Origin of the sequence: Pseudomonas sp. LS-2, from assembly GCF_003605735.1 — a bacterium.
Taxonomy (GTDB): domain Bacteria; phylum Pseudomonadota; class Gammaproteobacteria; order Pseudomonadales; family Pseudomonadaceae; genus Aquipseudomonas.
In genome coordinates, this window is the sequence record NZ_QXTJ01000024.1 from 1 (window position 1) to 57,426 (window position 57,426).

A 57,426-nucleotide genomic window follows, 5' to 3' on the forward strand; every position below is an offset into this window, starting at 1 on the left:
ATCGCCGACAAGTCGGCTCCCACGCCCTTCGGGCAGAATCAAAAACGATGCGGCAAACATCAGGGTAGCCAGATAGCGTCCCACAATGGGTAGTCGCCGACTCGTTTCACGATTCCCGCTCGCAGTGGGTTGGCGACGATGTAACGCGCTATCTCTTTGATGTCTTCCTCTGACCGAAGCGCGCGATCATGAAATCCCTTTTGCCAGACCTGGCACTGCCTGCCCAAAACATGGTTGATGCGGTGAGCACTTCGAGACTTCGCGCGTCGCATCAATGCCGACAACGTGCTGTCGCGCAATTCGATGAGCCAATGAAAATGATCAGGCATCACCACCCAAGCCATCGAATGAGCGGCACCTTCTTCCTCGGCGAGTCTGAATTGGTCTACCACCAGCCTCCCCAAGCGCCAATCTGCAAACAGCGGGCGACGTCCATGAACGATGGTGGTGAGTAGATAAATTTGGTGTTGGCCTGAATATCGACCGGTGCGTAGCTGGCGAGAATAGGGCTTTGATTTCAGCATTCCTTTGCCTCTGACCATAACTGTTCAGCCAAAGATTAGAAGGCAGTGACCGTCATGCCCGTAGAGCATGTTTGCTTGATATTGCCGATGAGCATACGCGGGGGAGTGCTTGGGATTGAATCGACAGATCTAACGTCAATGCCTCTGCTCTGGCTTTTCCCTCGCCTATTTTGGTCTCGTAATACGGTTCCCATGTCGCCTATCGGCAGGCGGCCATTGGAGCGTCCATGACCATTCCCACGCTCCAGCGTGGGAATGCAGTGCAGGACGCTCCGCGTCCCCTCTGACGCGGAGCGTCAATCGCAGCGCTACCACGCGGAGCGTGGGAACGATCATCGTGTGGGAGATCAACAGGGTAGGGAACAAACCCTGTAGATCCTGACAAGTCGGGCTCTCACGCCCTCTTGGCAGAAGCGGGATCGCGGTGTAATTCGAGCTTTTGATTCTGGCCGAAGGCCGTGGGAGGCCGGCTTGCCGACGATCTGCCGCGAAGCGGCAGTAAACATTGGGCTGCGGTCGAATGCATTTGAAATGTCCGCCATTGCTCGACAGAATCGCGGCCCGATCCGGATGCAGATGCCGGATGCGGGTGATGAGAAGGGGCGTGAGTTGAACGAACAGACATTGTCCATGCGCCTTGAGCGCGTGGCAGCCCATGTGCCTGCGGGCGCGCGGCTGGCCGATATCGGCTCGGACCATGGCTATCTGCCGGTGGCGCTGGTCCGCCGTGGCGCCATCGAGATGGCGGTGGCGGGCGAGGTGGCCATGACGCCGTACCGGGCGGCGGAGCGGACCGTCAGTGAAAACGATCTGCAATCGCGGATCAGCGTGCGTCTGGCGGACGGGTTGGCGGCAATCGAGGCCGGGGACCGGATCACCGCGATCAGCCTCTGCGGCATGGGCGGCGAGACCATCCGCAACATTCTTGACGCCGGCAAGGCGCGCCTGAACGGTGAGCAGCGCCTGATCCTGCAACCCAACGGTGGCGAGCAGCCGCTGCGCCTGTGGCTGATGAACAACGGCTACCAGATGCGGTGCGAGGAATTGCTGCGAGAAAACCGTTTCGACTATGAAATCATCGTCGCCGAGTTTGCCGGGACCGTGAGCTATACCCCACAGGAACTGTACTTCGGCCCCTTGTTGCTGCAAGCCCGCAGCGCGGCGTTTCTGGCCAAGTGGCAGCGACGACTTGGGCACAAGCAGCGGACATTGAACAGCTTGCGTCTGGCTTCCAGGCCAGTGCCCGAAGACAAGGTTCAGGACCTCGCGCAGCAGGTGCGCTGGATCACCGAGATGCTGGCGTAGTTCGAGTGTCTCCAGGATCGAGACCCTGGCTTGCAAAGCCACTAAATATGAAAGCCCTGCCACAGTCGCCGCCTCGACGCGGGGCTATCATCGGGCCTCGCGATCAGATGATGTCTGTGGAGGTGCTTCATGGGCTTTACGATTTGCTACAGCTTTCAGGGGAACCAGCGGGTGCTGGAGTGCCAGGAAGACCACCTTTGCGGGCACGATGCCGTGTACTACGCGCTGCTTCACTCAGGCGCCGAACTGGGCAACATGGTCGGTGCGTGGCAGGGCAGTTATCCCTCGATCGTCGAGGCCGCCGAGCGTTCCGGCGTGAGCAACGTGCTGTGGCACAGGTCGCTCACTCACGCTGCATCCTGAAACGCTGCAACCTGACGGCTCCAAGATGACCGCTGCAGGCTGAAAAGGCCCGCTCGGCTTTACTGCGCCCCTGACGCCGAGTCGGCAGGGGTCGATGATGCATCCCACAGCATCATGATCTGCGTGATCGCCGCCTCGAAGACCGCATGCCGCACGCCGTCTCTGGCGAGCGTGGAAACGCCCACTAGAAAACTGTCGAACACCGCTGCGAGTGCGCGAGCGTCGGTGCCGTCGACCAACTCCCCGTTCGCCAGTCCCCGCTCGACACAGGCAATGAACCCGGCGCGGGTTCGGCTACGCGAGGCAGTGAGTTTCGCGGTGATCTGGGCGCCATTGGCTGTTGGCGCACTCATCACGCCCAATGCCACCATGCAGCCTTTGGGGTGCGTGCATTCGCACTGCATCTTTGCCGAACGCCGCAAGGCCGTTTCAATCGCCTTGCGCGGCGGCAGCTTGATGTCCCAGAGGCATTCGGTGACTTGGGCGAATGTGTCCAGATAGCGCTGGACGGCCTCTTGAAACAGCGCTTCCTTGGAACCGAACGCAGCGTAGAAACTGGGCGCCGAGATGCCTCCGGCAATGCCGGCCTTCAACTGGCTCAACGATGTGGATTCATAACCGTGCTCCCAAAACAGGTGCATGGCCTGTTCGATTGCCTGGTCGCGATCAAAGGTGCGGGGGCGGCCCATCTGCGCCATACAGGACTCCTCTGGAATAACGATATCGATACTACTCGATACAAAAGTCGTTGACCAAGCTTTTGCGGTCACCCTATATTTGTATCAATCGTTATCTAAGTGAGGAGCAAGCCTGTGACACACACCCAACAGCACAATGAGCGTCTGCCGATAGGGGCGCTGCTGGCGCTGGCAATGACCGGGTTTATCTGCATCGTGACCGAGACATTGCCGGCCGGGCTGTTGCCGCAGATCGGCAGCGGACTGGGTGTTTCCGCGTCGCTGGCCGGACAGATGGTCACTGTCTATGCCCTCGGGTCGTTGCTGGCTGCCATTCCGCTGGCGATTGCCACCCAAGGCTGGAAACGGCGCACCGTTCTGCTGACCACCATCATCGGTTTTCTGCTGTTCAACTCGATCACGGCACTGTCATCCAGTTATGCCTTGATCATGGTGGCGCGATTCTTCGCCGGCGTTTGCGCAGGTCTGGCGTGGAGCCTGCTGGCGGGTTATGCGCGGCGGATGGTATCGGTGTCCTTGCAAGGCAAGGCCATGGCGATTGCGATGGTCGGTACGCCCGTCGCGCTGTCCCTCGGGGTGCCCCTCGGTACGTGGCTGGGCGCTCTGGTCGGCTGGAGAATGGCCTTCGCGCTGATGTCCACGCTGACCCTGATCCTGATTGTCTGGGTGCTGATCAAGGTACCTGATTACCCCGGTCAGTCTTCGTCGCAGCGTCTGGCGCTGGGCAAGGTGCTGACCCTGCCTGGTGTGCGTTCGGTGCTGGGCGTGGTGTTCACCTGGATGCTCGCGCACAACATTCTTTACACCTACATCGCGCCGTTCGTGAGCGCCTCGGGCCTGACGGAACACGTAGACCTCGTCCTGCTGGTATTCGGGCTGGCGGCGTTGCTGGGCATCGCCGTGACTGGCCGGGTGGTTGACGCGCACCTGCGCAGCACCGTGCTCCTGAGCCTGGCAACGTTTGCCGCCGTGTCGGTGCTGTTCGGTCTGTCCTCGACCTCGCCAGTGGCGATCTGCGTCGGCGTGTTCATCTGGGGCCTGACCTTCGGCGGCGCTGCGACCCTGTTGCAGACCGCACTGGCGGATGCCGCTGGCAGCGGGGCAGACGTTGCGCTGTCGATGAACGTCGTGGTCTGGAACAGTGCCATTGCAGGGGCTGGCATCCTGGGTGGCGTGTTGCTGGATCAATGGGGCGTCCAGTCGTTCCCGTGGGTGGTGCTGGTGTTGCTGCTGCTGAGCCTGGCGATTGCGACGAAAGCGCGTGACGGCGGTTTTCCCCAAGGTGCGCGACAGGGCGGTGCGGTAGTCGCGGGGCACTAGAACGTGTTGAAAGGATATGCCCATTAGATATAACGGGCCGACGGTAGTTGGCTACGGTAGATACAGCATTGGGAACGTTGTCCATTCAGTAGATCGACGCTGGGTCAGCGGTCTGCGTTATCTGCCTTTGATAGGGGTCGCACTGAACGTGTGGCGGCCCTTTGAGTGCGCCCAAAGTGATAAGTCCCTTGAGCATTTATCGTTATGGGTTCACAGGAGGTGCGCGCAATGTCGAAGGCCGCTCGTTATCTATTGATCGGGGCGCTCTGCACGCTGTTCATCGTTCAGCAAGCCTGGGCGGATGCCGCCACGCCGGGCAGCGGTGTCCCTGTAGCCCAGGTGCCCGAGGCCAGCGCGGTGGAGGAGAGCCCGGCAACGCCGCCGCAGGATCATGTAAGGCTGGTACCCAAGGGGGAGGACTGTCCGCTGCATCCTTACCGGGTGCGCATGGGCGAACGGATATTCATCGAAACCACGGGACATTATGCAAGCAGCATCAAAGAGGCGTTGAACGCCGGCAGTGCATTCAGGTCGTTGAACCTGTATTTCGATGGCACTCAGGTGCCCGGTGCCGTGGGGCAGGTCTCCAGCGACGATCAAGGCCGGTTAGTGGTGTTCTTCGATATCGAGCGCGATACCTTCGACCCGGATAACCGCAAAGGGTGGGATGCGATATTCACCCGCAAGTCCAGTGTTGACATGCCTTTTCTGCTCAGCGTCTCGGCTGGCAAAAACGGTCCGTGGCCCGTTGCGGTGGTTCCGCTGCCCTTGAGCCAGGCGTGCGCGAAGCAAGTGTCGCGTGAGTCTGCGAGCTTCATGGAACTTGGCCGATCGAAAGACGGTGGTCGCACGAAATTCATTTTCTACGTTGGCTCCCCATTGCGCGTGACACTGACTGCCTTGATTTGTCTGGGGCTGCTGGTCGCCGCCTATGTCCAGCTGGTCAAAACCAATGCTCTTCGCGATGGCGGTGCGAACACGCTGTACAGTCTGGGCAGAAGTCAGATGGCGTTCTGGGGATTGCTGGTGGTGTTGGCTTTTGTCGCCGTGCTGTTCATCAATGGCACCATGGAGGACATTCCGCTGCAGATGCTCATGCTGCTGGGTATCACCGGCGGCACCGGGTTGGCCGCGTTCGTGATCGGCGAGAACAAGGCGAACGCCAGTCGCACCGAGCTAGAAGCTTTACGTGTCGAACGCGCGGCACTGAATGACACAAACGCACCGACCCCAGATGAAAAGCGTCGTCTGGACGAACTCAATGCGAAAATTCAGCTGTGTGAGGCGCAGGTATCACCGCCCAGCGTCGGCTTCTGGAACGACATCTGCAACGACGGCTCAGGCCTGAGTTTCCATCGGTTGCAAGTTGTGATCTGGACGCTGGTGTTGGGTGTGGTGTTCGTGGTCTCGGTGATTCAGACCATGTCGATGCCCGAATTTCCCGGATCGCTGCTGATCCTCATGGGCGTTAGCAACGTGACGTATCTGGGCTTCAAGATTCCGGAAAAGGCGAGCGTCGCCACAGCGACTCAGCCTGCCAAATCAACGGCCGTTGCTCCACCGACCCCTGCGCCGGTTCCTGGAGCAACTCCCTTGGCACATTGAAGTAGTCCATATTAAGCGGTGTACTGGGTGAGTTCGGTATTACCACCCGTTAGTCTGCTCGTCTGCAATTATCCAGAAGTGGCCTAGACTCACTTTCGCAACTCAGCTCCGCTCTTTTGCCCCCCGGATATTGATGCTGGCACTTTGGGTGGTTGCCGAGATTCTGTACTCGACATTCGATCATTCAAATGCCGCCGATGCGCAACGCCACATCGATGCTGTGCAAGCTGGTTGTCTTTCAGCCCCTGGATGGGCCGCTGCACTACGCCGCAAAGGCGAGGTGTGCCGGGAGTTACCGATGGACAGCAATAAGGAAGCTGGCAGTGGCCCCTCATTCTGGATACCCAGCGGGGCGGTGATATTGAGTTTGTTGTTTTCGACCTGGGCCTTGCAGCACGAACCGTTCGTCAATGCGCGACCGGCATCTTTTCCATCCGTGGTGCAGACGCAAGTTGATGCAAGGCTATGGCAGGACCCTTTTGACGCACTGGAGCGTTATCGGGAACTTAATAAAAACGATAACAAGGCGTTGAGTTCGGACCAGTGCCCTGGCAAACCAGTGTACCTGGGCGACAGTGCGATCCATCATCCGAAACTGGAAAACGAAGGCAAGTTTCCAGAGATCATGGTCGCACTGGTTCCAGGCTCTAACTATGCGGACGAAGTCGAACTACGTCGCAGAATCCGTTACGCGGTACTCGCCGGTCTCAAGAGCAGTCATATGGTGCCTGACGATGAAAGTCACATCAGTTGCTGGAAACCAGCATTGAGTCCATCGGGCCCATTGCTGCCTTTTGAAAGTTTCAGCGCGGACCCTTTCGACCCTCCCGTCAACAGTGAAGGTGTCACAACGGAAAATCCGCAAACCTACCTTTTCTGGCTCAAGGAAGAAGAGTTGGGAAACAATCCTCTGGCGAGGCTGGACGAGCTGCGCTATTTGCTGAGTCTGTACCTGGAAGAGCACCTGCAGTACTCGCAATGGCCACGCGCACAGGCGCCTGATCCCCGTGTGCTGAAAGTCATAGGCCCGGCAAGCTCAGACGTTTTGCGCAAGATGTACCGCGAAGAAAACGAACTGCGACCCACCGAGCAAGGTGTGCCACAGCAGGTGGAAATCTATTCACCGCTGGCCACCGCAGAATGGACGATGCTGACCCGCAGCAATCCCACGTTGACCGACGACGTCAAACGCAAGCATCCGAAAACCCTGCAACTGCTGCGCACGGTCAGCGACGACGGCACCATGGCCGCGCTGTTGCTGGACGAGCTGATGCTGCGTCACGTCGACCCGGCATTGGGGATTCGCTGTGCGAGAGCGCCCGGCGTGAGACCGGAGACCGGCTGTCCCACCAGTCGCTGGAAGCGCTCCAACCGGGTGGCCATCGTCGCCGAGTGGGACAGTTTCTACAGCCGGGCATTGATCGAGAGCTTCATGAGCCAGGTGGCCGAGCGGGCCAGGCCCTATCCCCTCAGCCGCGACGAAAAGGGTGATAAACCGTTGATGAACCCCGCTGAACGCCGCGAGGCCGGGCAGTGGATGCTTAATTTCGGCTACCTGAGAGGCGTGGACGGGCGCTTGCCGGACAAGAGCGCGGCGCCCGCCAAGCCGCCGGGCACCGACGACAAACAGTCGGCCCAGAAGGCACCACCGGAAACCGCCGATGGCAACGGTCAGCTCGATTACCTTCGCCGCCTGGCCGACCATATTGCCAGCGTTGACGAAGCTCAGCGCAATGCCGGTGAAGACGGCATCGGTGCGATCGGCATCTTCGGTCAGGACACCTATGACAAGCTGCTGACATTGCAGGCCCTGAAAAGCCGCATGCCAACCAAGGTGTATTTTTCCACCGATCTGGATGCGCGCATGCTGCAACAGGGTCAGGCGGCAATCACCCGCAATCTGGTGCTTGCGGCCCCTTATGGGTTGACGTTGACCCGCGCCCTGCAACAGGACGTGCCGCCGTTTCGCGAGAGCCTGCAGAGTTCGGTGTATATCGCGGTGCTGGCCGCGCTGGCACCGCAACCGCTGGCGACCAAGCGGCAGATGTTCGACTACGCCAGATCGTCCCTGCTGGCGCCGTCGATCTATGAGATCGGCAAGAGCGGCTTCATACCGCTGGCCAGCAAGTTGACCGACCGCCAATCCAAGGAGTGCTCCGTCGGCAGTGTGGCAAACAAGGGTGATCAACTGCGTGCGCAAGACATCACGGCCTTGCGCTGCTTGCAGGACCCTTCGCCCCCGGCGTATCTGCAAGCGTCGCCGAAAATGCCGGAATGGCTGGGGCAGGCGCAGTCGTTCTTTTGGGCGGGGGCGTTGTGCATCGTGCTCATCCTGTTGAGCCTGGTGCTGGGGTGGTTTCACAGCGACCGGTCCCCGGAAGAAAGGCGTCGCAACTGGGTCAGGCGGTTCCCTTTGCTGCTACACGGCGCAGCGGCGCTCAGTGCGTGGGTCGCGACCCTGTACTGGCGAGTCGAACTCCTGTGGTTGGCCGGGGCGCTGGTGGTGCTGGGCATGATCGGTTCGCACCTGAACAGACGCCAGCTACTCACCAAACCAGCCGAGGGTAAAAAGAACCCCGATCAGGAAGCGAGGGACAGTGAGGGCAGAGGGGTCAGTTGGTACGTCGTCGTCCCGACAATTGTGTTCATTCTGTTATTGCTCAAGGGGTATCAGGACCGCGTCCAGTTGACGGACAACGGTCTGGGTGAGCCGATGTTTCTCTTCGAGGGCATCAGTTCCTGGCCGACGGTCGCTTTACGTCTGCTGGCAGCGCTCATCTCGCTGGCCGCGCTCGCCTGGGCCTGGCGCAAGCTCAATGGCAATCGGCGTGACATAGAGGCCGTCTACGGTCTGCAGCCCTATACCTGCGTCTGGCTTTCAAAACAGCGCGAGCTATGGCTGGGCCGGAGCCGCAGCCTACCGGGCAAGCGCAGATCCGTTTGGCGCGCACTGGGAAATGCTTTGTACGGAATATTGTTGCCATTCTCTCGCGGGGAAAATTTCGACGAGAAATCACACCTGAGCGTGAAGTTGACCCGGGCGCGGTATCTGGACCGCTACACAGAACTGGCTGACGGCCGTGAGCCGAAGTGGATGGTCCTCTTCTGGATCGAGCACCGCTTCGCGGGCAGTTTCGTCGCACGCCTGATCAGGGTGCTCCTGATGACCTGGATCTTTCTGGTGGTGACCAGCGTGATCTATGTGCTAGTGCCGATCGAAGATTTGCCGGTGCGCGGTAACGCGGAGGGTATCTGGCTGTGGAGCTGGATACTCCCTACCGTGTGTTTTCAGCTTCTGGTGTTCTTGGTGATCGACGCCAACCTCTTGCTGCGTCGTTTCATACGCCAACTGAGTCAGGATTATCTGATCTGGCCCAGAGCGGTGCGCAAACAGTGGGCGAAATTGCCCATTCCCGCCACCCACTGCTGTCTGGACGACTATCTCGACCTGTCCCTCATCGCCAAGCGCACCAGCGCGGTCAACCGGCTGATCTATGCGCCGACGCTGGTGATGCTGGTGCTGATCGCCTCGCGCAGCACGCTGTTCGACAACTGGCCGGCGCCGGTGGCCAGCACCATCATCCTGCTCATCAACGCAGCGATGCTGCTGGCTTCCGCCTTCCTGTTGCGACGCAGTGCCGAAGCCGCGCGCAGGACGGCGCTGGACAGGATTGACCGCCTGTTGCTGGAAGGCATCGACACCCGGCAGGGCGAGGCAGTGCGGATGAAGAACGTTCAAGAAAAGATGCCCGTCGAAGAGGCCGAGCTCCTACAAGTTCAGGCAGCAGCAGAGCGAGAAACCTTCATCGTGCTGCGTGACCGGATGAAAGCCCTGAAGACCGGCGCCTTTTCGCCGTACTCCGAAGACCCTTTGCTGCGGGCCGTGCTGGTGTCGCTCACGGGCCTGGGCAGCACGGTGGTTATCGACGCGCTGAACTTCTTCAACTTTTAAACGGGCAGGCATCAAGCGAGTGTCTGGGTTGTCAGCTATATTCTTCTCGCCTTTTCGGCGGTTCGAGGCGTTGCAGTCAGGCAATACTCGAAGGCGCCGTGATGCGAACACAGGACCGGTGGAATTTTGTCGTCGTCGGGCGCAGGACTACAGCACCTTTATTCAAGGGAGTTGATCATGTCGCTGGTCATAGACGGCAAACCCAAACGCATCGGCCTGGCGATGTCGGGCGGCGGATTCAGGGCCGCAGCTTTCCATCTGGGCGTCATGCGGCAACTGCAGACCCTCGGCCTGCTGGACAGACTCGACCTGCTGAGTTGCGTCAGTGGCGGCAGCATCGCCGGCGCCACCGTCGCCACCCACTGGAACGATCCGGGCAAGCTCGACCTGCTCGACACCTACCTGCGCACGCGCTCGATTGCGGTGTCGTCGTTCATCGCCGGCAGCCTCGATCCCTTTGCGTCGCGGCTGGACAAACTGGCCTCCAGTTATGACGACGATCTGTTCCACAAAAAGACCCTGTCGGCGTTGAGCAACGGCCCGCGTCTCTACCTGAACGCAACGAATCTGGCGACTGGCAACCTGTTTTTCTTCGTCACCGGCGGCGGTGGGCTGGCGGAAATCGGCGAGCACGAACTGGGTGTCGAGCCGGGACCGAATTTTCCACTGTGCAAGGCCGTCGCTGCATCCTCGGCCTTTCCTCCGGTCTTTCCACCTCTGCGGCTGGACGCTGACGATTACAGCCCGGCCGGTGTCGAGTACGTGACGCTGACCGACGGCGGTATCTACGACAACATGGGGGTCAATCCCTTGTTGCGCGACCGCAACGCGCTGGACTACATCATCGTCAGCGACGGCGGCAAACCGTTCGCCAATTCCAGTCAACCGACCGAATCGGGTGCCATCGTGCTCAAGGCCGCGCTGGATATCATGATGGAGCAGATCCGCGGTCTGGAATTCGATCGCTTGCAGTACCGCCATCTGGCGGGCAAGGGGCCCAAACCGATGTGGTTCTCCATTGACAGCCGGGAAGGGCAGGCGCAGGAAGGCGATGCCGCCTTCGCGTCTGCCATCGACACCAACCTGCGCAAATTGTCTTCGGAGGAAATGAGCGTGCTCACACGCCACGGCGCTGCGCTGGTCCATGCCCGGCTCAAGACGTACGCGCCGGAACTGTTGACCGCCTGACACCAACAGGCCAGTGGAGGGCACGTTCGATGACTCATTACCCGCCGCCCGCAATGCGCAAATTGCGCGTTTATGCCTTCGATCCGCAGGCGGCGACACAACTCGACACCGCTCGGATCAGCCACGCCACCATTCAGATTCCCTGGGAAGAACGCTGGGAAGCGAAGATGCGACCGGGCCCGGTCAACGAGTATTTCGAAGTGATCGACTTCGATCCGGGCAGCGGTCAGTTCTACGATCCGGTGGACCTCAACGACCCGCACTTGCTGGCTCAGGACGGCCTCAAACCGTCCGAGGGCGATCCGCGTTTCCATCAGCAGATGGTGTTCGCCGTGGCGATGAAGACGGTGAAACTGTTCGAGCGGGCGCTGGGGCGCAAGGTCTACTGGTGCCCGCAATGGGACGTAAAGGCAGACACTTATCGCAAGGTTCGCAAACTGCGGATCTACCCCCATGGTCTGCGCGAGGCCAACGCCTATTACAGCAAAGAAAAGAAAGCGCTGTTGTTCGGCTATTTCAAGGCGTCGATGACCGACCCGGGGGTCAATCTCCCCGGTAGCTGGGTGTTCACCGCCTTGTCCCACGACATCATCGCCCATGAAACCACCCACGCCATCCTCGATGGCCTGCACCGTCGCTACAGCGAATCCACCAGTGCGGACAGCCTGGCGTTTCATGAGGCCTTCGCCGACATCGTCGCACTGCTCATGCACTTCATGTTGCCCGAAGCGGTGACTCAGCATGTCGCGGCCAACGGCGGCAATCTCAGTCAACGTTCGTGGATGAGCGGCCTGGCCCGGCAGTTCGGCGAAGCCACCGGGGGCTATGCGGCGTTGCGCGAGGCCATCGACGACAAGGACAGCCAGCAACTGCCCGACCCGACGTTGCTGTCCAGAACCGGGGAGCCCCATGCCCGTGGCGCGATCCTGGTGGCCGCGGTGTTCGATGCGTTCATCGGCATCTACGAGCAGCGCTCGGCGGACCTGCTGCGTCTGGCCGACGGAGTGGGCCGCAGCGGCAGTCGTCTGCCGCAGGAGCTGGTGCAGCGGTTGACCCGCGAGGCGACCAAATCGGCGGACCATGTGCTGCGCATGTGCATTCGGGCGCTGGATTACCTGCCGCCGATCGACGTGCGCTTCGGCGAGTTTTTGCGAGCGATCGTCACGGCCGACACCGACCTCATCGCGGACGATCCGATGCAGTACCGACTGGCGATGATCCAGGCGTTCCGCCGTCGCGGCATACTGCCCGATAAATGCTTGTCACTGGCCCCGGACAGCCTGCTCTGGGAAACGCCGCGTGGCGAACTCAGCGCCAGAGACCTGCTGAGCGTGGTCGACGGCCCTCACGCGCTGGACATCACCCCGCAGTATCAGCGGGACAAGGGTTTCACCCAGGCCGAACGCAATCGCAAGATTGTCTGGAACTGGCTGATGAAGGTCTGCAGCCGCGACGCCCACTGGGTCGATGCCCTGGGCGTGGTGTTCGACCCGCAGCGTGGCAAGGATTACTTCGCCGGTACTCTGTTTGCCGGAAAGGATCCCGCCCGGCCGGCGGTCGAGGTGCATTCGGTCAGGAGTTGTCGCCGCGCAGGGCCCGACGGACAGGACCTGCGGCAACTGGTGATCGAGATCACCCAGCGACGTCGGGCCTTTCTGAGCCCGGACGTTCAGCACGAGCAGGACCAACTGGACATGTCGGATGCAGAGTCGCCACCGGGCTATGACTTCCTGTTTCGCGGCGGCGCGACGCTGATCATCGACCTGCGCGATGGCAAGCTGCGTTATGTCATTCGCAAACGCATCGACGACAACCTGCGCCTGATGGCTCACCGCCGGTTCCTCGCCGCTGGCAGCGACAGCCTGACTCTGACGTACCGCCATCCGGACGGCAGGGACAATCCCTTCGCCCTCATGCACCGAGGCATCTAAAACCATGGCCGCAAGCATCCCGTCGGGCACGGTTTCCGTGCGCATGTATCGAGGCATTCTGGGCGATTGTTTCCTGCTCAGGCATGAAGAGCAGGGCGAGGAGGTCAAGTACATTCTCATCGACTGCGGGGTGTTGCAGGGCGTCAGCAATGCCCGCGAGCGGATGCGAGACATCGTCAGCGATATTCGGCAAACCACCGGTGGCACGCTGGATCTGCTGGTGGTGACCCATGAGCATCACGATCACTTGTCGGGGTTTCAGTACGAAGCTGAGCGCTTCAAAACGTTCACGGTTCGCGAGTTCTGGCTAGCCTGGACGGAGGACCCCAACGATGCCACCGCCATCGAGCTGCGGCGGCATTTCGACAAGAGCCGAGACACGGTGGCTGCGCTGGCCAGCCACCCGGTGATGCAGGCACTGGGAAAGGATGACGGTCGCATCAGGAGCGTCCTTGGACTCAGCGCGTTCCTGGGTTTGGACAACGGCAATCGACCCACCGGTGCCAGCACCCTGAAGATGCTCAAAGAGCTTGCGACACCGGCGCGCACCCGGTATCTGCAACCGGGGCAGGTGGTCAGGCCCACTCGAATCGCCGGGCTCAAGACCTACGTGATGGGGCCGCCACGGGATACCGCCAGCCTGCGCAGGGATGCGCCGCGCAAAGGGGCGGCGAAAGAGGTGTACTTGTCCCGTCAGGAAGACGCGAACGCGCTGGACCTGCGACTCGCTCAACTGAACGACACGCCGATCTGCGCTGAAGACCTGCCGTTCGCAGCCCCCCATCGACGGCCGCTCAACAACGTTGCCGCGCTGAATCCGAAGCAGTACACCCTCACCCAGAAGCTGTATTACGACCCGAAGGCCGCCTCGCGGAAAATCGATGACGAGTGGTATTCATCGGCCGAGACTCTGGCCCTGAAGATGGACTCCGATACCAACAACACCAGCCTGGTGCTGGCGTTCGAACTGCCGGACGGGCAGGTCCTGCTGTTTCCCGGAGACGCGCAGGTCGGCAACTGGCTGTCGTGGTCGGCCCAGACCTACCCGACAACCCCCGACCCGACGCCAGGCCCGGCGGTGACGGCGGACGATATTCTGGCGCGGGTGAGCCTGTACAAGGTCGGCCACCATTGCAGCCACAACGCCACGCTGCGCGAACTGGGGCTGGAGAAAATGACCAGCCCGCGACTGGTGGCGATGATTCCCGTCGTCACCGAAGTGGCGGTGAAGAACCAATGGAACATGCCTTACCCCGATCTTTATCAGGCGCTCAAGCAGAAGACCTGCGAGCGAGTGATCATCGGCGACAGCGTGTTCGAGCAGGAGCGCAAGATCTTCGAGCAAAACGCTCGAGCACTGCAACCGCCAATCACTGTGGATTACCACCCGAAAGGGTTGTGGGTCGAAGTGCGGATTTCTTTCGGTCAGGGGGGCACCTGACGTGACCCCTTGATCAAGGTCACGTCAGGCAGTGAAACCGGTCAGTATTTCCAGGTCAGCGAGGCGGTCACGTTGCGTGGCGCTGCGTAGTTGCTTGCGGTGGCGCTGTACAACGAGGTCAGGTACTTGCGGTCGGTGACGTTGTTGAAGTTCAGTGCGGTGCTCCAGTTGCTGTCGATGTCGTAGCTGGTCATCAGGTCGACCACCGCGTAGGCATTCTGGCGAATGACGCTGATGTTGTCGTTCTGAATGCCGCTCTGCCAGCTGACGCGGGTGCCGATGCGGGCTTGGGGCAGGCTCGGCAGGCGATAGGTCGCCATGCCGTGGAAGCTGTGGGTCGGCACGTAGCGGCGGGATTTGTCGCCATCGTCGTTGTCGATGCGCACATAGGTGTAGCCCGCCAGGATGTCCAGGTTCGGCAATACCTCGCCCGAGGCTTCCAGCTCGATACCGTGGCTCTTGTAGTCCCCGGTGAAGTAGCGGAACTGGGAGCCGACCTGAATGTAGTCCGCTGATGCCACATTGCTCTGCTCGGTCTTGAACACCGCTGCCGTCAGGTTGAGGCGGTCATCCATTACGCTGCCTTTGACACCCGCTTCCAGGCTCTTGCCTTCGAGAGGGTCGAGCACCTTGCCGTCAACGCCGACGGTGCCGAACTGCGGGTTATAAATCTGCGTCCAGCTGGTGTACAGGCTCCATTGCTTGTTCACGTCATACACAAGGCCCGTGTATGGCGTGACCTTGCCATGCTCGCGCTGCGCGTGATCGACGCCGTAGCTTTCGCCGGTGCCATCGGTGCTGAGCATGCGCGCGCCGGCGATCCAGTGCAGGTCGTCTGCCAGGCTGAAGCGCGCGCCGGCGAACAGGCTCTTCTGCCGGTCAATGATGTTCTGGTTGTTGATGTCGCTGGTGTAAATGAACTGCGGCGCAGGTTCGGCGCCCGCAAGAATGCCGGCGAACGAGGTGTTGTAGTAGCCCGCTTCAGCGGCGTCGTATTCGTTCGCTTTCTGGTGAGTGCGACCGTAGCTGGCGCCAAACGTCAGCTCATGATCGCGGCCGAACAGACTGAACGGGCCGGAGACTTTCGCCTCGCCGATCAACTGGTGCGAGCGGCCCGATGTCTGAGCGCCGAAGGCCAGTGCATCGTCGTCGGTGACGCTGGCGACGTACAGCATGCTGCTGTTCTGGTATTCGGTGATCCCGGTGCCGGTGATCGTGGCGTTCCAGCCGTTGCCGAAGTCATGTTTGAGTTCTGCAAAGACCCGTTGAGTGTGGATGTTCCAGTAAGACCATGGCTGGCCAACGTTGGAGCTGCGGCTGGAGTAATGAATCGGGTTGTTGTTGCTGTCCACCAGAGGCAGGTTGCCCCAGGTGCTGCCGTTGGAGTCGCTGTTGTGCTGCGAGAAACCCACGGTCAGCGTGTCGGCGTCGGACAGATCGAACGCGAGCAGGCCGGCGGCGACGTTCTTCTCATGGCTGTAGCGGTCCATCCACGAGTTGCCCTTGTCATGGGCGTAGATGAAGCGGCCGCGCACGTTGCCGGTGTCGGTCAGCGGACCCGAGACATCGACGTCGATGCGGCGGTTATCCCATGAGCCGACGCTGGTGCCGATCTGCGCCTGGAAATCGCGAGTCGGGCGCTTGCGTACGAAGTTGACCGTGGCGGAAGGGTTGCCGGTGCCGCTCATCAGACCGTTGGCGCCGTGCAGCACGTCGATCTGCTCGTATTCGGCCATGTCCAGATCACCGTTGAGGATCGTCTGGGTAAACGGCATGTTCATGCCGTCGAACTCGAAGCTGTTGATCTCAAAGCCACGGGAGGTGAATTCGGTACGGTCGGTCTCGCTCTGTTCGACAGTCACCGATGGCGCGGAGCGCAGCGCATCCTTGACGCTGTTCATCTTGTAATCGTCGATTTGATCACGGGTGATGGTGGTGATCGCTTGTGGCGTTTCCTTGTTGGTCAGCCCCATTTTCGTGGTGCTGGAGGAAGGCTTACCTACGTAACCCACGCTTGGCGCGTCTTCCTGTGCGACAGCACTGTCCTGCACTTGCGTTGCGGGCAGAGTCATTTCATCGGCGGCGCGGGCCATTGTCGAGGCGCTGACGGCAGCAGCGAGCAGAAGAGGGGCAGAAAGACGAGGATTCAAGAGCGGATTTCCCAAAGAGCGTTAAAAATGTGAATGCGATTCTGTATCAACATGATAATGATAACCAGATGTGACGCCGATAAAATTTCACATTTTTTTCACAAGCACCTCAAGCGCCTGCAAATTCAAGACTCATCCAATGGGTTTTCCCTCGGTGATCGGGTTCAATTCCGATCTGCACGAAGGTGACAAGCAAAGATTTTTCATCCGGATCCTTGACTTCTCTTTTTCAATCAGTAAGATAGCTCGCATTCCGCGATAGCTCAGTTGGTAGAGCAAGTGACTGTTAATCACTGGGTCCCTGGTTCGAGTCCAGGTCGTGGAGCCAAACGAAACACCGAAAAGGCCAGCGCACAGCTGGCCTTTTTTGTTTGTCTTGCGGATGGCGTTGTTCGTTTAAGATGGCAAGCCCCCCGATGATCGAGATTCGCCATGACCTCAACGCCCGGCGCTCAGGCACTGCGCCTGAACAACTACAAGACCGTTGCCGACAGCATGGCGACGCTGTTGTTTCCCCATGCCGAGGTCATCCTCCACGACCTCGCCACCCAGACCGTGGTCCACATCGCCAACAACATCTCCAAGCGCAAGATCGGTGATGATTCAGCGCTGGAGGAGATCGCCGGCGACCTGACCACCCAGCTCAGCATCGGCCCCTACGAAAAGCTCAACTGGGACGGTCAGCGGGTGCGCTCGATCACCAGCGTGCTGCTGGATGATCAGGGCAAGCCCGAAGTCGCGCTCTGCATCAATCTCAATTACTCGGTGCTCGAACAGGCCCGCGATGCCCTCAACCTGTTCTTCCAGGCCAGCCGCATGGTCGCCCAGCCCGAGGCACTGTTTCGCGATGACTGGCAGGAACGCATCAACACCTTTCTCCACGCCTGGTTGCAGGAGCGCCATCTGGGCCTCAACAGCCTGAGCCGCGACGACAAACGCAACCTGATCGAAGCGCTGTATCACGAGGGTGCGTTTGAAGGCCGCAGCGTCTACGACTACATCGCCAACGTCCTGAACATGGGACGGGCGACGGTGTACAAATACGTGAAGGCGTTTCGCGAAAGCTGATCAGACGCGGCTACGGGGGATTGCGTGCAGGGCTCAGATTCGCTGATGCCCAAACGTCGGATTCAGAAACGGGCAGGGGCTTGAGACAGCTTGAGCGTCTGCCCCGCCTTGATGAGATCGGCGACTCTCTTGACGCACATTTTCCTCATCGCCGCGGCGCGATGCATTTTCACCGTGACTTCACTGATCGCAAGGTTGCCGGCGATCTGTTTGTTCAGCAACCCGTCGACGACGCCGATCATGACCTGTCGTTCTCTTGGGGTCAGGCTGTTGAGCCGCGCATCGAGGTCCGCCAGATGGCCACGCTTCTCCATTCCTTTGCGGTGCCGTGAAACCGCCTGTCCGACAGAATCCAGCAAATCCTGGTGCCTGAATGGTTTGGCGAGAAAATCGACGGCCCCTGCTTTCATCGCGCGCACCGACATCGGGATATCGCCATACCCGGTAATGAACACCACGGGCACGTCCATCCCGGAGCGCGCCATCTGCGCGTACACATCGAGGCCGTTGAAGCCTTGCAGCCTGATATCCAGAATCACACAAGCCGCCGTTCGGGCCGCCGGATGGGAAAGCATTTCCAGCGGATTGGCGAACGCTTCCACTGTGTGACCGGCCGAACGAAGGAGGCTGCTCAGGGCCTGGCGCAGGACATTGTCGTCGTCGATCACCAGAATCAGGGCAGGGGAGGCGTGATCGTCGGCGGGTGAAGTCGCAAGGCTCATGGCTCGATCCTCCTGCTGCGAGTGCGGGCCGGGTTTGCGATGTCGAGCTGAGGCGCTCATGGCGACGGCTTCCAGATTGGCGATACCTCACATCGTGCCGTTTGCAGCGCGAAAAAAAAACGACAAATAAAGGCGTGATTCCAGTCATCACCGCCATGCCCCTGCACCCACGCTGAAAACGATGCCAGGGAAAGGGTGAAGTTGCCGGGCGACCATACCAAGGTGTAGTCCGGTTATGCGAATCGACTATGGCGTGCCTTCCCACTGCGCAAGATCATAGGGCTTTGCGGCAGTTGATGATGACGTTGCAGTCACTCGAACCTGCGCATTGAGACGGTCTGAATCCACCTCGCAACAACTGACCCCTCTACGGTCGTAATCCCTTCCCGCGTTTGACCTTCGTGCAGCATCGAGAGAGGAAATCCCAGTGTCTGATACCCACAACACGCCATCGAGTTCGCGCAGACAGGTACTCAAGGTTGGCGCGACCGCGCTCGCCGCAGGTTCGCTTTCAGCCATGGTGATGGGCGCAAGCACCGCGCAGGCCGCGACAGCGGTGTCGAACAAACAAGGAGCCAATGACATGACCCGTTTCACCACCCCCGACGGCACCGAAATCTTCTACAAGGATTGGGGCACCGGTCAGCCAATCGTGTTTCACCATGGCTGGCCGCTCAGCGCCGACGACTGGGATGCACAAATGCTGTTCTTCCTGTCCAAGGGCTACCGCGTCATCGCACACGACCGCCGAGGCCACGGCCGCTCGACCCAAACGTCTGTCGGCAATGACATGGACACCTATGCCGCTGACGTCGCCGCGCTGGTCGCTCATCTGCAATTGAAGGATGCGGTGCACATCGGGCACTCCACCGGTGGGGGCGAGGTCGCACGCTATGTCGCGCAGCACGGTGCCGGGCGTGTGGCGAAGGCGGTGCTGATTGGCGCGGTGCCTCCGATCATGGTCAAGTCGGCGAAGAATCCGGGTGGCCTGCCGATGGAAGTATTCGACGGGTTTCGCTCGGCGCTCGCGGCGAACCGGGCACAGTTCTACAAAGAAGTGCCTGTCCCGTTCTACGGCTATAACCGTGAAGGCGCGAAGGTGTCTGAAGGGGTCAAGGAAAACTGGTGGCGCCAGGGCATGATGGGGGGCGCCAAGGCGCACTACGATTGCATCAAGGCCTTCTCGGAAACGGACTTCACCGAGGACCTGCGAAAAATCACGGTGCCGGTCCTGGTGCTGCACGGCGATGACGATCAGATCGTGCCCATTGCCGACTCCGCCGAGTTGTCGATCAAACTGCTCAAGCACGGCACCTTGAAAGTCTACAAAGGGTATCCGCACGGCATGTGCACGATTCACCCAGAGGTCATCAACGAAGACCTCCTGGCGTTCATCAAGGGCTGACGGCATAAGTTCTGTGCATCACCTGAGTGGCATCGCCACTCAGGTCGCAAGCATCAAGGCGGGCAGGGTGAGCGTGACTTTCGCCCCTTGCTTGCCATCCCCTCTGTTGGTGAGTTGAATCTGGCCACCGGCACCCTCCACGATCGAACGACAGATCGGCAGCCCCATGCCCATGCCCGTGGCTTTGGTGGTGAAAAAGCTCTCGAACAGCTTGCCTTCCAGACCCTGCGCAATACCCGGTCCGCTGTCCAGCACCTCGAGGCAGATGTCCCCGGCGGGCAGTCGTACACTTCTGACGGTCAACTCGCGGATGGCCGAGTCCGACATCGCCATCGCTTGCGCGGCGTTCATGACCAGGTTGACGATCACTTGTTGCAACAGCACACGGTCGGCTCGAACCGGAGCAAGCGAAGCAGCGAGCTCGGTGGTCAGACGGACCGAGTGTTTGCGCAGTTCATGGTCGGTGAACTGCAATGAGTCCTGAATCACATCGTTGATGCTCACGTCGGACTCTTGCGCAGGTCGGCGCAGCGCCATGCCGCGGATGCGCGAGATCACGTCATCGGTGCGTTGTGCTTCGTCGATGATCTGCAGCAGCGCGTTCTCAACTTCGCGCAAGTCCGGCTGCGGCCGTTGCAGCCAGCGCAGTCCTGCCTGTGCGTAGGTCGAGATCGAGGTCAGTGGTTGGTTGATCTCGTGGGTGATCGACGCGCTCAGCTCGCCCAGAATCGAGATACGCGCCACATGGGCGAGTTCGGTCTGCATGATCTCCAGCGCATGACGCGCCTCCGCCAGTTCCGACAGGTCGATGATGCCAATCAGGATCACCCCTCGCGCGATGTTCTCCTTGGAGAAGCATGCCGTGAACAGGCACTCGAATTCATTGCCATCCAGTGTTCTGAGACGCGTGACCTCGATGTTGTTGGGCAGTCCTCCTAGGGATTTGACAACGCAACGGGCGTAGACCTGAATACTCTCGTCGGGCCAGTAGCGGTCTATCGTTCCGAGCATTTCAGTCCGGTCACCCCGGCCGAACAGACGCACGCTGTGGTCGTTGAGATCGACGACCTGGGTGTGTTGCATGAAATCGCGCACGACATGCGGGTGCGTCAGGAAATACGCTTCAAGGTCGCGAACGCCAGAGTCGAGCAGTGCCCGGATCTTGGGGCCGATGGCCGTGAAGTCCAGCTCCCAGAATGATGCGGCCATCGCCTGGAAAAGGTTGCGATAGCGGTACTCGCTGGCCTTCAGATGCTGTTCGATCTGTTTGGCTGACGAGATGTCGTAGCCCGTTTCCAGGATGCCAATCGGATTGCCGGCGGCGTCCCTGCGTAATGACCACCGGACGTTGACCAGACGGCGGCAACCGGAGCCGGTGAGCCGGGAGAGTTCGCCTTCCCAGTACCCGTCCGCCAACAGCCTGGCATCTGCCTTGTCGTGACCGTCACGCTCATGTTTGCATCCGAGCAATGTGCGCGCGTTTGCCCCGAGCGCCGAGTGAGATGGCCATCCATAAAGCGCGGCTGAGGCGGCGTTCCAGAAGTGGATTTTTCCTTCCATGTCCCGCACGAATACGGCGTCGTGAAAGCGCTCGAAAACCTCGGCCTCAGCACGCGTGATCGGTTCGGTCATTCGGCCGCCCTCTGTCGTCTTTCGGCATTGCAGGCGTTCACTTTTTTCAAAGTGGGTGTGACGTTCAATCTCAATTTCAGGACGTCCGAGGAGAGTAGCGATTGTTTTTTGGAAGGGCCGGGTGGTCCGGTTCAAAGAAGCGGGCCGGGTGGCTCCCCACAACGGTCATTACAACGGGTGAAGTGGCACGCTTAACAGTATTTTTGTGCGGATTCTAACGTCGGGCCGTTTGCGACTTTCGCTGAAGCTCCCATCAGGCATCCTGCATCGTGGTGCCTAGAATTGAAATGACATAGAGCNCGCCAGGCGTTTTCAACGTGCGCCATGTTTGCTGTCGAACTGATCGGGTTGAACGGGCGATTCATTCACCACTGAGTCACCACCTAACCTTAGGTATGAATTGACCGTCCGGCAGGGGTGATCCACAGTTCGCTGCATCAAGTTTGCGGGTTGCCACACTTAACAATTCCTCTGTCCATTTAGTTTGGACGAGGGGTCCAGCGTGCGCGATTGACGGTCGTGGTTGACGTGTCATTCCACAAACTCCTGCCATGTTTCCTCCCATTCTCTGCGACAGGAATACTCTTCATGCAACTGACCGATAACACCATTCTTATTACCGGCGGGGCCTCAGGTATCGGGCGTGGCCTGGCCGAAGCGTTTCACAAACTTGGCAATAAGGTGATTATTGCCGGCCGACGTAAAGCGCTGTTGGATGAAGTCATTACCGCGAACCCTGGAATGGAAGGGATCGAACTCGATATCAATGATCCGGCCAGCATTCAGGAAGTTGCCACCACGTTGATCAGCCGTTATCCATCGCTCAATGTTCTGGTGAACAACGCCGGCATCATGCCCTTCGACGACGCTGCCGGGCACATCGACGATGCGACGATGATCGGCACGATCACGACTAACTTCATGGGCCCGATCAGGCTGACGTCTGCACTGATCGAGCACCTGAAATCCCAGCCTCGCTCTGTGATCATCAACAACACCTCGGTGCTGGCGTTCGTGCCGCTGGCGTGCAATGCCGTTTACTCGGCGACCAAGGCCGCCTTGCATTCCTATTCGCTTTCTCAACGCTTCACGTTGTTGGGGACCTCGGTCAGCGTGCAGGAAATCGCGCCGCCATGGGTCAATACGGACCTGATTCACAAGGGCGACGATCCGCGCGCCATGCCACTGGACGCGTTCATCGAACAAACCATGGTCGGCCTGGCGACCGATGTGCCTGAGGTGGTCGTGGACGCGATTCGGCCTCTGCGAGACAACCCCGGCTCGCAAGAGCATGCGCTGATCCACGGCTTCAACCAGTCGGTGGTGGAAAATCCGATTCCGGTAGGCTGACACGCCTGTCAAATAACGCGTTCATGGGCGGGCGCCAGGCCGAAACGTCGGCCTGGCGCCTCCGTGCTCAATGTTACAAGGATGAATGCAGGTGAATGTTTGAAACCGTTCGTGGCTTACGCGGCGCTGGACCGTAAAACCTTTGCGGGTTCTCATGGATCAACGCCCGCGCCAGGCTTTTCGCACCTGTCCGAGGTCGAAACCGGGTATGCCGATGATCTGCGGTCCACCGTCGACGCCCGAGGCCAAAGGCCCATCCACGAAAACCTGGCGCCCTGGCGGGTGAAGAAAGCCAAGACGCTGATGATCGCGTTCATGGCCCATGGTTGCTCGATACAGCGGATCGCCGACGAGTGTGCGGTTTCACGAAGCCACTTCTCCAGAGCGTTCAAGAACGCGACGGGGCTGGCGCCCCATGTCTGGTTTCGGCGGGAGCAGATGCGCCGGGCCGAGACCTTGCTGCGAGCACGGCACTTCTCAATCTGTCGCGTGGCCCAGGAGTGCGGGTTCTCGGACCAGTCCTATTTCACGCGCGTGTTCACCCGACTCAAAGGCATCAGCCCGCGGCGCTGGCAATTACAGGGTTACGTGCCTGCGCACAGTGGTCGCGTGAACGACCCCGACTCACTCAGCCCACCGTTTGGATGAGGCAGCCATCCGAGAGACGTTGGCGAGGCTTTTCCAGACGGCGGCGCAGACACATCGTTATTTTTCGGAGGTAAACCCTTTTCCAGTGGAAGCCAGCGACGGACGCACGGTGCATGTTGATCGGTGTCTGCGTGAGTTCAGGACATGAACCGTGAATAAAGCTCCTCGTATTGCAATTGTCGACGATGACAAGTCGTGCCGAATGGCGCTTGGCAGCCTTGTGCGCTCCTTGGGTTACAAGCCCTGTCTGTTCTCCCGCGCGCAAGACCTTCTGGCATCGCCTGAGATCGATGATATGGATTGTCTGATTTCAGATGTACAGATGCCCGGCATGGATGGCCTGGAACTGCAACGAAACCTGGTAGAGGCCGGGCGTTCCATCCCCATCCTGTTCATCACTGCCTACCCCAAGGAATCCGTACGCCAGCGCGCATTGGCCGCTGGTGCCGAGGGGGTTCTCGCCAAGCCTTATAACGCTCAAGTCGTCATCGATTTCATCGAGCGAATCGTGAAGCCGTAACCAACGTCGGGGTCAACGCGTGTGGACAGCCAGGCGCGACTGCACGCATTGACGCGGTAGTTGTCATGGCAACTTCACTCATACCTTCGTCTATTCCTCCTGTTTGCAGAGATGATTGTTCGCTGAGGTCGCAGGCGGATAGTTTGTTTACAGGACGCGTCCCATTGAGACCATTGAGCAAAGGGTTGAGCCGATCCAGCAAAACAGCCGGGTGTCGTCCCTATATCCTTCAATCTGAATTAACTGACGGACACATGACTCATGAACAACACACACACTACTGCACAAGGATTGCTGATCCGTGCCAGTCACCTGGACAAACTTGGCATTCATTTGATTCGCCTGGGTGTCGCCATCATTTTCATCTGGATCGGCGCATTGAAGTTCGTTCCCTATGAAGCGGACAGCATTACGCCATTCGTTGCCAACAACCCGGTGATGTCACTGTTTTACGCACATCCGGAGCAATACAAGGAGCACCTGACCCATGAGGGACAACTGGATCCGGTGAAGCGTGAGTGGCAGGCCGAGAATCACACGTACCGCTTTTCCAACGGGCTGGGCACCGTGGAAATTCTGATCGGCCTGCTGGTGCTGTCTTATATGTTTTCTCGCCGACTGGGCATGGTCGGTTCGGTGTTGGCGTTTCTTACACCGCTGGTGACCCTGTCCTTTCTCATCACCACGCCTGAGGCGTGGGTGCAGAACCTGGGCGACGCCGAGTTCGGATTTCCTTATTTGTCAGGCGGCGGAAGACTGGTGCTCAAGGATGTTCTGATGCTGGCCGGCGCTGTGGTCATGATTGCCGACTCCGCACGCCAACTGCTTGAAGAAAGAACAGTGCCTGCGGCCACTCGACTGCAAAACGTTTGATTGACGCGTCGTGCGAAAGTGCGCATGCACCGGGACGTATAAAACACACTTATACCAAGGGTCAGGTTTATTTACCCCACGTACAAGTGTGTGCGCCGCGCAACTTCATTATCGTTTCTACCCAACGACTCATACACCCAGGAGATTCCACCATGGCACGTTTCGCAGCGGTACCGGCAGATCAGGCAAGCGGCGCTACTGCCGAAGTCTACGCGGGTATCAAACAGGCGCTGGGCAATGTGCCCAACGCCTACGCCGCCCTCGGCACTCTGGCGCCGGAAGCGCTGAAGGCCATGCTGGCGGCTGACAAGGTTCTTGCCGCAGGCCCGCTGAGCAAACCCGACCAGGAAACCGTCAAGCTGGTGATCAGCGAACTGGCCGGATGTGACTATTGCGTCGCGGCCCACAGCATGGTCGGGAAGATGGTAGGTCTGTCGGCTGAAACCATGAACGCGATTCGTCAGGGCGCGTCCACGGGCGACGCCAAACGCGATGCGCTGGTGCGTTTCGTACGTGCTATCGCGCTCACGCCAGGCACATTACCGCAAGACCAGGTGCAGGCTTTGCAGACGGCTGGCTACAGCGGCGAGCAGATCGTTCACATCGGCCTGGCGATTTCGGTGATTACCTTCACCAACGCCTTCAACCGCATCAACGACACGGTCGTCGATTTTCCGAAGCCTCATTGATCCACGACCCGGCGCTGTCATCGTTCAAAGGAGCGACACCGTGAATCCACTTGCCGAACTGAAAGTGCCCAGTCCCGATCTCGAGGCGGTCTGCCTGGCGTTTGCCGCGCCCGATCGGGTCTCTGCGTCGCTGAGCGAGGTCAATTTTCTGGGCAAGGGGTGGCAGGCATCGCTGGACGTCGGCCAGGAGCGGATCGCCTTCTGGATGTATGGCAGCGGGCCGGTCATTTTACTGATGCACGGCTGGTGCAGCCGGGGTTCGCACCTGATGGGCTTCGTCAAGCCGCTGGTCGCCGCAGGGTTCTCTGTTGCCTTGTTCGATGCGCCGGCTCATGGTCATTCCAGTGGCGCCTGCTCCAGCGTGATGCATGCGGGGAGGGCGGCACTGAAGCTGGCCGAGCATCTGGGCGATGTCCATGGGGTCATTGCGCATTCGGCCGGATCTCTCGCGGCGCTCTGGGCGATGACCCACGGGTTGTCGGTGCAGCGCAGCGTTCATGTCTGCGGGCCAACATCGTTGACCACGGTTGTGCTGGAGGTGGCGCGGGCCCACGGGTTGAACGAGGTGCAGACATTGGAATTCTGCGCCTGGGCCCAGCGGTTCATGGGCGTGACGCTGACCGATGTCGACCTTGCGGCCCTGTCCGAGAGGCTCCGGCATCCGGGGCTGATCATTCATGATGGCGATGATCGTGTCGTGGCCGTCGAGCAATCCCGGGCGCTGCATGTCACCTGGACCCGTTCGACGCTGATTGAAACCCGTGGTCTGGGCCACCGGCGGATTCTGTCAGACCCTCAGGTCATCGAGCGCGCTGTCGAGTTCATGGCTGCATCGCGTGATGCAGTCGAGCGACGGGGCTGATCAGGCGCACTACATCTTCATGTCGGGAGTCATTCCCGACGCTGTAAACGTTCGCTCATTTCCGGCTCCCGCGACTGTTGATCACCTCCGTCCATGTGGACGGATTCGCGGGAGCTGTTTTTTTCCTCGCCCTCGGTGACCGATAGAGCACCGCCAGGCCACGCTCCCGCGTTTCTTCTTACCTGCTTTTATTTCCCTGCAGCGGCCGGCACCGGCGTATTCAGCAATTGCTGTTCCCATAGATACGCGATACCACTACCGGCGGCATGTTGCTGGAGCACCTCCGTCAGCGCGGCAGCCGTGCCGGCGCGCGCCCAGTCGCGCTGCCATTCCGCTGCCAGCGCCAACCACGTCATCATGTTTGCGCCAGCCGCAATCATCCGCTGGATGGCAACCTGGTGGGCCTCGACCGACACAGCCCCCGACGCGTCGGTGATCACCGTGACGTCCCAGCCTTCGCCGAGGGCCTGGATGACGGGCATGGCGACGCAGACTTCGGTCCATAGCCCGGCAATGATCAGTTGCTTGCGGCCCGTGGCTTTCACCGCATCGACCACCACTTGATCTTCCCAAGTGTTGATGAACGTTCGGTCGATGACGTCCTGGTCCGCAAACACGTCGGTGATTTGCGGGAAGATGAAACCGCCACGTTCGGCGATGACGCTGGTGAGGATGGTGGGTACGTTGAAGGCTTTGGCCGCTTTCGCCAGTGCCGTGGCGTTGTTGACCACCATCTGGGGTTCATGGCTGTTGAGGTTGGTGAGCTGGTAGGGCTGGTGGTCAATCAGAACCAGTACCGAATCTTCTGGACGTAGAAGCGAAGCAAGGCCGTTACGAAAAGTCATTGAAGCATCCTTGGTCATTATGAGTAGGGTAGGTTCTCGAGCAGCGCGCCAGCGGCCACGCTGTCGAGTACCCTACTGTGCTGTCCCGTTGCTGATCCCGGTAGTCGCATCTGGTGTGCGGCTGTGTTGCAAAAAGAGGAACACTGATTTGGATATCGAAGCGCTTCAGACATTCGTGGTGGTGGCCGATGCCGGGGGCGTATCGCCTGCGGCGGTCCGGCTTGGCGTGTCCAAGTCAATCGTCAGCCGCAGGCTTGCGCGGCTGGAAACGGAGCTTGGCGTGCAGTTGCTTGCACGTTCCACGCGCGGGGCGGCGCTGACAGAGGCTGGCGTCACGTTCCGGGATTATGCGGCCAGGGTGTGCGCCGAGCTGGACGAAGCCAAGGAGGCGATTCTACCCGCCGGGGTGCTGCGAGGCCGCTTGCGGGTCGCCGCGCCGCTTTCGTTTGGCCCGACCCATTTCGCGCCCATCGTTGCGCAAATGGCGGTGCGTCATCCGGAGCTTCACATTCAGACGGGTTACAGGGATCGCTTCGTCGATCTCATCGGCGAGGGCTACGGCTGTGCGATACGGGTTGGCTATCTTCAGGATTCGAACCTGATCGCACGGTGCATCGGCCCGATCAACGGGAAGCTTGTTGCCAGTCCGGGTTATATCCAGAGGCATGGGGCGCCTGAAGCGCCGGAAGAACTGATCGCCCATCAGGCCCTCATGAAGGGAACCGAAGCCTGGCAATTCATGGACGGCGACACGGTGATTTCGGTTCGCCCGCACGGGCGCTTCAAGGCCGACAACGGTATCGCGCTGGTCGCTGCCGCCGTCGCGGGGTTGGGGGTCGCGTATCTGCCCGATTGCCTGACCTACGACAGTCTGCTTTCCGGCGCCCTTGTGCCGATCATGACCCGTTACCCACCCCCTCCGGCGGGCGCCTATGTGGTCCGCCCGCAAGGCCAACATCCGGCGCAGAAGATACGGGTCTTCACCGAACTGCTGATCGAGTATTTCGGCCAGTCTCCGCACTTTGCCGGGGCGGTTTTTGCCTGATCAATCCATCAAGCGGGCTTTGATGAGGCGAGCTCTTGATCAGGCCGCAACGGTTTCAAAAGGGTATGACGACTCCACGGGCCACAGTACTTCGGAAGATGAGCGATTGGCTGGTAGCCCAATCGCTCATACCACTGAGCCACATCGTCATCGAGGGTCTCGATGAGCGCTTCCACGCAGCCCCGTTCCAGCGCCAGTGCTTCAAGCCTGTGCAACAGCGCGGTTCCAAGTCGCTGCCCGCGCCACGGAGCGTCCACCCAAAGATAATTCACGTATAAGCGGTCGAATTCGGTTCGACCCGTGACGCCGCCGATCAATACGTCATCGTCCATCACCGCGCAGGCGATAGGCTCGGCGTGACCGCCGTGGCTTCGTGACATGTTCTGGCCGTGCTGGATGACGCCGTCAGCGATGGCTCGACGCTGAATGTCGTCGATGCTGCCGGTGGTGAGCCACTCCCTCATTTCCTTTCCTCCTGGACATTGCGTCAGCGTTTCAAGCAAGCGCAGTGCCAGGAAGGAAAGCGGCTGGTCGCTCCGGGTGTGCCTTCACGCGCTCATGCAGCGCTCGCGCCCCATGGCCGTCCCCTGCATCGCCCGATCAGCAAGGTTGCGCGGCCAGCCTGTTGCTGACGTTACGCCCCAGAACAAGCACCGTCGCAAACCCACAGCCCACCAGGGCGGTGGCCAGACTCATCAGCACCGAGGTGCCCAGTTGGTCGACGACCTGCCCGCCGAAGAACGAACCCAGCGCAATGATCACCTGGAACAAGGCAACGAACAGGGGCATGCCGCGTTCGACATCCTTGGGCGCTACGACAAACATCCAGATACTGGAGCAGGCCGGAAAGGCGCCGAAGGCGAATCCCCACAGCGCGATCAGCATCGCCGCGCCCGTCATGCCAGTGGCGAAGTAGGGGAACAACGCGGTGCTGGCGCCGATCATCAGCGCGACCAGCAACAGGGTGTACCGCACGCTGCGGTTGGCGGCGAAACCGGCGAAGATATTACCCGCTACGCCGGCCACGCCGTAGAGCAGCAGCAGTGAGCCAATCGTCGGCCCATCGAAGCCCGAGCTTTGTTTGAAGAAGGGCGCGACGTAGGTGTACGCCGCGAAGTGCGCCAGGCCGATCAACAACACAGCGATCAATCCGACCCGCGCTTGTGGATTGAAAAACAGGGCCGGCAAGTCACTGATGCGAATCGCCTTGTCCGGATTGAGCCTGGGCAGCAGGAAAATCTGCGCAAACAGCACCGGCACGCCCACTAGCGCGGTGACCATAAACGTCATGCGCCAGCCCATCAAACCGCTCAGCCAGGTGCCTACGGGCACGCCCAGCACGGTGGCCAGCGTCACACCGACCATGATGATCGAGGTGGCCTGCGCAACGCCCACTCCCTTGGGGGCCAGACGACCACTGAGGGCGATGGCCGTCGCCCAGAAACCGCCGATGCTGACGCCCAGCAGCACACGGCCGAACAGCAGCAGATTGAAATCACTGGCGTAGGCCACGACCGAGTTGGCGATGATCATGATCAGCGTCAGGCCGATCAGCAGGTAGCGCCGGTCCAGGGCGCCGATACCCACGGACAGCAAGGGGGCGGCGAGGGCGGCCATGATGCCGGGCAGAGTGACCATCAAGCCGGCATGGCCCGCGCTGATGCCCAGGTCGCTGGCGACGTCGTTGAGTACGCCTACCGGGAGAAACTCACTGGTGACCAGGGCGAAGGCACCCACAGCGACCGAGAGAATGGCCAGCCACTGCTGTTTGACACTTTGTTGGTTATGTTCGGGTACGTCGAGAGGGGGATGGTTGGAGCGTGGCATCGTGCTGGGTTCCATAGCGAGATGTCGTCTGCGCTCAGACGAAGTGGAGCGGAGGGGAAATGGGGAGCGATTATAAGAACTCGCTCAGGCCAGCCCACAGGCGACCGTTTCGATAGTCATCATCAGTACAATCGATAAGACGCCCTGATGGGAGCGTCGGTTCGGGTGGTGTGCCGAAACAGCCGGCTCATCAGAAATGATCGATCTGTATCTATACCAAAGACCCTCCAGGCCACACAATCTGGCACACCATAACAGCCAAGCCGGCCATGTCGCCAAGTCTGATAACCCAGGACAGTTCATGTACGTACCCGCCCACTTCAATGAGCCCGATATCGCAGCCCTCCATGGGCTGATCGACCACAACCCGCTGGGCATCCTCTTTACCCACGGCGCCAGCGGGATGGACGCCAACCACTTGCCGTTCGACCTTGCGCCTGCCGAAGGTAAATACGGCGTGCTGCATGCGCACGTCGCACGGGCGAACCCGCTCTGGCAGGAGCTTGGGGATGGCGATGAAGTGCTGGTGGTGTTTCGCGCAGCCGATGCTTACATTTCCCCCAACTGGTACCCGAGCAAACACGAGACCCACAAACAGGTTCCAACGTGGAATTACCGAGTCGTTCACGCCCATGGCCGAATCAGAATCCGTGACGACGAGCGATACGTGCGCGGTCTCGTCGCCAGGCTCACCCGCAAGCACGAGTCTTCCCAGCCACTGCCCTGGAAGATGACCGATGGCCCCAAGGATTACATCGCCGCCATGCTGCAGGCGATTGTGGGGATCGAGATCGAAATCACCGGCATTACCGGCAAGTTCAAGCTGGCGCAGAACAAGGAGACCAGAGACATTCGCGGCGCAGGTGAAGCGTTGCTCGCCAACGGCGATACCGAGGTAGGCGAGGCGATGATCGCTGTTGCCGATCAGAAAGCCTGACGCCCTGGACTGCCCGGCATTCATCTTTGATACGCCTCGTGAGCCCAGTTTGTGTTTGCCTGACCTTGCTGCCGCTTCGCGCCAGATCGCCGACAAGTCGGGCTCCCACGGCCTCTGGCCAGAATCAAAAGCCTGAATGCGAAAATGCCATGAACCCATATGGCTTGCCGGCGGCGATGAGATCCCGCTGTAGCAGCTTTGCTTGCGATGTCGGCAGGTGCACTGAACCGCTTCTGCCCGGTGGGCGTGGGAGCCTGGCTTGCCGGCGATCTGGCGCGAAGCGTCAGCAAAATCAGCGAATGCGGTATTTCACCAGAGGGACAGACATGCTTATCGTATTCAGCGGCCTGCCGGGCACGGGAAAAACCACCGTCGCCAAGGCGCTCGTCATTGAAACAGGCGCCTTGTATCTGCGGATCGATACCATCGAGCAAGCGATTCGAAGCTCCGGTGCGCTTGCGCAAGAAGTTGGGCGCAGTGGGTATCTGGTCGCTAACGGGCTTGCGCTGAGTAATCTTCGTCTGGGCGCTACAGTCATCGTCGATTGTGTCAATCCAGTCATCGAAAGCCGACGGGCCTGGAGCGAAGTCGCCTCGGAAGCAGGCGCTCGCCTGATCAATGTCGAAGTGATCTGCTCGGATGTCGATGAGCATCGACGCCGGGTGGAAACGCGGCAGGGTGATATCCCGGGCCTGACGCCCCCCACGTGGCAATCTGTGCTGGGACATGAATATGAAGCGTGGGCCGAGGCTCGTCTTTGCATTGATACGGCCCTGACTTCACCGGAGCAGGCCGTCTCGATGGTCACCCGACATCTACTGTCCAGTGAGTGACGTCGGCCAAACCCCGGCAATCACTCAGCCATTCAACGACATCGGTTTATTCCCACCCGCCGGCAAGCCGAACAGCTTTCTCACCCCATTGAGAAACGCACCGTAGGGGCGCCCCAGACACAGCATCATCAGGGCGGCGCCGAGAGTGCCGCGCACCAGGCCAGCGCCCGATGCACCACTGAACGCGATGATGGCCGCATAGATCGGGACCTGGAAACTGACGAGGGCGATGCTGTCCCACAGCAGCCTGGAAACCCGGCGCTCAGTGGCTCGTGTCATCAACCAGTCGCGCCACAGACCGTAAGGCCTGGCGACCGGAACCATCAGCGCCGCGCCCAGCAGGCGGGCGTGAAGCACCTGATCCCACGCCATCCCGGCGATGAACCGCTCATTGATGATGCCGGTCGTGGTGAAAAACAGGATCAGCGCTGTGGTATCAGCAAAAAATGCTGTGCGCGCCGAAGGCCCCTGTTCTGGAGGACGCTGCACCGTGCCGCGCCGCATCACGTCGGATCAGCCCGTGAGTCATCAACCCGCTGTCGCTCGATGCAGTCCAGAACCTCGTGTGCGGACCGTGCGGGGTGCACCCGGAGCATCTCCACGATGCTCGACAAACCCGCCGCGTGCCAGTCGAGCTGGCGGATCAGGTCGCCAAGGCGACTGCCGAAAAGGAAGGACAGACTGTCCGCTGAAGCATGCTGAATCATAGCGACTGACGTCCGCCAGAACCGGGTTGATGTGCTATGCGATTCGCCAGTTTGCGGAAAGTTTCAATCTGTCATCAGGCCGCGCAAGGGCTGTCCTGGATCACTCGAGACAGGAAACCACGGATCCATTCATGTTGAGGCTTTTCCTGTTTGGCGATGTCCCAGACCATGAACGATCTGAAGGACGGGACCGGCAGTGGAACCGGGCAGGTGGTCAGGGGCATCTGCTGTGCGAACGCACCGGCGGCGAACGTTGGAATCGTTGCGATCACATCACTGCTCAGCAAGGTCGTCAGCGCACCGGCAAAGTGCGTGAACGACGCTGTCACCTTGCGGGTGTGGCCGGCTTTCTCGAAAAGGTCGTCGATGAAGCCACGTCGTCCATCGAAGCAGATGCGCACGTGTTCGCCGGCAAAGTATTCCTCCAGGCTTAGTGACGCCTGATCGCAGGCACCGGGCCGGAACAGGCAGGAGTAGGAGGATGAGAAGAGTACCTGTGACGAATAGTTGGTGCTGAAATCCTTCGGCTCGCTGCAGATCACCAGATCCATCGCCGGGTCGTGAAGGGCGTTTTTCCATAGCGAACTGTTGGTCTGGTGGAAGGCGAACCGCACCCCCAGTCTCTGCCGGGAAACGGCCTCTACAAGCCTCGGCGCAAGGTAAGCCTCAAGGTCGTCCGACATCGCCAGATTGAACACGTAATGCGAGTCCTGAGGGGAAAAGGCAGTGTCCGTGCCCAGAAGTGCTGACACCGTGGACAGCGCTTCGGCAATCATCGGCGCGATCTCCAGCGCCTTGCGCGTCGGCTGCATGCCCGCGCTGGTTCTGACGAACAACTCATCGCCGAACTGCTCGCGCAGACGCTTGAGCGCCGAACTGACCGCGCCCTGGGTGACGTGAAGCACAGCCGAGGCACGTGTCGCGCTGCGCTCGGTCATCAGGCAGTGGAAGGTCAGCAGCAGGTTCAGGTCGGTGCGAGAGATATTACGTACGTTAATCCGGTTCATATTTCCTAATCGTTTGCCATGAGCGCCGAGCGATTTCTAGGATGTCCCCCAAAAGAAAAACTCGAAACCAATCAAAGGGGCAGTGTTATGAGCGTGGCACACAATTCGATAAGCAAGGGGCGTGCCCCATCGAGGTCAGGGGACCTGGACATTCGCAAGCGCGCCATTGCCGTGGGGATCGGCAATTTCATGGAGTGGTTCGATTTTGCGATCTATGGCTACTTCGCGGGCGTGATTGGTGCGCTGTTCTTTCCTTCGACCGCCGCAGGCGTATCACTGTTGTCGTCGCTGGCGGTATTCGCGGTGGGTTTTGTCTCACGGCCTCTGGGCGCCCTGATACTGGGGCCGCTGGGTGACCGGCTGGGCCGTCGCGCCGTTTTGATCGTAACGGTGTTCGGGATGGGGATCTGCACCACGATCATCGGTCTGCTTCCTCCCTATAGCGCGATTGGCATCGCAGCGCCGATTCTGCTGATCGCGCTGCGCTTCATTCAGGGGATGATGGTCGGCGGTGAGTGGTCGAGCGCCGGTATCTACATCGTGGAGAGTGCGCCGAACGACCGGCGCGCGACCGCCGCGAGTGTCATCACTGGCACTGCGGGACTGGCTTTTCTGTTCGGCACCTTCACCGCCGCTTTGCTGTCTTCGGGCCTTACGGACGCGCAACTGACAGCCTGGGGATGGAGGATTCCGTTCGTGATTTCCATCGTCATGACGGGCGTGGCGGTGTTCATCAGACGCAAGCTGGGCGACACGCCGGTCTACGAAGAACTGGTGAAGCAGCGCGCGTTGATGAAGCTGGCTGCGCCCACGCCTGCCGCCAAACGCAACGCGTTCATCACCACCTACGCATTCTCGGCGTTGTTCGGGGTGTCGCTCTATTACTTCATCACCTACGCCAATAACCATCTGGTGACTGCGGTCGGACTGCCCAAGAGCAAGGCGCTATGGCTGTGCAGCATCGCGCTGGTGGTCTACTGCATCGTCAACCCGCTGATCGGGCGCCTGAGTGATGCCATCGGTCGTCGCAAGCTGCTGCTGTTTGCCGCCGCCGGTCTCACGGTCATGGCGTATCCGATCTTCTGGATGCTCAACAGCGGCGACACGGCGCTGATCGTGACGGCGCTGCTGGTCTTCGGAATCCTGGTCGCCATCACGGCGGTAATGGACGTCGTGCTGCTGGTGGAAGTCTTCCCCGCGTCGATCCGCTCCACCGGCGCGGCGCTGGGGCACAACTTGGCGCTGGCGACGCTGGCAGGCCCGGGCCCCTTCATTGCAGCGGCGCTGATCAAAGCCACCGGCGACCCGAACATTCCCGCCCTGTACCTCATGGCAGTGTCGGCGCTTTGCCTGGTGGTTTTGCTGGTGATGCTTCCCGAGACCAAAGACAACAACATTTCTCAGTACTAGGAGACAACCATGACGCGTGTAGCCGTAATTCAAGCCTCTTCGATTCCATTCGCCCCGGTGGCGAGCGTCGACAAAGCCTGTCAGATCCTGCATCGCGTAGCCGGGCAGGGCGCGAAGCTGGCCGTGTTTCCCGAAGCGTTCATTGGCGGTTACCCAAAAGGTCAGAGCTTCGGCAGTGTGGTCGGCAATCGCAGCGAGACGGGCAGGGACCTCTACCGCGAGTACGTCGAGGGCGCCGTGACGCTCGACGGCCCTGAACTCGCGGCGCTCGCCGAGTGTGTCGATGAACTCAACGTCATCGTGGTCATGGGGATAATCGAACGCTCTGGCCGCACCCTGTACTGCACCGCGGTCACTTTCGTGCCGGGCCAGGGTATAGCCAACTTCCATCGCAAGCTGATGCCGACCGGCCAAGAGCGAATCATCTGGGGTTTCGGCGATGGTTCGACGATCGACGCCATCGCGACGGACATCGGTGTGATCGGCAACGTCATCTGCTGGGAGAACTACATGCCTGCGTTGCGCCAGGCGATGTACGCGCAAGGGGTGCAGCTCTACTGTGCACCGACCGCAGACGACCGCAAAAGCTGGGGCAGTTCCATGGTGCATATCGCGCTGGAAGGCCGGACCTTCGTGCTCTCGGCGTGCCAGTCGATCAAGCTCGAAGAGTACCCGCAAAGCTATCGGCAGGCGTTCGGGCTGGATTTCAAACCGGACGAGTACGTCATGCGGGGCGGCAGCATGATCGTCAGCCCCACGGGTGAGGTCCTCGCCGGCCCCGTCCACGATTGCGAAACCGAACTCTACGCCGATATCGATCTGTCGACCCTGACCCGGTCAAACCTTGATTTCGACGTGTGCGGGCACTATTCGCGGCCGGATATCTTTGAGTTGAACGTGAACACCAAAGCGATGAAGTCGGTGAACTTCAACTGAGCATTCAGAACCCCAGGCCCTGGTCCTGAAGCAGCCAGTTCACCACCTTTCCCAGTTCGGAATCCGCACTGGGCTCACTGGCGGTCAGCAGGTAAAAACCGGCTTCTGTCGTCAGGAAAAATCGAGGGTCGAGCGCCCTCACCAGTCCACCTGCGGCCAGGGCGTCAGCGACGAGGATTTCAGGCACCAGCGCAACGCCAAGCCCACGTTCTGCCGCTTCGATCGCAAGGCTGGTCTGGGAGACCGCTTGATAGGTCGAGCGCGTCTGTACATTGCAGGCGGCGAACCATCGACTCCAGTTGTCATGAGAGTCTGAGATCAATGGCGCTCCTCGCGCCAGATCGCCCACGGTCTTCCACTGATGGGCATTCTTCAACGCTGGCGAGCAGACGGGAATCACATTGCCCGACCGCAATGGCCGCGCATGACAGCCGGGAAAGGGAGGCTTGCTCCAGCGAATCGCCATGCTGACCGAGTCAATGCCATGCAAGGGGCGCATGGCGTTGGAGGCGTCGATCATGACCGACAATCCGGGCTCTGCTTCGCTCAACCGCGCCAGTTTCGGCATCAGCCAGCGACTGGCGAAAGCGCCCGTCGTGCTCAGCGTCAGCGTACGTGAACCGGGGGAGGAGCGCAGGGCAGTGAGTTCCCGGGTCGCCTCATTGACCAGACCCAGCGCGAGCTGAACCTTGGACAGAAATCCTTCAGCCTCGGGCAGCAGACGGGTGCCTCGGGGCAGGCGCTTGAACAGTTCCATGTCGAGTTTGTGTTCCATCACCCGGATTTGCTGAGCCACTGCACCGGTCGTGATGTGCAGTTCGTCCGCCGCCGCCCGGAAGCTGCCGAGTCTGGCGGTGGCTTCGAACGCGACGAGCTGACCGATCAGCGCGTGCCCCAAGCGTGCCGGGTTTGGATGTGCCATCGATGGATTGCCTCGGGTTTTGTACGTCACGAAGGGCCGAGTATGTAGTTTTTCTACAGTCTCACGCAAAAAATGATGATTGGTGCAAGGCCGGTCAGTGGCCTAGATTCAACCCGTTGGCTTTCCGCTCCCAAGAGGATTTTGCACATGACCGAACGTCCCAAGACCGAACATCCCATGAACGAAGATAAAGTCGCCCTGGTAATGGCCGGAGGCAGCGGCATGGGCGCTGCCGCGGCGCGTCGTCTGGCCGCCGATGGTTTCAAGGTGGGGATTCTTTCCTCATCGGGAAAAGGCGAAGCCTTGGCACAGACGTTGGGAGGCATCGGCATCACGGGCTCCAACCAGTCCACCGATGACATCGCGCGCCTGGTTCAGGCCGCCTCTGATCAGTGGGGTCGGGTCGATGTGCTGGTGAACAGTGCCGGTCACGGCCCTCGTGCGCCGATCCTCGAGATTACCGACGAAGACTGGCACCGTGGCATGGAGGTCTACCTGCTCAACGTCGTTCGGGCGACACGCCTGGTGACGCCCCTCATGCAGAAGCAGGGCGGCGGGGCCATCATCAATATCTCGTCGGCCTGGACTTTCGAGCCCAGCGATCTGTTTCCGACCTCGGCGGTGTTCCGCGCAGGCCTTGCGTCATTCACCAAGATCTTCACCCAGACCTATGCCGGCGACAACATTCGCATGAACAACGTCTTGCCGGGCTGGATCGACAGCCTGCCGGGCACCGATGAACGCCGCGACAGCGTGCCGCTCAAGCGCTACGGCACCCGCGAAGAAGTGGCCGCCACCATCGCCTTTCTCGCGTCCGAAGGCGCGGCCTACATCACCGGCCAGAACCTGCGGGTCGACGGCGGGGTGACGCGGTCGGTCTGATTGGAGCGGCGTTACTCGTCCTGACGCCGTGTGTAGTGCAGCAGCCGGTCCGTCTCGGTCTTGACCACCAGATAGCACTCACAGCTCAGCCTCTCCAAACGGGGGCGATCCAGCACAGTGATCTGGCCACGGCTGTACTCGATGACACCCTGGCGCTGAAGTTTGCCCGCCGCTTCGGTCACGCCTTCGCGGCGCACGCCGAGCATGTTGGCGATCAGTTCCTGGGTCATGTTCAGGTGATTGCCATGCAGGCGATCCAGCGATAACAGCAGCCAGCGGCACAGTTGCTGATCGATCGAATGGTGACGGTTACAGAGCGCCGTCTGTGACATCTGGGTGATCAGCGCCTGGGTGTAACGCAGCATCAACAGCAGCAGATCCCCGTGGCGGTTGAACTCCTTTTTCAGTTTTTCTCCAGGCAGGCGGAACGCGAAACCGGCGCTTTGCACCACCGCTCGACTGGAAGTGCTTTCGCCACCCATGAACAGGGCAATGCCGATCAGACCCTCGTTACCGACCACGGCGATTTCTGCCGATGAGCCGTTTTCCGTCACGTGCAGCAGCGAGACGATGGCGTCGGTCGGGAAGTAAACATGGCGCAAGGTGTCGCCGGGTTCGTAGAGCACATCCCCCAACGCCAGGCTTACCTGCTCCAGATGAGGTGCGAGGCGTTTGAGGTCGTCTGCCGGGAGCGCCGCAAGCAGGTGATTGTGGCCGGGCAGGGGTGGAGCAATCATGGCGAAGCACCGAGGTAAAGGAGAGGCGTACCGGCTCAGGGTACTCCTCTGCTCCTACTTACAGGGGATCAATCACTATGGGTCGACAGTAGGCTCGAATGCCAGCGCCTCGGGTCGGGAAGAGCGCGCCCGGCAATCGACACGAACCCAGCGCTCGCCATCTTCTTCGCGCAGCGTCAGTGCGTTGCCGGTAACCGGTTGACCATCCAGCGTCATTGATGTCATGACCGAGCTGCCCTGACGCACGTCGATGTGGTACAGGGCTTTGCCGAAACGGTAATGCAGCGTGAACCCGGGCCAGTCGACGGGAATCAGCGGTTCGATTTTCAGGGTGTTGCCCACGCGTCGTACCCCCAGCAGCGACTCGACGATCATTCGGTACATCCAGCCGGCTGAACCGGTGTACCACGTCCAGCCACCGCGGCCGGCATGGGGCGCTGTGCCGTAGACGTCGGCGGCCATGACGTAAGGCTCCACTTTGTAAGTGTCGATTCGCGCATTGTTGGCCGGATCCGCGGGGTTGATCAGGTTCAGCACCTCCCAGGCCCTGGTCACGTCGCCCAAGCGGGCAAATGCCATGCCCGCCCAGACGGCGGCGTGCGTGTATTGCCCGCCATTTTCTCGTACGCCGGGGACATACCCCTTGATGTATCCGGGGTCCAGGCCGCTGGTGTCGAACGGTGGGTCGAGCAGCAACACTGCGCGGATGTCGCGCTTGATCAGGTGCTCATCCACCGACTCCATCGCCTGATGCTGGCGAGCGGGCGAGCCGGCGCCCGACAATACCGACCAGCTCTGGGCAATCGAGTCGATGCGACACTCCTCGTTGCTCGCGGAACCGAGCAGCTGGCCGTCATCGAACCAGGCGCGGCGATACCAGGCGCCGTCCCAGGCGTTCTGGTCCAGATGACGCCGCAGTATCTGTGCGTTGTCGCTGCAGCGTCTGGAAAAGGCGTGATCGCCGTAAAGGCGCGCGGTCTCGGCAAACTGTTCCAGTACCTGATAACCGAAGAACCCCAGCCAGACACTTTCTCCCTTGCCCAGTTGGCCGACGCGGTTCATGCCGTCGTTCCAGTCTCCGCTGCCCATCAGCGGCAATCCGTGAGCGCCCCTTGGCAGGCTGTGTTCGATTGCACGCACGCAGTGACGGTACAGCGACTCCTCCAGGTGCGAGGTCCCCGGCAGGTCGTAATAGGATTCTTCGCCGGCTCCCAACGCGCGTCCGTCCAGATAACCTGCGGTCTGGTTGAGTACATCGACGTCAGCGGTCATCTCGACATACCGACTGGTAGCGGCGACCAGCCACAGAAAATCATCCGAACAGGCGGTCCGTACCCCACGGTTCATCGGTGGGTGCCACCAATGCTGAACGTCGCCCTCTGCATACTGATGGCTGGCACACAGCAACAGGTGTGCTCGCACCGCCGAGGGATCGGCGTGAATCATTGCCATGCTGTCTTGCAGTTGATCGCGAAAACCAATGGCGCCGCCCGACTGGTAATAGCCACTGCGCGCCTGAAAGCGACAGGCAATGACCTGATACATCAACCAGCCGTTGACCATGACATCGACCGCCGGTGCAGCGGTTTCGATACGGATGACACCCAGTAATGAGCGCCAGTGCTCCCGGACCCTTTGCAACTGCGCGGCCGCTGTCTGACTGCCTCTGAAACGCTGTACCAGTTGAGTCGCGGCCTGCGTAGAGGTTTCTGCGCCAAGACGCAGGATGACTTCCTGGCTCTGGCCATCGGCGAGGTCCAGAGACACTTGCAATGCCGCGCAAGGATCCAGGCCTGCGCCGACGCGGCCGGACAGCCCGGCGTGACGCATGGCGGCGGGCGATGCCAGTGTCCCGCTGCGGCCCATGAACTCGGTGCGATCACCGCTGACGCCGTGATCAATCGTGTCAGTGTCGAAGAACGCGACCCGCTCGCAGAACTCCACCGAGTAAGCATTGCGGGCGAAGAGGGCACCGCTGACCGGGTCGGACTGGGTCACCACATGCATCGCTGACTTGCTGCGCAGATCGCCCAGGACCCATTCCACGTAACCGGTGACGGAGAGAGAACGGGCGCGCCCGGAACGGTTGGTCAGCAGCAGCCGGGAGAACTTGATGGGCGCATCCAGCGCGACATAGATCCAGAGCTCACTGTGAATGCCGTCCTCTTCATGTTCGAACACGCTGTAACCGAAACCGTGACGTGTCCGATACGGACCTGAGCCTGGACACGGCTGGGGTGCGGCAGACCAGAAATGACCGGTCTCTTCATCGCGCAGGTAGATGGCTTCGCCGCTGCGATCGGTGACCGGGTCGTTGTGCCAGGGCGTCAGGCGATACTCGTGGGCATTTTCGGCCCAGGTGTAGGCGCTGCCAGCTTCGGACACCACTGTGCCCAGATGAGCGTTCGCCAGCACGTTGACCCAGGGCGCTGGCGTGGGATGAGCGGCGATGCCTGTGATCACGTATTCGCTGCCATCGGCGCTGAACCCGCCATAGTCATTGCTCAGCAGCAAGGGTGAGTGATGGGGACGAACCGTCCCGGATACGGCCTGGTGAGAGCGGCTTGCAACGAACGGTGCATGCACAGGCGACACCCTGCGCCGATGAATCTGCTCGGCGAGGGTGCCAAAACCTTCGCTCAAGACCAGCCGGGCGACTGACAGGACCAGCACACGGTCTTCAGCCGATATCTGCTGCGCCGGCCGCACGAAGATGCCGCCAGGGCGGTCCAGCAAGGTCGCCTCGCTGCCGGAGGTGATCAGCCCGATGATTGCGTCCTGCAGTTGTTGACGGTAGCCGGCCTGATCCTCATTCCAGATCAGCAGATCGACCACCAGACCCTTTTGTCGCCAGTAGGCGTGCGCCTGCACCATCTGCTGAACCAGGCCGATGTTTTCCAGGCTGTGGATCTGCAGCAGCACGATGGGCAGGTCACCGGAGATGGCTTGGCCCCACAGCCCTGACTGGTTACGCCGGTTGGCGACCAGGATGGAGGCATCGGCGCGCATTGACGTGTTCGCATAGAGCAACGAGGACGCCATCTGCTCGAACAACCGGGCATCGGGCAATGACGCGTTGAGCTGGCGCAGCAGCACCTGGCTGTGCGTCCACGACAGGTCGAACACCCGGTCGGCGAGGTGACGATCACGGTATTTGTTGATCAGTGACAGGCAGTCGTCTCGACTGTCGGCAACCCCGGTCACCAGGTCGATGGTGGCTTGCTGGCCGGGTTGCAGCGTGATCAGGCAGCGGATGGCGACCACCGGATCGAGTACCGGGCCAGCGGTGTTCGACAGATGCTCGTAGTGAGAATCGAGCGCGAGGGGAGAGACCAGGTTGCGACCTCGTCCGATGAAGCGCGCGCGATCGGTTTCATAGGAAATCGAGTCGATGTCGACGCCGTGTGCCGCCAACAGGTGACACATCCAGGGCGTCGGCTCATCGCGGGCGCGTGGCCTGCGGCTGCACACGATGGCCTGCAGCGCCGGCAACAGTTCGGTCTGCACGAACAGCTTGCTGAAAGCCGGGTGCATGGCGTCATTGCTCGGGGAGGTCAGCACGACTTCAGCGTAGGTGGTGATCTCCAGTGTTTTGGCCGACGATGCCCGGTTGGTCACGTGCAGGCGCCGTAACTCGATGTCGTCTTCGGGCGACACGACAATTTCCAGGTGGGTATCGAAATCCAGATTGCGCGCCCTGAACTCGGCACGGGAGTCGCTGAAGATGGCTTCGTGGCTTTCAGGTTGATGCAGCGTGGGCTGATGAGCCGCCGACCACACCGCCGCGGTCTCGACATCGCGCAAGTAGCAGAACATGCCCCAGTTGTCCTGCGTCGTGTCTTCCTGCCAGCGGGTGACCGCCATGTCGTGGCGACGGCTGTAGCCGCCGCCTCCGCTGGTCAGCATCACGTGGTAGCGACCGTTGGACAGCAACTGCACGGCTGGACGTTTGCGGCCCGGATCGGCAAAGACCCGCAAGCCGGGATCTTGCCCGGTATCGCCGCGCACCGGTGATTGAGCGGTCTGCAGATAGGGCGCAGCGGCCTTGGGCACGCGTTCCTGTAGCAACAGCATCGCCGATTGCAACGAGGGGTCTGCCTCGAAGCGCCGCTGCATGGGCTGATCCAGCAACAGGCTGGTCAAGGCCAGCAGACTCATCCCCTGATGGTGGGCCATGAACGACTGGACCACCGCGAACGGCTGGCCGCGTGGCAAGCGCGCTTCGGTGTAATCCACCGCTTCGAACAGACCAAACCGCCCTGACGCACCCTGCAAGGCAAGTCGTTGCAGATTCTTGCAGGCTGCGTCGGCGTCGATCATCAACGCCAGCGCGCTGGCGTAGGGCGCGATCACCACGTCATCGCTCAACCCCCGCTTGAGCCCCAGGCCCTGAACGCCGAAGGCACGGTATTGATAATTCAAGTGGGCATCGAGGGTGTAATAGCCTGACTCGGACACGCCCCAGGGGATGCCCAGCGCATTGCCGTGTTCGATCTGCACCGCCACGGCGGCACGGCAGGTCTGGTCCAGCAGACTGCCGTCATAATTGGGCATTACCAGCATGGGCATCAGGTATTCGAACATCGAACCGGACCACGACAGCAGGGTCGGAACCCCAGCGTTTTCGCCCAGCAAACGCCCCAGCGTGAACCAGGCGCGCTGGGGGATCTGGCCCTGCGCAATGACCACGAAGTTGGTCAGCCGCACTTCGGAGGCCAGCAAGTCGTAATAGCCAGTGTCCAGCCGCCGTTCCTCGGCGTTGTAGCCGATGACGAACAGGTCGCGCTGGCTGTCGTAGAGCAACGAGAAGTCCATCTGCGCCATCGAACTGGCCAGTGCTGCGATGCGTTCCAGGGTCTTGAGACGCTCAACGGCGAGTCTGCGAACCCGCTCGACGTCGGGACGCTGCGCAGCCTCCCACTCGGCAACGTTCAGGCTGGCGAACTGACGCAGGGTACAAGGTCGCGAGAGCGTGCCTGCCCGTGGCGTGGGCAGTTGATAGCGCTGCAGTTCTTCCGCCCAGTCGATGCACTGCCGAGTGAACGCCTCGCGCCAATAGGCACTTTCTTCATCCTGACCCAGGTGCGCGCCTGAGACCATGGCGCGAGCAGTGTGCAGCAGGTCTGCCAGGGTGTTGGCGTCCGGCGACGTCGACGCGCTTGCGAGGCCTTTTCGCAGTTGTTCCAGCGAATACTCGTCTGGACCGCCCGCGCCTTGCGCTGCGATCAGCGTGTCCAGGGTGTCGCGCAGGCCATCGGTGATGGTCAGCCCGAACAGCGGGGCGTCAGCGAGCTGTGCGACCCCGGCGCGCAGCGTCAGTAACAGCCCTGCCAGATTGCCGCTGTCGACGGTCGATACGTAATGCGGGCGCAGAGGCTCGCGAGTTTGCGTGTCGTACCAGTTATAGAAGTGCTGCCGATGCCGTTCCAGTCCGTTCATGCTTTCAAGCGATGCGGCCAGCCGCGTCAGCAGGCGTTCGGTGCTCAGGTAGCCGAAGTCGTGTGCGGCCAGATGGGCCAGCAGCGACATGCCCATGTTCGTCGGGGAGGTGCGATGGGCGATGGCAGGCCTGGGTTCTTCCTGAACATTGTCGGGCGGCAGCCAATTGTCCTGTGGCCCGACATACTGGTCGAAGAACGCCCAGGTTTTGCGGGCCAGCACACGCAGGAATTGCAGCTCCTGCGCCGAGGGTTTGAATACTGACTCTGCCGGTGGGGCGCTAAGGCGCCAGGCCACCCACGGGCCCGCCAGCCACGCCAGCAGCAGCGGGCTGGCGATTCCGAGCGTCAGCGGTTCCCCGGCCAGCAAGACGAGTGACACCAGCGCCAGCGCCGGTGCAATCCACATCGAGCGATAGAAGCCCCACAGGCGGTTTTCGGTGACACGCTCGACCTCTCGCGAGGGCTGCCACTGCAGCAGCAATCGTCGGCTGAATCCCAGTCGCCACAGCGAACGCAGGATGGCATCGGTGCTGTAGAACATTTCGTAGGGCAGCCACATCAGTGTCAGGCAGGCACGCGCAAGGTCCTGTCCCAGATCCCCCAGCAATGCCAGAAGGTGTTGGCGATACGGCACCGCGGCCGGGGGCTGCATCAGTTCAGTCACGCCGCGCAGTAAGGGTTGAATCACCAGCAGGCCGATCACCGTCAACGTCCAGCCCAATGGCTCGCTGCTGGCGAACCACGCCCAGCCGAACATCAACGATATGGCAAGCGGTTCCAGGCTGCGTCTGAGATTGTCGAGAATCTTCCAGCGCGCCATGACGCTCAGACGGTTGCGCGTCCACTCGCCGCCGGCGTTGCGCGTCCACGGCGATACCCATGGCAGCAATTGCCAGTCGCCACGAATCCAGCGATGCCGGCGTTTGACGTCCGCGCCGTAGCGTGAGGGGTATTGCTCGTACAGCTGCACATCGCTCAACAGGCCGGAACGTGCATAGCAACCCTCAATCAGGTCGTGGCTGAGGATCTGATTGTCAGGCAGACAACCGTCCAGCGCGCAGGTGAATGCATCCACGTCGTAGATGCCTTTGCCGATGAAGGAACCTTGCTGAAACAGGTCCTGATAGACGTCCGACACTGCTCGGGTGTAGGGGTCGACACCGGCATCGCTGCCGAACAGCCGCGCGTAGGTGGAACGCGTCACGCTGGTCAGGCTGATGCTGACCCGCGGTTGCAACACGGCGTAGCCTGCAATGATCTGCGAGCCCATGGCATCGAAAACCGGCCGGTTCAACGGATGCATCATCGCGGCCACGCAATGACGAGCGGTGTCGCGGGGCAGCAGGGTATCGGTATCCAGCGTCAGCACATAGCGCACGTTTTGCAGCGCAGTGATGTCGCCGACGATGGCGTTGAAACGTTCGCGCCTGCCGGTACGCAGCAGCGCGTTGAGTTCAAGCAGCTTGCCGCGCTTGCGCTCATGGCCCATCCACACCCGCTCGCCCGCATTCCAGTGACGCGGTCGATGCAGCAGAAAAAAGCGGTCGCCCGATCCGTCGGGGTATTTGCCGTTGAGCAGGGTGATCGCCTGTGTGGCTCGGGCGATCAGCTCAGCGTCTTGCGGCATGCATTCTTCGGGGGCATCCAGAAGGTCACTGAGCAGCGCGAAATACAGGTTGTCGTCGCGGTTGGCGAGAAAGCGCACTTCGAGGCCTTCCACCAACTCCTCCACATCCGCCAGGTGAGCGATCAGCGTGGGAATGACCACCAGCGTACGTGCGTCGTCGGGGATTCCCTGGTCGTAATTCATCTTCGGCAGGACCGAGGGCACCAGACTGAAGGTCACCAGCCAGTTGATGAGGCTGATGGCCAGGCGACTGGTCATGATCAGGCAGGGCACCGCCAGCACCAGCAAGGCCAGATCCGGCATGCGGTCCCGGTGCGCGGAAGCCATGAGCGGCAAGGCGAACAGGAGGGTCAGCAGCGACACCGGCGCCAGATAAAACATCAATGGCGAGCGTTGCAGCAGCCGTTTCCAGCGCTCATGGACCGGCACTCGCGCATTGAGCCTTTGCTCCAGCATGGGCAGCCCGGCGCCGATCAGGTAATACCCGACGTGCCGGGCGAGCACATCACAGGAGACCGCCGCGGTTCGGGCCGCCGCAAGGTTCACTGCAACGCGCGCCACCTGGATTTCCGAATGCTGCGGACTGCGCCGCGCCAGACGTTCGATGACATGCCGGTAGCTGTCGCGGGTGCCGAAATCCATCGTCCGGTAGATCGCAGCAGGGTCTTCACTCAAGATGTGTTCGACGTGGCTCATCGACTCGACGAACTCGCGCCAGTCGGTGGCCGACAACAGGCGCAGACTGCCGATGCTGTTGCCGATGGAAACCTGATCGGCGGCCTGTTGCTGGGCATCGATCTGAACCTGACGCTCGATGCTCGAACCTGTCTCGCCGAGCATTTGCTCGATCCAGTTCAGGGGCAAGGCGAGGGCGGCGCTCTGGCCCTGTAACCGGCGGGTGAACTCGGCCACGAATGCGGCGGTCATCGGCGGGGTCGAGCGGGCCATGTCGGCCACCGTCAGCACCACGCTTTTGATATCGCGCTCGCAGGTTTCGATCAGGCGCTCGGCCCAGTCATTGGCCAGGTTGCGATCGTCGGCATTGGCCATCACCCGTGACGCAACCCTGCGCAGGTTCTCGATCAATGCCAGGCGCAACATGATCGGTATCGCCCATAGCTCGCCGAGCGCCAGCGGCATCACGGTCTGATAGGCAAGGATGAAGCCGCTCAGACTCTGTTCGTCGACGCGACCGTCGCCATGGGAGATGGTCTCCAGGGCAATGTCGTAGACCCGCGGGAGGCCTGCGCAGGGACCGTTGATCAGGCGTGGCAGCTCGCGGCTATAGCCTTTAGGCAGGTGGGTTCTGGCGGTGCGAATGTGGTCTTCAATCAGAAAGTAATTGTCCAGCAGCCACTCGGCGGCGGGGGTCACACGCCGGCTGGACAACTGCGCCTCGGTCAGTGCGGCGCAACTGAGCTTGAGCAACGCCTCGTTGTCGTCAAGCCTGCGCAGCATCGAATCCTGAGCGGACAAGGCGCTCAGTCGATGCTGTCCGGCCAGTGCGATGCCGTGGGCGGCCATCTGATCAGCACTGAACAACTCAGAGCGCAGGATCGGCTCGTACTCGAACCGAGGCTGCGAAAACGAACGGGGGCGATGAAAACCGGACGAGCGAGCGAACGCTCTCCGTATGCGTGTCCATATGCTGTTCATAAGGTCCTGAGCCTGAAACGCTGCGCGGTGATTGCGCACGTTTTGAGAGGTGCGTCGACGTCACGCGTCAGCACCGAGCAGCGCCTTATAGGACGTAGCTTTCCAGCGTCAGTGTGTCCATGCGAAGGTGGGTTCGTCTGTGCGCTGGCGAACATAGCGGTGTTTGATGAGTCGGGCGCATAAAGAGCCCGGGGTGCAGGGGCCCGTTCAACTTTTTGGGGGCAGTCCATTATGTGGGAGCCGGCTTGCTGGCGAATGCGGTGGCGCAGTCACATTGCCGTCGACTGAGCCACCGCAATCGCGGGCAAGCGCGCTCCTACAAGGATCGTTCCCACGCTCCAGCGTGGGAATGCCTTGCAGGACGCTCCGCGTCCCCTCTGACGCGGAGCGTCAATGGAAGCGTTACCACGCCGAGCGTGGGAACGATCATCGCGCCACGACGCAAACCCTGTAGAAGTCCGGCCGCGCTCAGTGCTTCGTCACTTGCCCAAGATCATCCCCCGAGGTGGTTTTCATGTCGTTGGTCCGCAGGTTCGACACATCCTTGGCGGTGACCTCACTGCCCTGGTTTCCCCAACTGGTGCGGATGAAGTTCACCACGGCCGCGACTTGCTGATCGTCCAGGCGCCAGGCGAAGCCCGGCATGGTGAAGTTCGATGGCGCGGTCTGTGTCGCAGGGACGGTGCCGCCGGCGAGGACGATGTGGATCAGCGAGGTCGGATCGTCAGTCTGCACCACCGGATTACCGGCCAGGGCAGGGAAGACGCGGGTGTAACCATGCCCGTCGGTACGGTGGCACGCCGCGCAGTTATCGATGTACACCGCCGCACCAGGCTTGCTGTCGTCGCCCTTCCACAGCGCGTCGGCAACCTGCTTGTCGTAGACATGAGGTTTGTCGTTCGGATCGCTGGCGGGCAGCGTTTTCAGATAACGGGCGATGGCGGTCAGGTCGGCATCGCTCATGTACTGCATGCTGTGCTCGACCACATCGCTCATGCCGCCGAACACCGAGCTTCGATCACTGCGACCAGTCTTGAGAAACTGCACCAGATCCGCTTCGCTCCAGCTGCCCAGGCCATCCTTGTGGTCGCCCCGCAGGCTCTTGGCGATCCAGCCTTCGAGCGGCGCGCTGCCTGCCAGGAACTGGCTGCCTTCAGCGGGATTGAGTGCCTTCTCCTGCATCGTCAGCGCACGCGGTGTGTGACACGCACCGCAGTGCCCCAGCCCTTCGACCAGATATGCACCCCGGTTCACGACAGGGTCGGCATTGGCCGTGGGTTCCCACGCCTTGACCTTCGGGGCGAACAGCCCGCGCCAGATCGACAGCGGCCAGCGCATGCTCAGCGGCCAGGGAATGTCGGTGGCCTTGTTCGGCTCGGCGACCGGCTCGACGCCCTTCATGAAATACGCATAGAGCGCCTGCATGTCGTCGTCGCTGACACGGGCGTAGGACGGGAAGGGCATCGCCGGATAAAGCGTGCTCCCGCTCTTGCCGATACCGTGGCGCACGGCCTGGTCGAAGTCCTCGAAGCTGTACTGGCCGATTCCGCTGGCATCGGGTGTGATGTTGGTGGAATACACCGTGCCGATGGGCGTTTCCATCGGCAGTCCGCCGGCAAAGGGCTTGCCGCCCTTGGCGGTGTGGCAGGCCACGCAATCACCGGCGCGCGCCAGGTATTGGCCTTTCTTGATCAGCGCGTCATCGGCTTCGTTCGCCAGAACGGGCAGGCTTGCGCTGAACAGCAGGGTGGCGATCAACATTGTCTTCATGCTCATCGCTCCTTATGCCTGAACCAGTGGGCCGGGGTTTTTCAGATACTGCTCGCGGATCGCCCGGGCAGACCAATACGTCAGTGCCGCCACAAGACCGGTGGGGTTGTAACCCAGACCTTGCGGGAAAGCCGATGCGCCCGGGACGAACACGTTGTGCACGTCCCAGCATTGCAGGTAGCGGTTCAGTGCACTGGTCTTCGGATCGGTGCCCATGATCGCGCCGCCGTTGAGGTGGGTGGTCTGATAGTTGGCGGTGTTGAAATGCTCTTTGACCTTCTTGCCCAGCACCGCGATGGTTTTCGGGTTCATCGCCTGAGCCACCCTGGTGAGTTTCTCGACCATGAACTGATTCATCTTGATGTCGTTTTCCTGCCAGTCGAACGTCATGCGCAGCAGTGGCTGACCGTAGGCGTCGCGGTATGTCGGGTCGAGGTCCAGGTAGTTGGCGCGATAGGACTGATGGGCACCGTGGGCATCCATCGACAACTGGTGGGTGTAGTAATCGATGGTCGCTTTCTTCCAGGCACTGCCCCAGGCCGGGGTGCCGGGAGGGTTGGCGACACCGGCAATCGGACGACTGCCCGCCTGGTTGACCCACATCGGCGAGCCGCCCACGAAACCGAGAGGTCCGTGGTCGAAGTTGTCAGCGTTGAAATCGTCGATGGCGACACCGTTGCCGCCCGCGCCGATGAAGTTGTTGGTGTAGGTGTCCTTGTCGAAGAACGCTTTGACCGTCCCCATGTTCTGGTAGGCGAAGTTGCGGCCCACGACGCCTTCGTTCTTGATTGGATCGTACGGTTTGCCGATGCCGGACAGCAGCATCAGGCGAACATTGTTGAACTGGAACGCGGCGAGGATCACCAGGTCCGCAGGCTGTTCGACTTCCCGACCTTGCGCATCGATGTAGGTGACGCCCGTGGCCTTGTGCTTTGTGTCGTCGAGGTTGACGCGAAGCACGTGAGCGTTAGTGCGCAACTCGAAGTTCGGCACCTGACGCAGCGCCGGCAGGATGTTCACGTTCGGCGAGGCTTTGGAATACATGTAGCAGACATAGCCGCTGCAGAAACCGCAGAAGTTGCAAGGCCCCATCTGCGCGCCATAGGGGTTGGTGTAAGGCCCCGAGGTATTGGCCGACGGCAGGTTGTACGGCTTGTAGCCCAGTTCGGTGGTGGCCTTCTGAAAGATCTGCGCGGACACCACGTTTTTCTGCGAGGGCAGGGGGAAGGGGTTGGAGCGATCAGGCGCATACGGGTTGCCACCCTTGCCTTCACCAACGATCTGACCGTTGACGGTCCATGCCTGGCCCGAGGTGCCAAAGACTTTTTCGGCGTAATCGAAGTACGGCTCCAGCTCTTCATAGCTGACGCCGAAATCCTGAATGGTCATGCCCTCGGGAATGAACTTCTTGCCATAGCGTTCTTCGTAGTGGCTGCGCATGCGCAGTTCAATCGGGTCGACACGAAAATGCACGCCTGACCAATGCAAACCGGCGCCGCCCACGCCTTTGCCCGGCAGAAATGCCCCCAACTGGCGATTGGGCAACGCCACGTCGTTCGCGTTGTGACGAATGGTGACGGTCTCTTTGGACACGTCGACGAACAGCTTCTTGCGCACGCTGTAGGTCAGTTCATCGATGACCTGCGGGTAGTTGCCGTCCGGGTAGGTGTCCTGCATCGGGCCACGCTCCAGCGCGACGACCTGCAGACCGGCCTCGGTCAGTTCCTTGGCCATGATCGCGCCTGCCCAGCCGAAACCTACGATGACGGCGTCTACTTTCTTCATTTCATTGGCCACGACTCAAGTCCTCTCGCCACGAATGGATACGGGGGCGAATGGATAGGGCTCGTTGCGCTCTACCCAGTCCATGAAATCGGCGCGGGCGCCGGGGAAACCGATCTGCCTCCAGCCGACGAGCTCCTTGTTGCCGCCGTGGATCGGGTCGCAGAAGAACCCTTCACGGGTGTTCTGCACCAACAGACTGAAGAACGCCTTGGGCGGCACGTCCTCGAAATGCAGCTCGCCTGCTTCGATCTTGCCGAGGATCTGGTCTCGGGTAGCGCTGTCTTGCGCGGCGAAATTTTTTTTCGTCTGCGCCTGACACCAGGCATCGGTTGCAGCGATACCCAGACGGTAGATCTGCTGAGGGTTGAGTTGCAGCTGATAAGCCATCTCCGCGGGAGCGTCCGTCACGAACGGGCCCTGCATGTACCACTGCGCGCCGGTGGCGTAGGGGGTATTCATCTGACGGTCGATGTATTCGGCCGCGCCCGCTTCGAGTGCGCCGGGGCCGTGTTCGTCGGCAGGGATGATCCGCGAAACTGCAGCCTGTACGAAGAGCCATTCTTCGGCAGTGAAGAACGTCGGGTGGTAGTCGCCGGGTTGCGGGGTGGCAGGCGCTTTGGGTTCCGGCCGGGGGGCCGATTCGGGCGCTGCCATCAATTGCTGGGCGGTGACGCCAAGACCGGTGCTGGCCAGGGTCACTGCCGGTATCAGGGTCAGGCCTTTGCGCAGAAAATCTCGGCGCGCGCCGTCGGGGATGGAGTGTTTATCGTCCATGGGGTCCTCATCGGTAATCGGTTGGAAGGGGTGCGTTTCTTATCGTTCTGGCAATGGGGTCGGCCTTTCGGTTGGCGTCATATGGGCAGGACGGCTCATCCGGGAAGTGGCTCGGTGCGGCTATTATGACTGATTCTGAAACCGGTTTCAGAATCTCTGTTTCATCCGCGATCCAGAGCACTCTGCACCCGCCGCCGAACCCCGCTTTGTAAGCCAGTGTATCCGGCCGGGTGTCCGTTACAGAGCCACTCAAATATCGGCGTTCTGGAAACAGTCCCGATACACACGCCGAGCATTCTGTGCACAGACCTCGACGCGCCAGTAAGCCGGGTCGATACCACCTCACGCTTGTGTTCACCCGGCCGCTCGCAGGTGGCCCGCATCGGAGAATCACCATGAAGATGACTCAGTTGATCCCACACGCCACGTCGTTGCTGGTCGTGGCCATGATCCAGTTAGGCACCCTCGGCCTGGCGCAGTCCAGCGCCAACGCGGCGGACGTCGCGCCGGCCACGATCGATGCGATCACGGCCGGCACCACGACCTCGTTCAGCGCCATGAAGCATGTGAAAGCTGGCCTGCTCGATGTCTCCTATGCCGAACTCGGCCCGGCCGACGGCCCTGTGGTCATTCTGCTGCATGGCTGGCCGTACGACATTCACAGCTACACCGACGTGGCGCCCGCACTGGCACAAAAGGGTTACCGCGTGCTGGTGCCTTCGGCGCGGGGCTACGGCGACACGCACTTTCTCTCGGCCAATACGGTGCGCAACGGCGAGCCTGCCGCGCTCGCCAAGGACCTTATCGACTTCATGGACGCGCTGAAAATCGACAAGGCCGTACTGGCGGGCTATGACTGGGGCGCGCGCACTGCGGACATCGTCGCGGCGCTGTGGCCTGAGCGGGTGAAAGCGCTGGTGTCGGTCAGCGGTTACCTGATCGGCAGTCAGGAGGCGGGCAAGGCGCCGTTGTCGCCAGAGGCCGAGCTGCAGTGGTGGTATCAGTTCTATTTCGCCACTGAACGAGGCCGTCAGGGCTATGAAAAGAACACCCACGATTTCGCCCGACTAATCTGGAAACTCGCCTCGCCGAAGTGGAATCTCGATGACGCCACCTTTGATCGCAGCGCGCAGTCCCTGCAAAACCCCGATCATGTGGCTGTATCGATCTCCAATTACCGCTGGCGCCTGAACCTGATCAAGGGCGAGGTGCGCTATGCCTCCATCGAGAAGAAACTGTCGACATTCCCCTCCATCGGCGTGCCCACCATCACCCTGGAAGGCGACGCCAACGGTGCTCCGCATCCGCCCGCCGAGGCCTATGCCAAGCGCTTCACCGGGAAATACGAATACCGCCTGATCAGCGGCGGCATCGGCCACAACCTGCCGCAAGAGGCGCCGCAGGCGTTCGCCCAGGCGGTGATCGACGTCGACCATCTCTGATCGACGCTTGACCGGTTCAGGACCGAGGGCTGGCGCAGGGCATCGCCAGCCGCCAGGTGCGAACCCTGGCGGCTGAAATCAGTACGTTTGTTCGAGGTCCACGAACATCACATCTTCCTTGCTCTGGATGTAGTGGCCCATGTCCGGGTAGAAAACGGAAACCGAGTTCAACCCCTGATGGAACAATGTGCAAAAGTGCCGCACATGTTCGATCGACGCGGCTTCGGTGGGTAGCACGAGCCGGTGTTTCAATCGCTGGACCTGGCGCGAATGTTCGCCGTGCTCGTTTACCAACGTCATTAACTGAGACGGGAAATGAAAGAGCGCGCCAGTCGGGTGAAGGTAGGCGAGCAAGCCATCCTTCAGGCTCAGGATCACGTTATGGCGGTGGCAGAAGGGGTGGCGAGGCAGTTCTTCGTTGTAGCAGTCGACGACTTCCTGCAGGTTTTTTTTCACGTCGAACGTGAATGACTCACAGATCAGGAACGTGAAGATCTGGTCCAGTTCGTCGCGCTCGGGCTCGAACTTGCTGCCGTAAAGGCCGCCGGCTTTCATGGTGTACAGGTACGAAGGCCTGTGGAGCGAGTCGCGCAGCGATTTGAGTTTCGCCAGCTTGCGCAGCGCCTTTTTCAATTGCCCCAGGCTCAACTGAGACTTGATTTCCCCCACCGCACAGACCGATTCGATGGGAAAGAAACGCTGATGCTGGTCATCGCGGATCAGCGGGGTGACGGTCTTGTCGTAGATCACGATGTCGCATTGCGAACTGATGCTGCCAGCCGAATTGACGACGAATCCGGTGTCCACCCCCATGCGCTCCGGCGAGAACAGCTTGAGGAACTCACTCACGACCCGCTCGCGGTATACGCCAAATTCCAGCGAATGCACCAGCGTGCCGTTTTCATCGACGAACAACCGTCGCGAACTGTCGACGAACGATGCCATGAAGCTGCGAATCTTTTCGTCCAGCAGTGTGGACAGTGCGTTGTCTGATTGCTGCTTGCTCACTCTCGACCTCCAGGTTGTCTGCGTGCGCGTTGATGACGACCACAATTTGCCGTGAAACCCCGGCATCATGCAGAGGCGGCGGGTTGACGGTCAGACCCTCATTCGGGCAAGGATATTGACAGAATGCCTTGGGTATTCCAAAAGCATTGCATTGTGTAGTGGAGAGTTCAGCAGTGAATAACGAGGAGCAAGCGATGTCTTGCCGGATTGCGCCCATCGCCGATCATGCGGTGTACATCGATTTCGGCGAAGTGATCGATGCAGCGGTCAATCAGCGGGTCACGGCACTGGCCAAACGCGTCGCTGACGCCCGCATCGACGGCGTGACCGGCCTGATTCCCACTTACCGTGCATTGACCGTGGCCTACGATTGCACGCGCATCCGCCAGTCACGCCTGCGCGAACACCTCGAACGCCTGCTGGCCGAGCCTGATGCGGCCGCCGATCCGGTGCGCATCTGGCAATTGCCGGTGGCCTACGGCGGCGATCACGGCATTGATCTGCAATGGTTGGCGGACCATCACCAACTCGATCCTCAGGACGTCATTGGTCTGCACAGCGCAGTCAGCTATCGCGTCTACATGATCGGGTTCATGCCGGGGTTCGCTTACCTGGGCGGGCTGGACGAGCGTCTGCACACCTCGCGTCGTGAGTCGCCACGCCTGAAAACCCCAGCCGGTACGGTCAGCATCGGCGGCATGCAAACCGCTGTCGCATCGGTCGAAGCCCCCAGTGGCTGGAACCTGATCGGCCGCACGCCGGCCCGCAGTTTCGTAGCGTCGCGCGAGGAGCCGTTCCTGTTCAGGGCCGGTGACGAAATCCGCTTCGTGCCCATCGACAGTGACGAGTTCGACGCGCTCGCGGCACAACCCGACTACCTCCCGCAATGGACCTGGCGCGCATGAGCAGTTTTCACGTGTTGAATCCGGGCCTGCTCACCACCTTGCAGGACCGCGGCCGCACCGGCTACGAGGACCGCGGCGTGCCCCCCTCAGGCGCGCTCGATGAAATGAGCTTTGCCATCGCCAACGCGCTGGTGGGTAATCCGGCCGGCACTGGCGCGCTGGAGTTCACGTTGGTCGGCGCCCAGTTGCGCATGGGGCAGGGTGGGTGCGTGTTCGCGGTCACCGGCGACATGCAGGTGTTCATCGACGATGAGCCGGTCGCGCCGTCTCAATGCCATGTGCTGCGCTCCGGCGCGGTGCTGGAGATCGGACGTGCGCTCAGTGGCGCGCGTGGGTGCCTCGCGGTCGCGGGCGGGTTTGACGCCGAACCGGTACTGGGCAGTGTCTCGACGCTGATGCGCGGTGAGCTGGGTGGGTTCGCCGGTCGCGCCCTTGCCAAGGGCGACGAGCTGCCGCTGGCTGCCCCTTCGCAGTATCTGCCCGTGGCGGCTCGCAGCCCTGCCCAGCGTTTTCTGCCTCAGCGCGAATATCAGCCGCTGCGGGTGGTCCTGGGGCCGCAACAAGGGCATTTCAGTGACGAACAAATCGCGCGTTTTCTCAGCGAATCGTTCCAGGTCTCCGGGCAAAGCGATCGCATGGGCTATCGGCTGACCGGCCCGGTCATCGGCCACCTCAAAGGCTTCAACATCGTGTCCGACGCCATCAGTACCGGAAGTGTGCAGATCCCGGGCAGCGGCCACCCGATCATTGCCATGCACGACCGCCAGACCACCGGCGGTTACCCGAAGATCGCCACCGTCATCCGTGCGGATCTGGCGCGACTGGGACAACTCAAACCCGGCGATGCCTTGCGTTTTACCGAAGTCGGGGTCGAGGAAGCGGAGACGCTGTGGTGCGAACGCCAGGTGCTGCTCAGCGCTTACCTCGATGAGTTGTCGACGCGCTATCGCCGACGCTGATCGCTCACCCTTTCAACGCAGATGCAGAAGGCCAGAACGCTTCATGAAGGCATCCGCAGTCGGCATTCCTCATTCCGGCACCCGCCTGACCCCGGCAATCGAAGCCGGTCCAGCGCGTCATCGCGAGCAGGCTCGACGAGATGCTCGCCCGGGGTGGCAGCGCTACAGGCGCTGACGGCGGTTTGCAGCAACCTTGAGCAGTACGCTGGACAGTTGATCGATGGAATACGGTTTGTGCAGGAGTTCGAACCCGTCCGAGCCACTTTGCGCCAGGACATGGCTGTAACCAGAGGTGAGCACGACGGGCACGGTGGGGTACTGTTCACGCAGCAGATGAGCGAGGTCGATTCCGCTCATGCCGGGCATCACCACATCCGAAAACACCACGTCGAATCGCCCGGCGTCGGCTTTCAAAATGGCCAAGGCGTCGCCGGGGTTAGATGCCAGCACCGGGCGGTAACCCAGTTCAGTCAATGCCTGCGCGGCGAAAGCGCCGACGTCGGCGTTATCCTCAACCAACAGAACACACGTGCCGTGACCTTCCTCAAGTTTTGTTTGCGCAGGGGCAGGCGTAGAAACCTGCTGTTCGCTGGCCGGAACCCTAGGCAGGTAAAGGGTGAATGTGCTGCCTTTTCCGAGTTCGCTGGCGACGGCGATCTCGCCGCCAGACTGTTTGGCAAAGCCGAACACCTGGCTCAGACCCAACCCTGTACCTTCACCCACATTTTTCGTGGTGTAGAACGGTTCGAAAATCTGTTCCATCTCGTTGGCGGGGATGCCCGTCCCGGTGTCGGAGATGGACACGGCCACGAACGGCCCGTTCAACGGCGGATGCAGCCGGATCCCCGGCATCGATTCCACCGGGCGTACCTGGATGAGCAGTCTGCCCTGGCCCATCATCGCGTCCCGGGCGTTCGCCACCATGTTCACCAGTGCGGTGTCGAACTGGCTCGGGTCGGCGTTGATGAAGCAAGGCGCGTCGGAGAGATCGTGTTCGGTCTCGATGCGTGAGCCGGTGAGCGTTTCCATCACCGCACCGATGGACCGGACATTGTCACAGGCACTGAAGACTTCCGGCTGAAGCGCCTGGCGGCGAGCGAATGCGAGTAACTGCCCGGTCAGCTTTGCGGCACGATCCACGGTGTCGGAGATCGCCGTGACATAGCGAATCCGGCGTTCATCGCTGAGACCGGGGCGCAGCAGCAGGTCGGTGGAGGAACGGATCACCGTCAGCAAATTATTGAAATCGTGGGCGACGCCGCCGGTGAGTTGTCCCACCGCTTCCATCTTCTGCGACTGGCGCAAGGCTTCGGCCTGTTCGCGTTCGGTGGTGACATGGCGGCCGGCGGCATACACCCGGCCGTCCTCGAACGTGCCGGTCCAGCTGAACCACTTGTACGAACCGTCCTTGTGCCGCAAGCGGTACTCGTAAGGCGCCGTAAGCGGCGTTTCGAGGATGCCGGCGAACGCCGCCAGCGCAGAAAGAAGGTCTTCCGGGTGGGTGTAATCGGAGAACGTGGTGCCGACCAGTTCGCGTTCAGACCACCCCAGCTGTTCTGTCCAGCGGGCGTTGACTTCATCGAGCATGCCATTGGGGGAGGCGATGACCAGCAGTTCCTGAGACAGCCCCCATGCCCGGTCTCTTTCCCGGGTGCGGATCGCCAGATTGGCCGCTTGTTGTTTTTCCTGGGTGACGTCGCGGCCGCTGCAATAGATCTTGCCGTC

The 57,426-nt window shown here is 60.9% G+C and carries 43 protein-coding genes and 1 tRNA gene; 26 read left to right on the plus strand and 18 right to left on the minus strand.

From position 1 onward, the window contains the following. Positions 1 to 59: 59 nt before the first annotated feature. The gene (locus tag D3M70_RS14290; protein ID WP_120126490.1) at positions 60 to 521 is read right to left on the minus strand and encodes a transposase; all 462 of its coding nucleotides are present in this window, start codon (positions 519 to 521) and stop codon (positions 60 to 62) included. Positions 522 to 1,133: 612 nt separating this feature from the next. Between D3M70_RS14290 and D3M70_RS14300 the strand changes: the two genes are divergently transcribed. Both D3M70_RS14300 and D3M70_RS14305 read left to right on the plus strand, forming a co-directional pair. Next, complete coding sequence (locus tag D3M70_RS14300; protein WP_305955086.1) at positions 1,134 to 1,829, plus strand: tRNA (adenine(22)-N(1))-methyltransferase TrmK; 696 nt, start codon at positions 1,134 to 1,136, stop codon at positions 1,827 to 1,829. Between the two features lie 129 nt (positions 1,830 to 1,958). Beyond that, positions 1,959 to 2,192 (plus strand): DUF6555 family protein, encoded by a 234-nt coding sequence (locus D3M70_RS14305; protein WP_120126403.1) that lies wholly within the window; start codon positions 1,959 to 1,961, stop codon positions 2,190 to 2,192. 59 nt (positions 2,193 to 2,251) lie between these two features. On the opposite strand, the gene D3M70_RS14310 is transcribed toward D3M70_RS14305, so the two are convergent. Next, positions 2,252 to 2,890 (minus strand): TetR/AcrR family transcriptional regulator, encoded by a 639-nt coding sequence (locus D3M70_RS14310; protein WP_120126404.1) that lies wholly within the window; start codon positions 2,888 to 2,890, stop codon positions 2,252 to 2,254. 174 nt (positions 2,891 to 3,064) lie between these two features. On the opposite strand from D3M70_RS14310, the gene D3M70_RS14315 reads away from it, so the two are divergent. The 6 genes from D3M70_RS14315 to D3M70_RS14340 all read left to right on the plus strand — a co-directional run bounded on the left by D3M70_RS14315 (position 3,065) and on the right by D3M70_RS14340 (position 14,327). Continuing rightward, positions 3,065 to 4,210 carry an MFS transporter gene (locus D3M70_RS14315; protein ID WP_165869806.1) on the plus strand — a complete coding sequence of 382 codons (1,146 nt, stop codon included), beginning with the start codon at positions 3,065 to 3,067 and terminating at the stop codon, positions 4,208 to 4,210. A gap of 228 nt (positions 4,211 to 4,438) precedes the next feature. Then, the gene (locus D3M70_RS14320) at positions 4,439 to 5,815 is read left to right on the plus strand and encodes a hypothetical protein (RefSeq protein WP_120126406.1); all 1,377 of its coding nucleotides are present in this window, start codon (positions 4,439 to 4,441) and stop codon (positions 5,813 to 5,815) included. A 298-nt stretch (positions 5,816 to 6,113) separates the two neighbouring features. Beyond that, a complete protein-coding gene (locus D3M70_RS14325) occupies positions 6,114 to 9,767 on the plus strand; it encodes a hypothetical protein (RefSeq protein WP_120126407.1) in 3,654 nt (1,217 codons plus the stop codon). Between the two features lie 177 nt (positions 9,768 to 9,944). Beyond that, complete coding sequence (locus D3M70_RS14330; protein WP_120126408.1) at positions 9,945 to 10,955, plus strand: patatin-like phospholipase family protein; 1,011 nt, start codon at positions 9,945 to 9,947, stop codon at positions 10,953 to 10,955. A 29-nt stretch (positions 10,956 to 10,984) separates the two neighbouring features. After that, on the plus strand, positions 10,985 to 12,886 hold the full coding sequence (locus D3M70_RS14335) for a hypothetical protein (RefSeq protein ID WP_120126409.1): 1,902 nt from the start codon (positions 10,985 to 10,987) through the stop codon (positions 12,884 to 12,886). A gap of 4 nt (positions 12,887 to 12,890) precedes the next feature. Then, on the plus strand, positions 12,891 to 14,327 hold the full coding sequence (locus D3M70_RS14340) for an MBL fold metallo-hydrolase (protein WP_120126410.1): 1,437 nt from the start codon (positions 12,891 to 12,893) through the stop codon (positions 14,325 to 14,327). A 41-nt stretch (positions 14,328 to 14,368) separates the two neighbouring features. On the opposite strand, the gene D3M70_RS14345 is transcribed toward D3M70_RS14340, so the two are convergent. Next, positions 14,369 to 16,420 (minus strand): TonB-dependent siderophore receptor, encoded by a 2,052-nt coding sequence (locus tag D3M70_RS14345; protein ID WP_120126411.1) that lies wholly within the window; start codon positions 16,418 to 16,420, stop codon positions 14,369 to 14,371. A gap of 309 nt (positions 16,421 to 16,729) precedes the next feature. Between D3M70_RS14345 and D3M70_RS14350 the strand changes: the two genes are divergently transcribed. Next, positions 16,730 to 16,805: transfer RNA gene (locus D3M70_RS14350), tRNA-Asn, on the plus strand. Positions 16,806 to 16,909: 104 nt separating this feature from the next. Then, positions 16,910 to 17,545, plus strand: a complete 636-nt coding sequence (locus D3M70_RS14355) for a transcriptional regulator (protein ID WP_120126412.1) — start codon at positions 16,910 to 16,912, stop codon at positions 17,543 to 17,545. Positions 17,546 to 17,607: 62 nt separating this feature from the next. Here the strand turns inward: D3M70_RS14355 and D3M70_RS14360 are convergent, their stop codons facing one another. Beyond that, positions 17,608 to 18,267, minus strand: a complete 660-nt coding sequence (locus D3M70_RS14360) for a response regulator transcription factor (RefSeq protein WP_120126413.1) — start codon at positions 18,265 to 18,267, stop codon at positions 17,608 to 17,610. A 583-nt stretch (positions 18,268 to 18,850) separates the two neighbouring features. Between D3M70_RS14360 and D3M70_RS14365 the strand changes: the two genes are divergently transcribed. After that, entirely contained in the window at positions 18,851 to 19,672 is an 822-nt protein-coding gene (locus D3M70_RS14365; RefSeq protein ID WP_177418425.1) for an alpha/beta fold hydrolase, read from the plus strand. Between the two features lie 39 nt (positions 19,673 to 19,711). Here the strand turns inward: D3M70_RS14365 and D3M70_RS14370 are convergent, their stop codons facing one another. Next, entirely contained in the window at positions 19,712 to 21,439 is a 1,728-nt protein-coding gene (locus D3M70_RS14370; RefSeq protein WP_133306470.1) for a PAS domain-containing sensor histidine kinase, read from the minus strand. Between the two features lie 453 nt (positions 21,440 to 21,892). Between D3M70_RS14370 and D3M70_RS14375 the strand changes: the two genes are divergently transcribed. From D3M70_RS14375 to D3M70_RS14400, 6 genes are all read left to right on the plus strand, one after another. Beyond that, the gene (locus tag D3M70_RS14375; RefSeq protein WP_120126416.1) at positions 21,893 to 22,654 is read left to right on the plus strand and encodes an SDR family oxidoreductase; all 762 of its coding nucleotides are present in this window, start codon (positions 21,893 to 21,895) and stop codon (positions 22,652 to 22,654) included. Between the two features lie 99 nt (positions 22,655 to 22,753). Continuing rightward, complete coding sequence (locus tag D3M70_RS14380; protein ID WP_165869803.1) at positions 22,754 to 23,302, plus strand: helix-turn-helix transcriptional regulator; 549 nt, start codon at positions 22,754 to 22,756, stop codon at positions 23,300 to 23,302. A gap of 151 nt (positions 23,303 to 23,453) precedes the next feature. Continuing rightward, positions 23,454 to 23,822: a response regulator transcription factor gene (locus D3M70_RS14385; RefSeq protein WP_120126418.1), complete on the plus strand. Its 369-nt coding sequence runs from the start codon at positions 23,454 to 23,456 to the stop codon at positions 23,820 to 23,822. A gap of 261 nt (positions 23,823 to 24,083) precedes the next feature. Next, entirely contained in the window at positions 24,084 to 24,695 is a 612-nt protein-coding gene (gene rclC / locus D3M70_RS14390; protein WP_120126419.1) for a reactive chlorine resistance membrane protein RclC, read from the plus strand. Between the two features lie 152 nt (positions 24,696 to 24,847). Continuing rightward, positions 24,848 to 25,384, plus strand: a complete 537-nt coding sequence (locus tag D3M70_RS14395; protein WP_120126420.1) for a carboxymuconolactone decarboxylase family protein — start codon at positions 24,848 to 24,850, stop codon at positions 25,382 to 25,384. Positions 25,385 to 25,424: 40 nt separating this feature from the next. Continuing rightward, positions 25,425 to 26,246 (plus strand): alpha/beta fold hydrolase, encoded by an 822-nt coding sequence (locus tag D3M70_RS14400; RefSeq protein ID WP_120126421.1) that lies wholly within the window; start codon positions 25,425 to 25,427, stop codon positions 26,244 to 26,246. 188 nt (positions 26,247 to 26,434) lie between these two features. Here the strand turns inward: D3M70_RS14400 and D3M70_RS14405 are convergent, their stop codons facing one another. Next, positions 26,435 to 27,091: a hydrolase gene (locus D3M70_RS14405; RefSeq protein WP_120126422.1), complete on the minus strand. Its 657-nt coding sequence runs from the start codon at positions 27,089 to 27,091 to the stop codon at positions 26,435 to 26,437. A gap of 148 nt (positions 27,092 to 27,239) precedes the next feature. On the opposite strand from D3M70_RS14405, the gene D3M70_RS14410 reads away from it, so the two are divergent. After that, positions 27,240 to 28,136: a LysR family transcriptional regulator gene (locus D3M70_RS14410; protein WP_120126423.1), complete on the plus strand. Its 897-nt coding sequence runs from the start codon at positions 27,240 to 27,242 to the stop codon at positions 28,134 to 28,136. A gap of 8 nt (positions 28,137 to 28,144) precedes the next feature. Here the strand turns inward: D3M70_RS14410 and D3M70_RS14415 are convergent, their stop codons facing one another. Beyond that, on the minus strand, positions 28,145 to 28,600 hold the full coding sequence (locus D3M70_RS14415; RefSeq protein ID WP_120126424.1) for a GNAT family N-acetyltransferase: 456 nt from the start codon (positions 28,598 to 28,600) through the stop codon (positions 28,145 to 28,147). A gap of 136 nt (positions 28,601 to 28,736) precedes the next feature. Then, the gene (locus tag D3M70_RS14420; RefSeq protein WP_120126425.1) at positions 28,737 to 29,963 is read right to left on the minus strand and encodes an MFS transporter; all 1,227 of its coding nucleotides are present in this window, start codon (positions 29,961 to 29,963) and stop codon (positions 28,737 to 28,739) included. Between the two features lie 301 nt (positions 29,964 to 30,264). On the opposite strand from D3M70_RS14420, the gene D3M70_RS14425 reads away from it, so the two are divergent. Together D3M70_RS14425 and D3M70_RS14430 are read left to right on the plus strand one after the other, a co-directional pair. Next, entirely contained in the window at positions 30,265 to 30,900 is a 636-nt protein-coding gene (locus D3M70_RS14425) for an FMN-binding negative transcriptional regulator (RefSeq protein WP_120126426.1), read from the plus strand. A gap of 326 nt (positions 30,901 to 31,226) precedes the next feature. Then, entirely contained in the window at positions 31,227 to 31,733 is a 507-nt protein-coding gene (locus D3M70_RS14430) for an AAA family ATPase (protein ID WP_120126427.1), read from the plus strand. A 24-nt stretch (positions 31,734 to 31,757) separates the two neighbouring features. Here D3M70_RS14430 and alaE read toward each other — a convergent pair whose 3' ends face one another. Further along, the gene (gene alaE / locus D3M70_RS14435; RefSeq protein ID WP_256659850.1) at positions 31,758 to 32,222 is read right to left on the minus strand and encodes an L-alanine exporter AlaE; all 465 of its coding nucleotides are present in this window, start codon (positions 32,220 to 32,222) and stop codon (positions 31,758 to 31,760) included. Positions 32,223 to 32,514: 292 nt separating this feature from the next. Further along, positions 32,515 to 33,447 (minus strand): LysR family transcriptional regulator, encoded by a 933-nt coding sequence (locus tag D3M70_RS14445; protein WP_120126430.1) that lies wholly within the window; start codon positions 33,445 to 33,447, stop codon positions 32,515 to 32,517. A gap of 87 nt (positions 33,448 to 33,534) precedes the next feature. Here D3M70_RS14445 and D3M70_RS14450 point away from each other — a divergent pair, with 87 nt between their 5' ends. Both D3M70_RS14450 and D3M70_RS14455 read left to right on the plus strand, forming a co-directional pair. Further along, positions 33,535 to 34,857, plus strand: coding sequence for an MFS transporter (locus tag D3M70_RS14450; protein ID WP_120126431.1), 1,323 nt, complete (start codon positions 33,535 to 33,537; stop codon positions 34,855 to 34,857). Between the two features lie 9 nt (positions 34,858 to 34,866). Then, the gene (locus D3M70_RS14455; protein ID WP_120126432.1) at positions 34,867 to 35,793 is read left to right on the plus strand and encodes a carbon-nitrogen hydrolase family protein; all 927 of its coding nucleotides are present in this window, start codon (positions 34,867 to 34,869) and stop codon (positions 35,791 to 35,793) included. A gap of 4 nt (positions 35,794 to 35,797) precedes the next feature. Here D3M70_RS14455 and D3M70_RS14460 read toward each other — a convergent pair whose 3' ends face one another. Next, positions 35,798 to 36,715, minus strand: a complete 918-nt coding sequence (locus tag D3M70_RS14460) for a LysR substrate-binding domain-containing protein (protein WP_120126433.1) — start codon at positions 36,713 to 36,715, stop codon at positions 35,798 to 35,800. Between the two features lie 177 nt (positions 36,716 to 36,892). Between D3M70_RS14460 and D3M70_RS14465 the strand changes: the two genes are divergently transcribed. Then, the gene (locus D3M70_RS14465; RefSeq protein WP_120126492.1) at positions 36,893 to 37,597 is read left to right on the plus strand and encodes an SDR family oxidoreductase; all 705 of its coding nucleotides are present in this window, start codon (positions 36,893 to 36,895) and stop codon (positions 37,595 to 37,597) included. 11 nt (positions 37,598 to 37,608) lie between these two features. On the opposite strand, the gene D3M70_RS14470 is transcribed toward D3M70_RS14465, so the two are convergent. The 5 genes from D3M70_RS14470 to D3M70_RS14495 all read right to left on the minus strand — a co-directional run bounded on the left by D3M70_RS14470 (position 37,609) and on the right by D3M70_RS14495 (position 51,387). Continuing rightward, positions 37,609 to 38,334 (minus strand): Crp/Fnr family transcriptional regulator, encoded by a 726-nt coding sequence (locus D3M70_RS14470; protein WP_120126434.1) that lies wholly within the window; start codon positions 38,332 to 38,334, stop codon positions 37,609 to 37,611. A 75-nt stretch (positions 38,335 to 38,409) separates the two neighbouring features. Continuing rightward, positions 38,410 to 47,058: a GH36-type glycosyl hydrolase domain-containing protein gene (locus D3M70_RS14475; RefSeq protein ID WP_120126435.1), complete on the minus strand. Its 8,649-nt coding sequence runs from the start codon at positions 47,056 to 47,058 to the stop codon at positions 38,410 to 38,412. A gap of 468 nt (positions 47,059 to 47,526) precedes the next feature. Continuing rightward, on the minus strand, positions 47,527 to 48,828 hold the full coding sequence (locus D3M70_RS14485; RefSeq protein ID WP_120126437.1) for a cytochrome c: 1,302 nt from the start codon (positions 48,826 to 48,828) through the stop codon (positions 47,527 to 47,529). A 12-nt stretch (positions 48,829 to 48,840) separates the two neighbouring features. Next, on the minus strand, positions 48,841 to 50,613 hold the full coding sequence (locus tag D3M70_RS14490) for a GMC family oxidoreductase (protein ID WP_375232973.1): 1,773 nt from the start codon (positions 50,611 to 50,613) through the stop codon (positions 48,841 to 48,843). Between the two features lie 15 nt (positions 50,614 to 50,628). Continuing rightward, positions 50,629 to 51,387, minus strand: a complete 759-nt coding sequence (locus tag D3M70_RS14495; RefSeq protein WP_120126439.1) for a gluconate 2-dehydrogenase subunit 3 family protein — start codon at positions 51,385 to 51,387, stop codon at positions 50,629 to 50,631. Between the two features lie 395 nt (positions 51,388 to 51,782). On the opposite strand from D3M70_RS14495, the gene D3M70_RS14500 reads away from it, so the two are divergent. Further along, positions 51,783 to 52,829 carry an alpha/beta fold hydrolase gene (locus tag D3M70_RS14500; RefSeq protein WP_120126440.1) on the plus strand — a complete coding sequence of 349 codons (1,047 nt, stop codon included), beginning with the start codon at positions 51,783 to 51,785 and terminating at the stop codon, positions 52,827 to 52,829. A gap of 78 nt (positions 52,830 to 52,907) precedes the next feature. Here D3M70_RS14500 and D3M70_RS14505 read toward each other — a convergent pair whose 3' ends face one another. Then, positions 52,908 to 53,837, minus strand: a complete 930-nt coding sequence (locus D3M70_RS14505; RefSeq protein ID WP_256659851.1) for a DUF6602 domain-containing protein — start codon at positions 53,835 to 53,837, stop codon at positions 52,908 to 52,910. 194 nt (positions 53,838 to 54,031) lie between these two features. On the opposite strand from D3M70_RS14505, the gene pxpB reads away from it, so the two are divergent. Together pxpB and D3M70_RS14515 are read left to right on the plus strand one after the other, a co-directional pair. Further along, on the plus strand, positions 54,032 to 54,742 hold the full coding sequence (gene pxpB / locus D3M70_RS14510; protein ID WP_120126441.1) for a 5-oxoprolinase subunit PxpB: 711 nt from the start codon (positions 54,032 to 54,034) through the stop codon (positions 54,740 to 54,742). After that, complete coding sequence (locus D3M70_RS14515) at positions 54,739 to 55,701, plus strand: biotin-dependent carboxyltransferase family protein (RefSeq protein ID WP_120126442.1); 963 nt, start codon at positions 54,739 to 54,741, stop codon at positions 55,699 to 55,701. The genes pxpB and D3M70_RS14515 overlap by 4 nt, the downstream gene beginning before the upstream one ends. Before the next feature lie 162 nt (positions 55,702 to 55,863). Here the strand turns inward: D3M70_RS14515 and D3M70_RS31975 are convergent. Further along, positions 55,864 to 57,426: PAS domain-containing sensor histidine kinase (locus tag D3M70_RS31975; RefSeq protein WP_165869804.1), on the minus strand; the 1,563-nt coding region annotated here is incomplete at its 5' end.

Bases quoted from the DNA above. Each gene is read 5' to 3' on its own strand.
- pxpB (WP_120126441.1), top strand. From the start codon at position 54,032: ATGTCTTGCCGGATTGCGCCCATCGCCGATCATGCGGTGTACATCGAT.
- D3M70_RS14310 (WP_120126404.1), bottom strand. From the start codon at position 2,890: ATGGCGCAGATGGGCCGCCCCCGCACCTTTGATCGCGACCAGGCAATC.
- D3M70_RS14475 (WP_120126435.1), bottom strand. From the start codon at position 47,058: ATGAACAGCATATGGACACGCATACGGAGAGCGTTCGCTCGCTCGTCC.
- D3M70_RS14460 (WP_120126433.1), bottom strand. From the start codon at position 36,715: ATGGCACATCCAAACCCGGCACGCTTGGGGCACGCGCTGATCGGTCAG.
- D3M70_RS14365 (WP_177418425.1), top strand. From the start codon at position 18,851: ATGACCCGTTTCACCACCCCCGACGGCACCGAAATCTTCTACAAGGAT.
- D3M70_RS14325 (WP_120126407.1), top strand. From the start codon at position 6,114: ATGGACAGCAATAAGGAAGCTGGCAGTGGCCCCTCATTCTGGATACCC.
- D3M70_RS14430 (WP_120126427.1), top strand. From the start codon at position 31,227: ATGCTTATCGTATTCAGCGGCCTGCCGGGCACGGGAAAAACCACCGTC.
- D3M70_RS14340 (WP_120126410.1), top strand. From the start codon at position 12,891: ATGGCCGCAAGCATCCCGTCGGGCACGGTTTCCGTGCGCATGTATCGA.
- D3M70_RS14500 (WP_120126440.1), top strand. From the start codon at position 51,783: ATGAAGATGACTCAGTTGATCCCACACGCCACGTCGTTGCTGGTCGTG.
- D3M70_RS14405 (WP_120126422.1), bottom strand. From the start codon at position 27,091: ATGACTTTTCGTAACGGCCTTGCTTCGCTTCTACGTCCAGAAGATTCG.
- D3M70_RS14395 (WP_120126420.1), top strand. From the start codon at position 24,848: ATGGCACGTTTCGCAGCGGTACCGGCAGATCAGGCAAGCGGCGCTACT.
- D3M70_RS14455 (WP_120126432.1), top strand. From the start codon at position 34,867: ATGACGCGTGTAGCCGTAATTCAAGCCTCTTCGATTCCATTCGCCCCG.
- D3M70_RS14415 (WP_120126424.1), bottom strand. From the start codon at position 28,600: ATGAGGGAGTGGCTCACCACCGGCAGCATCGACGACATTCAGCGTCGA.
- D3M70_RS14425 (WP_120126426.1), top strand. From the start codon at position 30,265: ATGTACGTACCCGCCCACTTCAATGAGCCCGATATCGCAGCCCTCCAT.
- D3M70_RS14450 (WP_120126431.1), top strand. From the start codon at position 33,535: ATGAGCGTGGCACACAATTCGATAAGCAAGGGGCGTGCCCCATCGAGG.
- D3M70_RS14315 (WP_165869806.1), top strand. From the start codon at position 3,065: ATGACCGGGTTTATCTGCATCGTGACCGAGACATTGCCGGCCGGGCTG.
- D3M70_RS14420 (WP_120126425.1), bottom strand. From the start codon at position 29,963: ATGCCACGCTCCAACCATCCCCCTCTCGACGTACCCGAACATAACCAA.
- D3M70_RS14320 (WP_120126406.1), top strand. From the start codon at position 4,439: ATGTCGAAGGCCGCTCGTTATCTATTGATCGGGGCGCTCTGCACGCTG.
- D3M70_RS14375 (WP_120126416.1), top strand. From the start codon at position 21,893: ATGCAACTGACCGATAACACCATTCTTATTACCGGCGGGGCCTCAGGT.
- D3M70_RS14485 (WP_120126437.1), bottom strand. From the start codon at position 48,828: ATGAAGACAATGTTGATCGCCACCCTGCTGTTCAGCGCAAGCCTGCCC.
- D3M70_RS14445 (WP_120126430.1), bottom strand. From the start codon at position 33,447: ATGAACCGGATTAACGTACGTAATATCTCTCGCACCGACCTGAACCTG.
- D3M70_RS14345 (WP_120126411.1), bottom strand. From the start codon at position 16,420: ATGGCCCGCGCCGCCGATGAAATGACTCTGCCCGCAACGCAAGTGCAG.
- rclC (WP_120126419.1), top strand. From the start codon at position 24,084: ATGAACAACACACACACTACTGCACAAGGATTGCTGATCCGTGCCAGT.
- D3M70_RS14360 (WP_120126413.1), bottom strand. From the start codon at position 18,267: ATGAGCCTTGCGACTTCACCCGCCGACGATCACGCCTCCCCTGCCCTG.
- D3M70_RS14330 (WP_120126408.1), top strand. From the start codon at position 9,945: ATGTCGCTGGTCATAGACGGCAAACCCAAACGCATCGGCCTGGCGATG.
- D3M70_RS14335 (WP_120126409.1), top strand. From the start codon at position 10,985: ATGACTCATTACCCGCCGCCCGCAATGCGCAAATTGCGCGTTTATGCC.
- D3M70_RS14465 (WP_120126492.1), top strand. From the start codon at position 36,893: ATGAACGAAGATAAAGTCGCCCTGGTAATGGCCGGAGGCAGCGGCATG.
- D3M70_RS14490 (WP_375232973.1), bottom strand. From the start codon at position 50,613: ATGAAGAAAGTAGACGCCGTCATCGTAGGTTTCGGCTGGGCAGGCGCG.
- D3M70_RS14305 (WP_120126403.1), top strand. From the start codon at position 1,959: ATGGGCTTTACGATTTGCTACAGCTTTCAGGGGAACCAGCGGGTGCTG.
- D3M70_RS14515 (WP_120126442.1), top strand. From the start codon at position 54,739: ATGAGCAGTTTTCACGTGTTGAATCCGGGCCTGCTCACCACCTTGCAG.
- D3M70_RS14495 (WP_120126439.1), bottom strand. From the start codon at position 51,387: ATGGACGATAAACACTCCATCCCCGACGGCGCGCGCCGAGATTTTCTG.
- D3M70_RS14470 (WP_120126434.1), bottom strand. From the start codon at position 38,334: ATGATTGCTCCACCCCTGCCCGGCCACAATCACCTGCTTGCGGCGCTC.
- D3M70_RS14355 (WP_120126412.1), top strand. From the start codon at position 16,910: ATGACCTCAACGCCCGGCGCTCAGGCACTGCGCCTGAACAACTACAAG.